The organism is Streptomyces flaveus, from assembly GCF_014647675.1.
Classification (GTDB): domain Bacteria; phylum Actinomycetota; class Actinomycetes; order Streptomycetales; family Streptomycetaceae; genus Streptomyces; species Streptomyces flaveus.
In genome coordinates this window covers 335,095-385,042 of sequence record NZ_BMPQ01000006.1, presented here as the reverse complement: position 1 = coordinate 385,042, position 49,948 = coordinate 335,095, and the positions used below count along the sequence as shown (strand labels likewise).

The following is a 49,948-nucleotide window of genomic DNA, read 5'->3' as shown; positions in this document are numbered from 1 at the left end:
TTGAGGACGAGGCCGTTCAGGCCGATGCGGGGGTCTGGGGGCGAAGCCCCCAGCGGGGTCCAGGGGCGGAGCCCCTTGGTACGGGACGGGTAAGGGCGGCGGGGGCGAAAACCCTCACAGAGCGACAAACGCCGCCGTCAGCAACGTCAACCCCGCCCCACCCAACGCCCACGCAAGCCGCGGCAACCGCAGCCCACCCGCCACCACCAGCGAAGCAAGCAGCAACGCACCACCGAGCGGCACCCACGCATACAGCAGCCCACCAGGCCCCGTACGCACCACCTCACCGCCCCCCGGCTTCACCACCACCGCGTACGTCTCACCCTTCTCAACCACCACCGTGCTCGAGATCGTGACCCGCGCACGCGCAGTGGACCCCGCCGACACCGGCGCATACGACCCCGTACAGCGATCATCCCCACACCGAGTGACCGTCATCGTGCCCTGCTCACGCCCCTTGGTGAGCATCACATGCTGAGCGGTACCCCACGAAGCCCAGACACCGGCGATCAACAGAAGCACCGCGACGGTCCCCATCGCCGCGAGCCGCCCGAACCGCAGCGCAGTACCCGCGCTCGGGCGAGAGGTAAGGGCAGACATGGCGGAGATCCTTGGCCATGGCCCAGCACTCGGTCAACTCCGACTAGCTCACACTGGCGGACAAGTCAGGAGTTGTACGTACTCTGCGCCCGCTCCAGCCCATCAATCACCAGACACTCCACCGCATCGGCCGCCCGATCCACGAAGTAATCCAGCTCCTTGCGCTCCGCAGCCGCGAAGTCCTTCAACACGAAATCCGCGACCTGCATACGCCCCGGAGGCCGCCCGATACCGAACCGCACCCGGTGATAATCCGAACCCATCACCTTCGTCATCGACTTCAGCCCGTTATGACCGTTGTCGCCACCACCCAGCTTCAACCGCAGCACGCCATAATCGATGTCCAACTCGTCATGAATGGCAACGATATTCGCAACCGGCACCTTGTAGAAATCCCGCAGAGCGTTCACCGGACCACCCGACAGATTCATGTACGACATCGGCTTGGCCACCACCACCCGCCGACTCCCCGGCCCCGGCGGCCCAATCCGCCCCTCCAGTAGCTGAGCCTGCGCCTTCCCGGCCCGCTTGAACTTCCCCCCGACCCGCTCAGCCAGCAGATCAGCCACCATGAACCCCACATTGTGCCGGTTCATCGCATAATCGGGCCCCGGATTACCCAGCCCTACCACCAACCAAGGGGCACCGGCATCGCTCGTCACGTCCATGTCTCCTTCATACGCGCCGGCCGCCGCTCCCGGAGGAACGGCGGCCGGCAAAACGACGACAGCGCGGGATCAGGCCTCCGCAGAAGCGGCCTCGCCCTCGCCCTCCTCCGTCGGCTCCTCCGCCTGCGCGGCCAGAACCTGGAGAACAACCGCGTCCTCGTCGATCCCCAGCGTCGTACCCTCCGGCAGCGGGACATCCTTCGCCAGAATGGAGTCGCCGGCCGCCAGGCCCTCGATGGACACGGTCACCGACTCCGGAATGTGCGTGGCCTCCGCCTCGACCGGCAGCGCGTTCAGCACATGCTCGACAAGGAAGGCACCCGGAGCCAGGTCACCCTCGGTGTGCACGTAGATCTCGACATTGACCTTCTCGCCACTACGCACCAGCAGCAGGTCCACGTGCTCCAGGAAACCCTTGATCGCATCACGCTGAACGGCCTTCGGAATCGCCAGCTGCTTCTTGCCCTCGATCTCAAGAGCCAGCAGAACGTTCGGCGTACGCAGCGCCAACAGCAGATCGTGACCCGGCAGCGTCACATGAACCGGTTCGCCACCATGGCCGTACAGCACACCGGGAACCTTGCTCTCACGGCGGATACGACGCGCCGCACCCTTGCCGAACTCGGTACGGGGCTCGGCAGCGAGCTTCACCTCGGCCATGCTCATCACTCCTCGTAGAAAAGGGGAAACGGAGTCACCCGGCCAAACAACGGCCTGCTACGAAGAGCGCGTCGATAACGGACCGCCGTACCAGCGCCTTCACAACGCCGTACGGCCTCCCTCGCCGAGCAACTGTGACAGCTTACGCGGCAGGAAGGCCGTACCAGAAATCGATCTTCAGACCCGAAACCGGCTACTCAACCCGGCAACTCGATCCGGCCTACTGGTCGTCGAACAGGCTCGTCACCGAACCGTCCTCGAACACCTCACGCACCGCACTCGCGATCGTCGGCGCGATCGACAACACCCTGATCTTGTCGAGCTGCAACTCACCCGGCGTCGGCAGCGTGTTCGTGAAAATGAACTCACTGACCCTCGAGTTCTTCAGCCGATCCCCGGCCGGACCCGACAACACCCCATGCGTCGCCGTCACGATCACATCCTCCGCACCATGCGCGAACAACGCGTCCGCCGCAGCGCAGATCGTGCCACCCGTGTCGATCATGTCGTCGACCAGCACACACACCCGGCCCTCGACATCACCGACCACCTCATGCACCGTGACCTGATTCGCCACATCCTTGTCACGACGCTTGTGCACAATCGCCAGCGGAGCACCCAGACGATCACACCAGCGATCCGCCACCCGCACCCGACCCGCATCCGGCGAAACCACCGTCAGCTTCGCGCGATCCACCTTCTTGCCCACATAGTCCGCGAGCAGCGGCAGCGCGAAGAGATGATCCACCGGACCATCGAAGAAGCCCTGAATCTGGTCCGTGTGCAGATCGACCGTCAGGATCCGGTCCGCACCCGCCGTCTTCATCATGTCCGCGACCAGACGCGCCGAAATCGGTTCACGTCCCCGGTGCTTCTTGTCCTGACGGGCGTAACCGTAGAACGGCACAATCACCGTGATGCTCCGAGCGGAAGCCCGCTTCAGCGCATCAATCATGATCAACTGCTCCATGATCCACTGATTGATCGGAGCCGTATGGCTCTGAATCACAAAGCAGTCCGCACCACGCGCCGACTCCTCATAACGGACATAGATCTCACCGTTCGCGAAGTCAAAGGCCTTCGTCGGAACAACCCCGACACCCAACTGCTCGGCGACCTCCTCGGCAAGCTCGGGGTGGGCGCGGCCGGAGAAGAACATCAACTTCTTCTCGCCGGTCGTCTTGATCCCGGTCACAGCACTGTCTCCTCAGAGGTGTCTCAGCCGGCCGTCAAACAGTGACCACAGCTGGGTATGCGGATGTGCACCTATCACGGTACGCCGTCACAGACGCGCCGAATTCCGGTCAGCTCCCGCCCTCAGCCTCCCGAGAAGCCGCCTCCGCCGCCTTCGCAGCCGCGCTCCCCGGACGCTTCCGAGCCACCCAACCCTCAATATTCCGCTGCTGGCCACGGGCCACAGCCAACGAACCCGGCGGCACATCCTTCGTGATCACCGAACCAGCCGCCGTGTACGCACCATCCCCGACCGTGACAGGCGCCACAAACATGTTGTCCGAACCCGTCTTGCAATGTGAACCCACCGTGGTGTGGTGCTTGGCCTCACCGTCGTAGTTCACGAACACACTCGCCGCACCGATATTGGAGTACTCGCCGATCGTCGCATCACCCACGTAGGACAGATGCGGAACCTTCGTCCCCTCACCGATCGACGCGTTCTTCGTCTCGACGTACGTCCCCACCTTCGACTTCAACCCCAGCCGAGTACCCGGACGCAGATACGCAAACGGCCCCACACTCGCCTCAGGCCCCACCTCGGCACCAACCGCCACCGTGTTGTCCACCCGAGCACCCGCACCAACCGTCGTGTCCTTCAGACGACAGTTGGGACCGACCTCCGCACCCTCGCCCAGATGCGTGGCACCGTGAAGCTGCGTACCCGGATGCACAATCGCGTCCTGCTCGAACGTCACCGTCACATCGACCCACGTCGACGCCGGATCGACCACCGACACACCGGCCAGCATCGCCCGCTCCAGAAGCCGGTCGTTCAGAATCCGACGCGCCTGAGCCAACTGCACACGGTTGTTGATCCCCGCGATCTCACGATGATCACCGGCCACCGAAGCCCCCACCCGATGCCCGGCCTCACGCAGAATGCCAAGGACATCCGTGAGGTACTCCTCACCCTGACTGTTGTCCGTACGCACCTTGCCGAGCGCATCCGCAAGCAGCCGGCCATCGAAGGCGAACACACCCGAGTTGATCTCACGGATCGCACGCTGCGAATCGGAGGCGTCCTTGTGCTCGACGATCGCGGTTACGGCACCGGAAACCCCGTCGCGCACGATCCGGCCGTAACCGGTCGCGTCCGGAACCTCGGCGGTCAGCACGGTGACGGCATTCCCGTCGGCAGTGTGGGTCGCGGCGAGCTCCTGGAGGGTCTCGCCACTGAGCAGGGGAGTGTCCCCGCAGACGACGACCACGGTCCCGTCGACCGCACCGCCCAACTCCTCCAGCCCCATCCGCACCGCATGCCCGGTGCCGTTCTGCTCGGCCTGCACGGCCGTACGTACGCCCGGATCGACCTCGGCGAGATGCGCGGTGACTTTCTCGCGGGCGTGCCCCACGACGACGACCAGGTTCTCGGGCTCCAACTCGCGCGCGGCGGCAAGCACATGCCCCACAAGGGAACGGCCACAGATGTCGTGCAGGACCTTCGGTATGGCCGACTTCATACGGGTGCCCTCACCCGCTGCAAGAACGACTACGGCTGCCGGGCGAATGGCGCTCACGGGTTTTGCCCTTCGGCTTCGATGACTGCGATGTCTGATGTCTTTGGGGTGCGGACATCGGCAGGATACCGGGGCGTTGTGCGGGGGAAATGTGAGCGGGGCCTGACGTGGTGGTCAGGCCCCGCTCTTGTCATGCTCCCGGGGAAGGAATCGAACCCTCATTCAATGGACCAAAACCATTTGTCCTGCCTTTAGACGACCCGGGATGGTTTGCCCGCTATGTCCGATTTCCTAGATCGGATGCGCGCGCGGCTCCTACTATGCCGTACCAGGTGCCTTCCATGCGACGGTACAGCTCAGCGCTCTTGGTGACGTAGATGACCAGGCAGCCGCGATAAGCCTCCGCCGTATTCTGCCGGTTTGTTCGAGGGTTGTGCTTCTTGAGGGTGACCCTCTGGAAGGTTGCAGCGTCGACCCCGACCAGTTCGGCCCAGAACGCTTCAGCTGCGGCTACGTCTGCCGACTCGTGGATGCTGACGCGGAACCGCATGCGGTCCCGTTCTACGCCCAGGAGCTCGAGCCAGCGCAGGTAGAGGCTGATGACATTGGGGTCGCTGTTGATGAACTGCAACCTCTCGCGTGAGCGGCTGTATGTCGCCTTGTCCTTGCAGCCTTCCGCCCAGTAGAGAACGACGCCCGCAACCAACAGCTCCCGGTCGGTCAATGTGCCGACCTCCTCGGCTGATGCCTGCTTGGTCTGCTGCCGTTCCTCCTCTCTCCTCCGCAGTGTCGCCTCCCAACCGCGCTTGGCGATGGCTGAAGCCTCCTCGGGGGTCCGTTTCCGCTCCGGCTTCGGCAGATCCCGTACCCACAACGAGATCGAACTCTTCGAGCACCCCAGCTCCACCTGGATCTGGTCGTACGTCCAGCCCTGGAGCCGTAGCTCCCTGGCCTTGGCCCTCAGGTCGTCCTTCGCATTCGGCCGCTTGGTCCACTCCGGGGGCGGCTCGCCTTCCAGGAGGCGGTTGAGGATGTCGTTGTTGTCGATGTAGAGCCGGTCGCGGATCTGGCGGCGGCTGAGGCCTGCTCGGCGGAGCGTGACCGCCTGCTCCCGGAGCCCTTCGAAGTCGGCGTACTTGCCGTATGCGTGTGCCATGGGCATACCTTCAGGCCCGAATAGGGGCGTCCGGACCGAAACCGTGTGCGGTTCGCCAGTTCGAGGGATTTCTGCCGTTTTCGCTCCCGTTCGATTGCGGCATGTGGTGTAGGCCAGTGCGGGAAAGTCACCGGAAAAGGTGGGGTGGGCGCCCGTAGGCTGGAGGTATGACCACGACGGGGGAAGACCACACCGCGGCCGGGACGGGGCCGTGGTGGTGGGTGCGGTGGCGGAGTGCGTGGCTCGATGGTGGGCTCGCGTTGGTGTCCGCTGTCGAGTGTGCGTTCCAGGGGGTTCCGTTCGCGCGGGATGCTGGGTTGCCGGATGCGGTGGGGGTCGTTTTCGGGCTGTTGGCGGGGTCCGTGCTGCTGTTTCGGCGTAAGTGGCCGATTGCTGTCGTTCTTGTCTCGATCGCGATCACGCCTGCCGCGATGGGTTTTCTGATGGGGGTTGTGGGGCTTTACACGCTGGCGGCGTCGGAGTTGCCGCGGCGGATCATCGGGGCGTTGGCGTCGATGTCGATGGTGGGGGTGCTGATCGTCGCGTATGTGCGGGCGCATCAGGGTGTGGTGCGTGGCGAGGTGGAGTTCGGTGAGTGGGCTGTGCCGTTCTTGTCGCTGACGACTTCGTTGGGTCTGACGGCGCCGCCGGTTCTTCTTGGTTTGTATGTGGGGGCGCGGCGTCGGCTGATGGAGAGCTTGCGGGAGCGGGCTGACTCCTTGGAGCGGGAGTTGCAGTTGCTGGCTGAGCGGGCGGAGGAGCGGGCTGAGTGGGCGCGGAACGAGGAGCGGACGCGGATCGCGCGTGAGATGCACGATGTGGTCGCGCATCGGGTGAGTCTGATGGTTGTGCATGCGGCGGCGCTTCAGGCTGTTGCGCGGAAGGATCCGGAGAAGGCGGTCAGGAACGCGGCGTTGGTGGGGGATATGGGCCGGCAGGCGCTGACGGAGTTGCGGGAGATGTTGGGGGTGTTGCGTACGGGGGATGGTCTGTCGCCTCGGGCGCAGCCGGTACCGCTCGCGGCGGTGGGTGCCGCGGCAGCCGCCGCCGCGTCCCGGGTCGTCGACGACGAGGGTGGCGACGGGCCGTGCCTGGCTGATCTGGACGAGTTGCTCGGGCAGTCGGCGGCAGCCGGTATGGCGGTGGATCTGTCGGTCGACGGTGATTCGCGTGTGTATGCGCCGGAGGTGGAGCAGACCGCGTATCGCGTGGTGCAGGAGGCGTTGACGAACGTCCATAAGCATGCGGCGGGTGCGAAGACGCATGTGCGGTTGGCGCATCGTTCGGCGGAGATTGCGATGCAGGTGGAGAACGAGCCGCCGCCGGAGCCGGAGGCTGCTTCGGGTGCGCGTCTGCCGAGTGGGGGGAACGGTTTGGTGGGTATGAAGGAGCGGGTTGCCGCGTTGGGTGGGGTGTTTGTGTCGGGGCCGACGGATGCGGGTGGGTTCCGGGTGTCCGCGGTGATTCCGGCGGAGGGCTGAGAGCCCCGGAACCAAGCGGGTTCAGCTCGTCGTCAGGCGTACCGGTTCGATGCCCGAGAGGAGTCCGGTCAGGGCTTGGTCGATGTCGGATCCCAGGTACCAGTCGCCGGTGTGGTCGAGCGTGTATACGCGTCCCTCGGCGTCGATCGCGAGTAGTGCGCGGTTGTCGGATTCTTCGCCGAGTGGGCAGACCTCGGTGTCCAGGGCGCGGCCGAGGTCGGCGAGGGTGCGGGCCATGTGGAGGCCGTGCAGTGGGTCGAGGTGGAGGGGGGAGGGGGCGACCTGTCGGCCGGGTCCGGAGACGGGTACGTGGAGTCCGCCGAATTCCGCCCATGCTTCGACGGCTGCCGGGAACACGGCGTGTCGGTGTCCGGCGGGGGATTCGTGGTTGCGCAGGGCGTCGGCCCAGTATTCGGCCTGCTTTATGTCCCAGCGGCCTGGCTGCCATCCGGCGGCGCGCAGTGCGTGGTCGACGGGTTTGGGGAAGCGGGTGGTGGCGGTGGTGCGGTCGGCGTGCATGAGTCCTACGTTCGTCTGTGCGGTGTTCCTGCGGTGCTTATACGTGTACGTACGCGCGTGCGTGTGGGAAGGCTCACGTCTGTGATGTCGTGGGGTCGATGATGCGTACGCCGAAGTGGGCGCTGAGTGCGGTGCAGGAGCGGCAGGGTGTGGCGAAGTTGCCGTGGAGGGGGTCGCCGTCTTCGCGGATGTAGCGGGCGGTGAGTTTGGCGTTTTTGAGGGTTTTGCGGGCTTCGTTGTTGGTCATGGGTTTGCGGGCGGCGCGTTTGGAGCGGGCTGTGTCGGCTGCGCTGAGGTGTCGGGAGATGAGGATTGTTTCGGCGCAGCGGCCGGTGAAGCGGTCGCGTTGGGCGCTGGTGAGGGTGTCGAGGAAGTCTCGTACGAGTGGGTGGAGTTCGGGTTGTTGGTCGCCGCGTGCGGCGGTGCCGGTGAGGGTGGCGCCGCGTACGGAGAGGGCGGCGGCGATGGTGGGGAGTATGCCGTCGCGGCGGTGGTGGAGGGCGGGTGTGTGGGGTCTTTCGGTGTTGCTCCAGCCGACCCGCGGGTCACCGGATGTGCCCGTCTGTGTGGCGTTCATGATCTTGTTTCCTCCCCATCCCCGCGGTGTGGCTGTTGTGGTCGCAGCCCCCGGGTGCGGGGACAGAGTGCCAAACTCCGTGGCTGGTGTGGAAGCGGAGTCCACCCGACACGCCTGTTCTTCGTCGCTCGGTCACGGCGGGGTGACGGCAGGTCACGGGACCGCCGGGCCTGTGGGCCGGTGCGGAACCGGAGGCCCGGTGACCGGTGTCGTACAACCGCATAGGCTGTCGACGTCCGCGATCCAATCAGAACGCCGCAGGGGGCAACCGCCATGACGACAGGTCGGCTCGGGCAGCAAGCCGCGCCGCCGAACGCGGCTTATGCCGGGCAGGTCGTACATTTTCCGGATCCGGTCCGGGCCGCTCGTCATCCCAGGGGTGTGCGGGTCGATGAGTACGGCTATCCCGACTTCTCGGTCTATGCGCGTGCCGCGGCGGAGATCGCCGAGCCGCCCGAGGGCTTCGGTGTCGATGAGCTGCGGCTTACGGACTATGTGTCGGCGAACGCGGCTTTGGCGGCGACGGGGCATGAGTTGTGGGACACCATTCCGGCGGTGGCGACTCCGCATGGCTGGACCTGGCATCACGTGCCGGGTTCGCGGCGTCTTGAGTTGGTGCCGGTCGAGGTGAAGGCTTTGCTGCGGCATCATGGCGGGCTTGCGACGGCGGCTGTCGATCAGGACAAGAGGGGTACGCGGCCGTTGCAGGAGACGCGGCCGGTGCATTTCGGGTTGCCGAAGACGTCGGTCGCGGTGTCCGAGCAGGAGGTGCAGGGTGTCGAGGAGGATCTTGGGTACCGGCTGCCGGGTGCCTATCGCTCGTTTCTGAAGGCGGCGGGTGGTTGTGCTCCGGTGGGGGCGGCGCTGGACGCGGAGCTGGGTCTGCTGGTGGATCAGCCGTTCTTCACGGTGCGTGACGAGGCGGCCGTGAATGATCTCGTGTACGTCAACAAGTGCTTGCGTGACCACCTCACCAAGGATTACCTGGGGGTGGGCTTCGTCCAGGGCGGGCTGCTCGCGGTGAAGGTGAAGGGTGAGCGGCTGGGGTCGGTGTGGTTCTGTGCGTTCGATGACGCGCGTGACCAGGACGCGTGGCCGCCGCCGGAGCGGGTGGAGCGGCTGTTGCTGCCCTGTGGTGACGACTTCGACCAGTTCCTGGGCCGGCTGGCGGGTAATCCGCCGGAGCTGGAGACCGTGGCGAACCTGATGGTGGACGGCGGCTTCGCGCGAGCCGTGTCCGTCTCTTCGGTGGGGGAGTGAGCGTCCGATGGTGACCTTCGCGCAGGCGCAGGAGCGCGCGGAAGAGTGGATCAACGGTGATGTGGCCTCGTATCAGCATCGTGAGGTGCGGGTGCGGGAGTTCGAGCTCGGTTTCGTCGTGTGGGCGGAGGACCGGGCCGAGGGGCCGCGTTCCGACGGTGGTGCGCAGCGGCTGGTGATCGCGCGGGACAGCGGGGAGGCCACGTTGTGGCCTTCGCTGCCGGTGGGTGAGGTGATTCGCCGGTACGAGGAGGAGTACGGGTTGCCGGATGCGGCGCCTGAACCGGCGTCGGCGCCTCCGGCGCGGGTGGATCTGAACCAGACGTCGTTCTTGCTGACTCCTCCGGAGTGGTTGCAGGAGGCGGCGGATCGGATGGGGATTCCGGATCGGCGGGAGGGGTCGGGGGCTGGTTCGCTTGCGGGTTCCGCCGGTTCGCCCGGTTCGCCCGCTGCGTCCGGTTCGGCCTCCCGTTCGTCCGAGGGGGCGGGGGCTCGTCCGGCTGCTGCCTCTGCTGATGCCGGGTCCGCCAACGGGGTGTCGGGGGGTGGGAGTTCGCGGCCCGGGGTGTCGCCGGGCGGGTCTTCCGCTTCCGGGGGTGCTCCGTCGTGGCCGGCTGCCGGGGGCGGGTCCGAGTCGGGTTCCGGTGAGGGGCCCGGTACGTCTTCCGAGGCGACCCCGTGGGCCGGGACCGACACCAATGCCGATGCGGGCGAGGACCGTTCGGTGCCGTTGCCCGCGACGGTGTTCGCACCGCCGCTGAGTGACGCTGACGACGGTCGTACGCCGCCGCCCACGCCGCCGGACGCCAAGACCGCCCTGATGCAGGGCGGCAGTCAGCTTCCGCGTACGGCGGTGTCCCCGGCGGTCGACGAGGAGCGGGGGTCGGGCGCGGCTCGGCCGGGTGCGGCTCCGGGTACTCCGCCGCCCGCCGGACCGAATGCGCCGCAGCCGCCCGCTGGTTCGGGTGCGCCGGGGCGGCCGTTGGCGCCCCATGCCGGTGACATCGCCGACGCCGCGACCAGCAAGGCGCAGTCGCCGCCGCGTGGGGCGCGTGGCGGTGGGGCGAGTACGCCGCCTCCGCCGGGTGCGCCCGGGACGCCGGGGGCGCGGCCGGGGGGTACGCCTGCGCCGTCCGGGCCCGGTGCGCCGGGTGCTTCGGGGGGCGGTGGGTATGTGCCCACGCAGTTCGTCTCGCAGGTCGGTCCTGACGGGCCCGAGGGGCCGGGGGCGCCTGGTCAGCCGGGTGCGCCGCAGCCGCCCGGTGCTCCCAATCCTCCGGGCGGTACATCCTCGGGTGGCGTCCACCACGCGCCCACGATGTTCGCCGACCCGAACCAGCCCGGCGGCAGCTTGGGCGGCAGTTCCGGTGGCCCCAAGCCTCCGGGCCCGCCCGGTGCCCCCGGTCGGCCCGGCGCGCCGGGTACGCCTCCGCCGGGTGCCCCGGGTACGCCGCCCGGTGGCGTCCACCACCAGGCGACCATGCTCTCCGGCTCCGGCCCCGGCGCTCCTCAACCGCCCGGCGCTCCGGGTGCGCCCAAGCCGCCCGGCGCTCCGGGTGCCCCTGGTCAGCACGGTCGGCCCGGCGGCCCCGGAGCCCCGAACCCTCCGGGCGGCACGCCCTCCGCCGGCGTTCACCACCAGCAGACGGTGCTGTCCGGTCCCGGTCCCGCAGGCCCGGCTACGCCCCCGCCGCCGCAGGCTCCGGGGATGCCGCCGGGTGCGCCGCAGCATCCGACGCCGGGCCACCCGATGCCAGGCCATCCGACGCCAGGTCACCCGATGCCGGGCCGGCCCCCCATGCCGGGCCCGGGCGGCGGGCCGACCCCCGGCCAGCCGATGCCCGGCCAGCAGCCCCCGGCGTACGGCTACCCGCAGCAGGGCCAGCCGACCGTCGGCCCCGGCTATCAGGCCGTACTCCGCTACCGCGCGCAGGACGGCTCCGAGCAGCAGCTCATCCGCCGTTCCGCGCCGGGCACCCCGCACCCGGAGTGGCAGATCCTGCACGAACTGCGTGCGATGAACGTGCCCCCGCAGCAGGTGCTTGAGCTCCACACGGAGCTGGAGTCCTGCGAGTTGCCGGGCGCGTACTGTGCGCGGATGATCCGCGAGAGCTGGCCGCAGGCGCGGATCACCAGCATCGCCCCGTACGGCACGGACCACGCGAGCCGTCAGCAGGGCATGGCCCAACTGCTCGCGCATCAGGGCGAGTTGCACCAGGTCGCGGACGGGCCCGCCCGGCCGGCACCGGTGCGTGCGCCGTTGCCGCAGGTGCAGCCCGCGCCGCCGGTTCCGCCGGAGGCGATCGGTCAGGAGCTGGCGGCGGCGTTCGGGCCGGGGGTCTTCCGGTTCGACCAGGCGGCGGTGTCCCGGCAGGGCGTACCTCCGATCGTGGCGCACACCCTGGTCGTGGCCGGGCTGCCCATGGACATGAACCCGTTCTTCTGGGCCCAGGCCCAGCCGGGCCGCCCGGTGCCCACGCTCGCCGAACTGGCCCAGGAACGCGGGGTGCAGCCGGCTTCGGACGCGGGTTCGTACCTCGTCATGGGCAGCGACTTCGGCAAGGCGATCTGCGTCCAGTACGGCACGGCGAACATCGTGGCCGTACCGGTCGAGGCGGGTCCGGGCGGCGCATCCGTACCGCCGCAGTTCGTGAACACGGGGCTGCCGGAGTTCGCGCGGAGCCTGGCGTTGCTGGGCCGTATGTGGCGTCTTCGCTTCGGCCTGAACCAGGAGCAGGCGGGCCGCTGGACCGTCGACTTCCAGGCGGCGCTCGCCGCTCTCGACCCGCCGGCGCTCGGTTCGCCGGAGAGCTGGTGGTCGGTGCTGCTGGAACAGATGTGGGACGGCTTGCTCTGACGTCACCTTCTGTGGAGGGGGCGGGTCCGGTCGATCGACCGGACCCGCCCCTTTTTGTCATCCGACCTCTTACTGACTGAACGGCGGAGTGTCGCATTATGAACACTTCTGTCCGATCTACCAGGATGTGCGGCACATCGTGCTGTACGTCATGCAGTACGTAGCTTGAGAGGGGATTCGAGGATGAGCAGCACATCGGTGTCGCCTCATGGCTTCATGGCCGTACGGGGCCGCGGTTACCGTCCCGAGCAGGTGGACGCGTACGCCGCGGAACTCTCGCAGGACCGCGACGCCGCGTGGGAACGGGCCGCCCGTCTGACCGTACTGGCCAGGGAGATGGAGGCGGAGGCGCAGCGGCTGGCCGAGCTGGTGGCCGCGCTGCCTCCGCAGACGTACGAGAAGCTCGGCAGAGGTGCCGCGCAGATCTTCGAACTCGTCAAGGGGGAGGCGGCGGCCCTCCACGAGAACGCCCACCGGGAGGCGAGACGCATCCTGGAGGAGGCGCAGTCCGAGACCGGCCGGGTTCGCGAGGCGGCACGGGCGGGAGCCGACGCGGTACGGGCCGCGGCCGACGAACGGGCCCGTCGGCGCTTGCTCGCCGCCCAGGCCGAGGCCGACGAACTGCGCATCGCCGCGCGCCTGGAGGCGAAGGAGCACCGCGGCGAGGCGCTGGACGCGCTGCGCGACATGCGCCGGCGCTCGGAGGCGATGCTCGTCGAGCAGGCCAAGGAGCACGCCGACCGCCTGGAGGAGCTCGACCGTGCGACGGCGGAGCAGGAGGCCGCCCTGGACGCGGAGCACGTTCCGCTGCTGTCACGCGCAGAGGAGACCCTGGCCGAGGCCGAACGGGCCCTGGCCGAGGCCCGGGAGTCGACCCGTCCCATCCAGGAGGAGGCGGAGTCCCAGGCCGCCGCCATCCTTTCGGAGGCGTACGCCCGCGAAATCCGGATCACCCACGAAACGGAACGACTGCTCCGCGCTCACGCCGCCCAAAAGGACGAAGTGCAGGCCCACATGAACCACGTACGGGACAGCCTCGTGACGCTGACGGGCCAGGCGTCGGTGGATTGAGGGCGCCCCGACACGGCTGCACGGCTAGCGCCCTCGCCGGACCACCCCCGCCAGAATCCACCCCTCGACCGCCTCGTACTGCCGCCGCTGCTCCTCTGCCTGTTGCCGCCCCGAAAGCATCGTCCCCAGCCACCCGAAGGCGAAGCCGAGCGGAATGGAGAGGAGCCCGGTGGTGGTGAACGGGAACCACGTGAAGTCGTGGTCGGGGAAGGCGGAGACGGGCGAGCCGGAGACCAGAGTGGTGCCGGTCATCAGGACGAACGTACTGACCGAGCCGCCGATCAACGTGCAGAGCAGCCCCGCCCGGGTGTAGCGGCGCCAGAACAGCCCGTAGACCAGCGCGGGCGCGATCGCCGAGGCCCCGACGCAGAGCGAGAGTGTGACGAGCGGTTGCAGGTTGCGGTGCTGGACGAGCGTGGCCAGCAGGATCGTCGGGACGCCGACGGCAGCGGCGGACAGCCGGGCCAACGTCATCTCGCGACGCGGTGACAGCTGCTTCTTGCCGTGGGCGAACACGTCATGCGCAAGGGAGTTGGCGCAGGCGAGAATCATCCCGGCCACCGATGCGAGCACGGTCAGGAAGATCGCCGCCGTGACGGTGGTGAAGAGCAGTGTCTCGGCCGTCGACGGGTCCGTCCCGAACACGGCGCGCGAGCCCAGCAGATATGTCGTGTTGCCCTGTGGATCCGCCGCCGTGATCGCCTTCCGCCCGATCATGGCCACCGTGCCGAAGCCGATGACCGTGATGATCAGCACGAACAGTGCCACGGCCGGCACCGCCCAGGACATCGACCGGCGCACCTCGCGCGCGCTGCCCGCGGTGTACATGCGCATGGTGATGTGCGGCAGCACCGCGCCGCCGAGTACCACCACCAGCTCTGTGGTGATCATGTCCAGTCCGGGGTTGGGCCCGCTCGCGAACTGCAGCCCGGAGTTGAGGAACGCCGGCCCCGCCCCGCTGTTCTCCGCCGCCGTGTTGAAGAGGCCGCCGAGGTTCCAGTCGAACTTGTTCAGGATGAGTACGGCGATGACGGCGCCGGAGCCGAGCAGCATCACGATCTTCAGGATCTGGATGAGCGCGGTGCCCTTCATGCCGCCGATCGCCGCGTAGTTGATCATCAGCGTGCCGAGCCCGATGATGCAGCCGGTCTTCAGCGAGTCGCTGGAGAAGCCGAGCAGAAACGCCAACAAATCGCCCGTACCGGCGAGTTGGACCAGCATCATCGGCATCAGCGCGGCGAGCGTCACGACGCAGGCCGCGATGCGTATGGAGCGTCCCGGCATCCGCCGCGCGAACACGTCGCCCATGGTGAACCGGCCCGCGTTGCGCAGCGGTTCGGCCAGCAGGAACATCAGCAGCATCAGGGAGAGTGCGGTGCTCAGGGCGAGTACGACCCCGTCGTAGCCGAACAGCGCGATCACGCCGCCCGTGCCGAGCACCGTCGCGGCGGAGATGTAGTCGCCCGCGACGGCCAGGCCGTTGCGCATCGGGGACATCGAGCTGTAGCCGGTGTAGAACTCGTCGAGGTCGTCGCGGTCGGGGCCGGTCATCACGCACAGCAGCAGCGTGATGGTGGCGACGACCGTGAACGCCACGAGCGACATCGACTGTGCGGAACTGCTGAACCCGGTCATCGGCCGCCCTCCGCCCGCTTGTCGTCCAACTCCGCCTGTTTCCTTATCCGTTCGGCGATCGGATCGACGCCGCGGCGGGCCGTGTACTCGTACAGCGCGATCGCCGCGCAGGTGACGGGCACCTGGATGAGCCCGAGCAGCAGCCCGACGGGCAGCCCGTCGGTGACGTCCTTCGCCATGAACTCCGGCGCGTACGCGGACAGGACGAGAAAGAGCGTGAAGTAACCCAGTGCGGTCAGCGTCGCCACGCGCCGCTGCCAGCGGTACGCGGTGCGCAGGACGCGGAGGTCGCTGTGGTGGCCGAGCGCGGCGTGCCGGGGGCGGTGGCGCGCGGGCTCGGGTTCCGGCGGCGGCTGTGGTGCCCAGGGGTAGGTGAAGTAGGACGGCGACGAGTCGTGGGGCGGTGGAACTGGGTACGACGGGGACGGGTCGTAGGACATCCCGGTTTTCCTTGCGTGGCTCGGGCCCGGGGTGCGGGCCGCAGGGAATTCTTTGGCGGGGAGAGTAGGGAAGGGGGCGGGAATGAGCCACGCACGCTACCTGCCGTCCTCAGGATGCGCCTCCTTTTCACCAAACTGATTGGTCGGTACGCGCTTACTCCGCTGACCTCGGGTGTTACCTGCGTTAACCCCACTTGCCCCATTGGTCAGTTGTGGTGAAAACGTAAACGCCGAGAAGTGTCGCTTCGGGCCTTCTCGTGATCACTCAGCCAGACGTACCGCCGGCCCCGGCGGCCTTGCGGCGGCTGGTCGGCGAAGTGGCGCGTGGCCGTGCCCATGTCGCCGCTGAGCAGCAGCAGGGCCGCCGCGTGCCGCAACCAGTCGTGGTCGGCGAGGGTGGTGCGGGCGACCCGGTCGCGGTGATCGCCGTCGGCGACCAGGGCCAGTACATGGCGCTCGGCGTCGTACCGGTAGGCCCCGGCGGCCAGGCCTTCCGCGTTGCCCGCCACCACGGTGAGCGTCAGGGGATACAACGCGTGCGCCGACGGGCACGTGCGGTGCCCGTCGGCGGTTCGCCCGTGTGCCGCCCACGCCAGGTGTGCGATCTGGGCGAGGCTCGGCGGCTGTGATCCGAAGCTGCGGGTGCTGCGTCGCCGTACCAGCAGGGACCCCAGGTCACCGGCGGTCGTAGGCCGAACAGGCGTCAGAGGCACTTCTCGTCGTGTCATCGGCCCAGGCAAGCACGTCCTGATGTGAGCACTGCGCGACCACGTACTGCCGCTGCTGCGAGCGAACGGCGCTCTCACGTGACCGCATACCGGTTGCGAAAAGCGTGAACACTTTCCGTCGAACACCGGCTGCTCGGCGTGTATTCGGCCGCCCTGGCGAAGGTGGATGAAGGACGCGAAGAGGTCGATACCGCATGGCGGCTGCTCGACGACTGAGCACACACTGGAGTCATGAACGCAGACGACAGGAACCTTCTGGCCCGGGGAAGCGTGGCGACCAGGCTTCCTGCCCAGGACCTGGAGCGGGCGCGGCGCTTCTACTCCGAGCAGCTCGGCCTCGAGCCCGTCGACGAGCGGCCCGGTGGGTTGTTGTACCGGTGCGGAGGCGTGGAGTTCGCGCTGTTCAAATCGACGGGAGTCTCTCCCGGTACCTTCACCCAGATGGGCTGGCAGGTCGACGACATCGAGGCAGTCGTGGCGGAGCTCAAACAGCGCGGCGTGGTGTTCGAGGAGGTCGATGTGCCCGGGTTCCGGACGAGGAACGGAATCGCGGACATCGACGGCCACTATCCGAGCAAGGGCGCACGGGGCGAACGCGCCGTCTGGTTCCGCGACAGCGAGGGGAACCTGCTGGGTATCGGCGAGCCGGTCTACTGAGCCGAGCACCCGGCCCGGAGGGCGGGGCAGGTCAGTAGCCCTTTGTCGCCCGCCGAACCGGCCCGTGAACAAAGGGGTCGATCACGAGTCGGCGGCGCCCTTCAACACCGGAAACCGCCGCGGTGCCATCAACAACAGCACCAGGAAGGCGAGTCCGGCCGCGCAGGCCGCGCCCAGGTAGACCGCGTGGACCGCGTCGGCGACCGCGTGGCGGAGGGGTTCGGAGGGGGTGCCCGAGTCGAGGGAGCGGGTGACCGAGTCGAGGTCGCCGGCGCCGCCGAGGCGGGTGGCCAGCACGCCGTTGGCGATCGCTCCGAACAGGGCCGCGCCCAGCGTCTGGCCGGTCTGGCGGCAGAAGAGTACGGAACCGGTGGCCGTGCCGCGTTCGGACCAGCCGACCGTCGACTGGACGCCTATGAGCAGAGGGAGCTGGAACAGTCCGAGCGCGCCGCCGAGCAGGAACATGAGCAGGGCCGGCTGCCAGGGTTCGCCGGGATAGGGCAGGAACGGGAACGCGAGCAGGAGCAGCGCGGCCGCAGCGATGCCGATCAACGCCGAGTTGCGGAAACCGATCCTGCGGTACACATGCTGGCTGAGCGCCGCCGACACCGGCCAGCTCAACGTCCATACGGAGAGCACGAATCCGGCCGCTATGGGAGCGAGGCCGAGGACCGCCTGGGCGTAGGTCGGGAGGAAGACCGTCGGTGCCACCATCAGCAACCCCAGCGCGCCCAGCGCCAGATTGACCGCCGCGATGGTGCGGCGGCGCCAGACCCAGCCGGGGATGATCGGTTCGGCGGCCCGGCGTTCGATCAACACCGTGAGTGCGACGAGGGCAAGTCCCGTACCCAGCAGGGCGATTGAGGGAGCTGAAAGCCAGGGCCACGCCACTCCGCCCTGCACCAGCGCCGTCAGCAGTACGCCGCCGCACGCGAAGACGGCGAGTGCGCCCGCCCAGTCGATACGGGGGCGGGGGCCGGGCCGGCGCTTGGGTTCGTGGAGGTGGCGGACGATCAGCCAGAGGGCCAGCGCGCCGATCGGCAGGTTGATGAGGAAGATCCACCGCCAGTCGGCGTACGCCGCGAGGACTCCGCCGACCGCCGGGCCCGCGACCGCCGAGGTCGCCCAGACCGTGGACAACTTCGCCTGGATCTTGGGGCGTTGCTTCAGGGGGTAGAGATCGGCGGCGAGCGTCTGGACGGTCCCCTGGAGGGCGCCGCCGCCGAGACCCTGGACGATACGGAAGGCGATGAGCGCCGCCATGTTCCAGGCGAGCGCGCAGAGCAGGGAGCCGAGCAGGAAGATGGCCGCGCCCGCGATCAGTACCGGCTTGCGACCGAAGGTGTCGGAGAGCTTGCCGTAGACGGGGAGCGTGACCGTCACGGCCAGCAGATAGCCCGAGAACAGCCAGGAGAAGACGGAGAAGCCGCCGAGGTCGCCCACGATCTGCGGCACGGCGGTCGACACGATGGTGGAGTCGAGCGCGGCCAGGCCCATGGCGAGCATGAGCGCGGCGACGACGGCACGGCGTTTACGGGGCTCGACCGGCCCGGCGGCCGGTGATGCGGACGGTGTGCCGGTGTCCGGCCCTTGGGTTTCCTCCTGGCTCACGGATTTCCTTTCCCCCTGCATCTATCTGCCGGAGGACACTCTCCCACTTCGCCCTCCCGCCGTGGGAGGTATGACGCCGACTGGCCTCAAGGGTGGAGGCGACCCTTAGGACCCCTCCGCCGTCGGGTGGAGATCCCGTAGGGGTACCTCCGTACTACGGACCGGGGAGGCTTCGTACCGCCGGAGGACGAGACGCGACCTGCCCCCTCCTTAACCTGGCTTTACGCCGCTGAGGGCGGAGTACCGCACCTCCGGAGGTGGGGTTTACCCCCGGAAAAGACTGCGCTGAGCACCAGCGCGCCGGACCCCCTCCCGCCGACAGACTCATTCCACGTAGAAGACCACGCAGACCACGCACAGCACGCAGACGATGCGTACCACCTGCTGACCGACTTAGGAGACATACCGTGACTTCGGCTGTAACCATTACCAGGCACGGGGGCACTGGAGGGCGTACGGCCGTTGCCGCGCGGGCGCGGCAGGTCGTCAAGGCGTACGGGTCCGGGGAGACCCGCGTCGTCGCCCTGGACCACGTCGACGTGGACATCGCGCGGGGCCAGTTCACCGCGATCATGGGCCCCTCGGGGTCCGGCAAGTCCACGCTGATGCACTGCCTCGCCGGCCTCGACACCGTCACCTCCGGGCAGATCTACCTGGACGAGACGGAGATCACCGGCCTCAAGGACAAGAAGCTCACGAAGCTGCGCCGGGACCGGATCGGCTTCATCTTCCAGGCGTTCAACCTGCTGCCGACGCTGAACGCACTCGAGAACATCACGCTGCCCATGGACATAGCGGGCCGTAAGCCGGACAAGGGCTGGCTCAGCCAGGTCGTCGAGACCGTCGGCCTGAGCGACCGCCTCAAGCACCGGCCGACCCAGCTCTCCGGCGGCCAGCAGCAACGCGTAGCCGTGGCACGGGCGTTGGCCGCCCGGCCCGAGATCATCTTCGGTGACGAGCCGACCGGGAACCTCGACTCCCGGGCCGGCGCCGAGGTGCTCGGCTTCCTGCGGCGCTCCGTCGACGAGCTCGGCCAGACCATCGTGATGGTCACCCACGACCCGGTGGCCGCCTCGTACGCGGACCGGGTGCTGTACCTGGCCGACGGCCGGATCGTCGACGAGATGTGGAAGCCCACCGCCGAAACCGTCCTGGACCGGATGAAGGACTTCGACGCCCGGGGGCGTACGTCATGACTGTCATGAAGACCTCGATGCGCAACTTCTTCGCGCACAAGGGACGTATGGCCCTCTCGGCCGTGGCGGTCCTGCTGTCGGTGGCCTTCGTCTGCGGCACGCTCGTCTTCACCGACACGATGAACACGACGTTCGACAAGCTCTTCGCGGCCACCTCGTCCGACGTCCAGGTCAGCGCCAAGGGCGCCTCGGACACCGGGGAGACCCAGGCCGACAACGGCAAACCGCCGGTCATGCCCGCGTCCGTGCTGGGCGAGGTCCGCAAGGCGGAGGGGGTCAAGTCCGCCGAGGGCACCGTCTTCTCCACCTCGGTGACCGTCGTCGACGCCGACAAGGACAGCCTCTCGCCCTCGGGCGGCGCCCCGACCATCGTCGGCAACTGGAACGCCAACGACGCCCGCACCATGAAGATCTCCTCCGGCAACGCCCCGCGCGGACCGGACCAGATCATGGTCGACGCCGACACCGCCGACAAGCACCACCTGAAGCTCGGCGACGAGATCGGCGTCATCACGGCGGTGGGTACGCACCGGGCCAAGGTCTCGGGCTTCGCGGAGTTCGAGGTCACCAACCCGGGTGCCGCGATCTTCTACCTGGACACGAAGACCGCGCAGAAGGCCCTGGTCGGCGACACCGGCGTCTACACCAACGTCAACGTCACCGCCGCCTCCGGCTTCAGCGACGCCCAGGTGAAGAAGAACGTCACGGCCGCGCTCGACAGCGGCTACCAGATCCAGACGGCCAAGGAGGTCGCGGACGCCAACGCCAAGGACGTCGGCGATTTCATGGGCGTGATGAAGTACGCGATGCTCGGCTTCGCCGGGATCGCCTTCCTCGTCGGCATCTTCCTGATCATCAACACCTTCTCGATGCTGGTCGCCCAGCGGACCCGCGAGATCGGCCTGATGCGGGCCGTCGGGTCGAGCCGCCGGCAGGTCAACCGGTCCGTGCTCGTCGAGGCGCTGCTGCTCGGTGTCTTCGGCTCGGTGCTGGGGGTCGGTGCGGGTGTGGGCCTGGCCATCGGCCTGATGAAGCTCATGGGCGCCACCGGCATGAACCTCTCCACCGACGACCTCACCGTCGCCTGGACCACCCCGGTGGTCGGCCTGCTGCTCGGCGTCGTGGTCACCGTGCTCGCCGCGTACCTGCCCGCCCGGCGGGCCGGCAAGGTCTCGCCGATGGCGGCGCTGCGGGACTCCGGGGCGCCGGTGGACGCCAAGTCCGGTGTCATACGGGCCCTGCTGGGCCTGGTCCTGACAGGCGCCGGCGGCTACGGGCTGTACCTCGCGTCCCAGGCCGACAAGGCGAGCGAGGGCTCGATGTGGCTGGGCGGCGGTGTGGTGCTGTCGCTGATCGGCTTCGTCGTCATCGGCCCGCTGCTCGCGAGCGGTGTGGTGCGGGTACTGAGCGCCGTGGTGCTGCGGATCTTCGGCCCTGTCGGGCGGATGGCGGAGCGGAACGCGCTGCGCAACCCGCGTCGTACGGGGGCGACCGGCGCCGCGCTCATGATCGGCCTCGCGCTGGTCGCGTGTCTGTCGGTGGTCGGCTCGTCGATGGTGGCGTCGGCCACGGACCAGCTGGACAAGACCGTCGGTACGGACTTCATCATCCAGTCCGACAGCGGCCAGCTGATCACGTCACAGGCGGTGCGGGCGGCCAGGACGGCGGAGGGCCTGAAGGGGGTCACCGAGTACAAGTGGACCGAGGCCGACTTCACCACCCCCGACGGCAAGACGCTCAAGAAAACGGCCATCACGGCGGCCGACCCGAGCTACGCCACGGACCTGAACACCGAGACGGTTGCCGGGAACCTCAAGGACGCCTACCGGCCCGACTCGATGTCCGTCCACGAGGACTTCGCCAAGGCCCACGGCATCGAGCTCGGATCCAAGATCACTGTCGCCTTCGAGGCCGGCGGTGAGGCGGCCCGGCTGACGGTCCGCGCGATCACCAGCAGTGAGGTCGTCATCGACCAGGGGGCCATGTACACAGCCATCGACACGATGGCCAAGTACGTCCCCGCCGACAAGATGCCGCTCGATGCGATGGTCTTCGCCTCGGCGAAGGACGGCCAGGAAGCGGCCGCGTACAAGTCGCTGAAGACCGCGCTGGACGACTACCCGCAGTACACCGTCCGCGACCAGACCGACTACAAGGAAGCCCTGAAGGACCAGATCGGCCAGCTCCTGAACATGATCTACGGCCTGCTGGCCCTGGCGATCATCGTCGCGATCCTGGGTGTGGTGAACACCCTGGCGCTGTCGGTGGTGGAGCGGACACGGGAGATCGGCCTGATGCGGGCGATCGGCCTCTCGCGCCGTCAGTTGCGGCGCATGATCCGCCTGGAGTCGGTGGTGATCGCCCTGTTCGGCGCCCTGCTGGGTCTCGGCCTGGGCATGGGCTGGGGCGCGACCGCCCAGCAGCTCCTGGCCCTGGAGGGCCTGAAGGTCCTGGAGATTCCGTGGCCGACGATCATCGGGGTGTTCCTGGGGTCCGCGTTCGTGGGGCTGTTCGCGGCGCTGGTACCGGCGTTCAGGGCGGGCCGGATGAACGTACTGAACGCGATCGCGACGGAGTAGCTGCGCAGGCTTCTGTGGATGGGGGTACGGGGGAAGGAGCCCGGCGCTGGGGGCGCCGGGCTCCTTCGCGATCGTTTTCGACTGCGCGACCAGCCACGACGAACCCGCAGCTTACGAACCGCGTCCTCAGCGGAGCGTCATCGCTCGCGTTCGAGAACCACGTACCCCTGGGTGGAGCCCACAACGACGTACTCCGCACGAGGGTGCAATTCCCGGACATAGCCCGGAACGTCCTCGTAACGCCCGGACGAGTTGTCCAAGGCAATGAAGTCCGGCGTCACCCCACGGGTGTTGGTGATCCAGAAGACCCGGCACCGAGACGTGAGCCGACTGATCGGCCCGATGTTGGACTCGACGGTCGCACCGTCCGGGATCCGCCCCAGCAGCCCGTCAATGGCGGAAACACGCGCGGGCACGCTATAGGCCGCGGACTCGGTCAGCGCCCCCAGCGGCAACGTGGTCGTCAGCGCGAGTGCCGCCGAGGCGACGGCGGTCGGCAGATGAAGCGCGTACGACCGCAGCCAGGGTCGCGAACTGTGCCGCGCGCGGGCGAGCGCGTCGGCGAGGGCGAGTACGACGACCGGCATCAGAACCGCGCTGTAGTGCCACTCCGTATCCCAGTGATGCGGATCGGAGGAGAAGAACCGCCAGCCCAGGGTCGGCAGGATGACCAGCAGGAGCGGGGAACGCAGGGCCAGCAGCCCGGTGGTGGGGATCAACAGCCAGGCGAGGGTGCGGAGTTTGGTGTCGAAGCCGTCGAAGGGGCCACTCGAGTCGCTGACCTTGCTCCAGTAGTCGTAGGCGTCCGTGGTGTTGAAGGCAGGTATGACCAGGGTCATGGTGACCACCGTGGCCAGCACGCCGAAGACCGCGACGCCGAGCGCGGCCAGGGCCGTCCGGCGAGAGGATGTCCGGGCTCGCAGCGCGACGACCAGGGCGAGAGCGGCCAGCGTCAGACCCAGGTCCTCCTTGACCAGGACGAGGGGGAGGGCCCAGCACAGTGCGGCCCGCCACCGCTGCCGCAGCAACGCCTCCAGGGCGAAGGCGATCAGTGGGACGGCGAAGCAGATCTCGTGGAAGTCGAAGTCGACGGCCCGCTGGATGCCCCATGACAGTCCGTACGCGACGCCGAGCGCGAGCCCGCGCCTCCGGCCGAGCAGCCGGGCGGCGGCCCGGGTGACCGGCACGGCGGACAGCGCCAGCAGCGCGGCCTGGGCGACGAGCAGTGTGACGGGGGAGGGGAAGAGCCGGTAGAGGGGGGCGAGCAGCGCGGTGACGGGGCTGAAGTGGTCGCCCAGGACGTTGGCCCCGGGGCCCTTGAGATCCACGACGGGCACCTGGAGATGGGCGTACGCGCGCACGGCCTGCTCGAAGATGCCGAGGTCCCAGGACCTGGTTCCCAGCCGCAGGTAGCGACCTATGGAGACCACGGCATACGCCACGAACAGCACGCCGGCCAGGATCTGCGGATCCCGCCGCCCGTCCAGCAGGCGGCGCAGCCCCCGGTCACGGGAGGACGCGACCGGCGCCGGGACGAGGGGCGGGTCCTGCGCGGTCCGGTCGGTTTCGGACGTGGCGACGGGGGCTCCGTGCACGGGTCGGGTCCTTCGGTCGGGTCAGGGGGTCGGGCCAGGGGTTCGAATTGAGACGGTACCTCTGCGGTGGGTGTGCCCAGACGTTGTCCACAGGCCCGACACCCGTGACCGAGCCGACGTACCCTAGGACACCCCCGGCCCGTACACGTGTCGGGCGTTCCGCGTTGCCCACCCCTCGGATGGAAGCCTCTTCATGAGCCTGCACGGTCTGCTCGACGCCGTCGTCAAGGATGCCGCACTCACCGAAGCGGTGAAGGCCGCCACGGACGGCAACCGGATGCACGTCGACCTGGTCGGACCACCCGCGGCCCGTCCCTTCACGATCGCGGCGCTGGCCAGGGAAACCCGCCGTACGGTCCTCGCGGTGACCGCCACGGGGCGCGAGGCCGAGGATCTGGCGGCGGCGCTCAGGTCCCTGCTGCCTCCCGACACCGTCGTGGAGTACCCGTCCTGGGAGACCCTCCCGCACGAGCGCCTCTCCCCGCGCAGCGACACCGTGGGGCGGCGGCTGGCCGTACTGCGGCGGCTCGCGCACCCGCGCCCGGACGACCCGGAGACCGGCCCGGTCTCGGTCATCGTCTCGCCCGTGCGCTCCGTGCTCCAGCCCCAGGTCAAGGGCCTGGGAGACCTGGAGCCGGTGGCCCTGCGGACCGGCGAGAGCGCCGACCTCGGCGACGTCGTCGAGGCGCTGGCGGCAGCGGCGTACTCCCGAGTCGAACTGGTCGAGAAGCGCGGCGAGTTCGCCGTACGGGGCGGAATCCTCGACGTCTTCCCGCCCACCGAGGAGCACCCGCTGCGCGTGGAGTTCTGGGGCGACGACGTGGAGGAGATCCGTTACTTCAAGGTCGCCGACCAGCGGTCCCTCGAAATCGCCGCACATGGCCTGTGGGCACCGCCCTGCCGTGAGCTGCTGCTGACGGACGAGGTCCGGGAGCGGGCGGCGGCGCTGGCCGAGGAGCATCCCGAACTGGGCGAACTGCTCGGGAAGATCGCGGAGGGCATCGCCGTCGAGGGCATGGAGTCCCTGGCCCCCGTACTCGTCGACGACATGGAGCTGCTCCTCGACGTACTGCCCCAGGGATCGATGGCCGTCGTATGCGATCCGGAGCGGGTGCGGACGCGGGCCTCGGACCTGGTGGCGACCTCGCAGGAGTTCCTGCAGGCGTCCTGGGCTGCGACCGCGGGCGGCGGCGAGGCGCCCATCGACGTCGGCGCGGCCTCCCTGTGGGCCATCGCGGACGTGCGGGACCGGGCCCGTGAGATGGACATGATGTGGTGGTCGGTGTCCCCGTTCGCCGCGGACGAAGAGGGCGACGCGGACACGCTGAAGCTCGGCATGCACGCCCCGGAGGCGTACCGCGGCGACACCGCCAGGGCACTCGCCGACACCAAGGGCTGGCTCGCGGACGGCTGGCGCGCGGTGTTCGTCACCGAGGGCCACGGCCCGGCCGCCCGTACCGTCGAGGTCCTCGGCGGCGAGGGCATCGCGGCCCGCCTGGAATCGGACCTCGCCACGCTGGCGCCCTCCGTCGTCCAGGTTGCGTGCGGCTCGATCGAGTACGGCTTCATCGATACGGCACTGAAGCTCGTCGTCCTCACCGAGACCGACCTCACCGGTCAGCGGGCGGCGGGCAAGGAGGGCGTGCGCATGCCCGCCCGCCGCCGCAAGACCATCGACCCGCTCACCCTGGAGACGGGCGACTACATCGTCCACGAGCAGCACGGCGTCGGCCGCTACATCGAGATGGTCCAGCGCACCGTCCAGGGCGCGACCCGCGAGTACCTGGTCGTCGAGTACGCGCCCGCCAAGCGCGGCCAGCCCGGCGACCGGCTCTACATCCCGACCGACCAGCTGGAACAGATCACCAAGTACGTGGGCGGCGAAGCCCCCACGATGCACCGCCTGGGCGGCGCCGACTGGACCAAGACCAAGGCGCGCGCGAAAAAGGCCGTCAAGGAGATCGCGGCCGACCTGATCAGGCTCTACAGCGCGCGGATGGCGGCACCGGGGCACGCCTTCGGCTCGGACACCCCGTGGCAGCGGGAGCTGGAGGACGCCTTCCCGTACGTGGAGACGCCCGACCAGCTGACGACCATCGCCGAGGTCAAGGAGGACATGGAGAAGACGGTCCCGATGGACCGCCTGATCTGCGGCGACGTCGGCTACGGCAAGACGGAGATCGCGGTACGGGCCGCCTTCAAGGCGGTGCAGGACGGCAAGCAGGTGGCGGTGCTGGTTCCCACTACGTTGCTGGTGCAGCAGCACTTCGGGACGTTCGGCGAGCGTTACTCGCAGTTCCCGGTGAACGTACGGGCGTTGTCGCGCTTCCAGTCGGACACGGAGGCGAAGGCGGTCCTGGAAGGGCTGCGGGACGGCTCGGTGGATGTCGTCATCGGCACGCATCGGCTGTTCTCCGCCGAGACCAAGTTCAAGGACCTGGGGCTCGTGATCGTCGACGAGGAACAGCGGTTCGGTGTCGAGCACAAGGAGCAGCTGAAGAAGCTGCGCGCCAATGTGGACGTGCTGACGATGTCGGCCACTCCGATCCCCAGGACCCTGGAGATGGCGGTGACGGGCATCCGCGAGATGTCCACGATCACGACTCCTCCGGAGGAGCGGCACCCCGTCCTGACCTTCGTCGGTCCGTACGAGGAGAAGCAGATCGGCGCGGCGATCCGACGTGAACTGCTGCGCGAGGGGCAGGTCTTCTACATCCACAACCGTGTCGAGTCGATCGACCGCGCGGCGGCGAGGCTGAGGGAGATCGTCCCGGAGGCGCGCATCGCGACGGCCCACGGCCAGATGTCGGAACAGGCCCTGGAACAGGTCGTCGTCGACTTCTGGGAGAAGAAGTTCGACGTGCTCGTGTCGACGACGATCGTGGAGTCGGGCATCGACATCTCCAACGCCAACACGCTGATCGTGGAGCGCGGCGACAACTTCGGCCTCTCCCAGCTGCACCAGCTGCGGGGCCGGGTGGGGCGTGGCCGTGAGCGGGGTTACGCGTACTTCCTCTACCCGCCGGAGAAGCCGCTGACGGAGACGGCCCACGAGCGCCTCGCCACCATCGCCCAGCACACGGAGATGGGCGCGGGCATGTACGTGGCCATGAAGGACCTGGAGATCCGGGGCGCGGGCAACCTCCTGGGCGGCGAGCAGTCCGGCCACATCGCGGGCGTCGGCTTCGACCTGTACGTACGCATGGTGGGCGAGGCGGTCGCGGACTACCGGGCGTCGCTGGAGGGCGGCGTGGAGGAGGAGGCGCCGCTGGAGGTCAAGATCGAGCTCCCGGTCGACGCCCACGTCCCGCACGACTACGCGCCCGGCGAGCGGCTGCGCCTCCAGGCGTACCGCGCGATCGCGTCGGTGAACTCCGAGGACGACATCAAGTCCGTACGCGAGGAACTCGTCGACCGCTACGGCAAGTTGCCCGAGCCGGTGGAGAACCTGCTGCTGGTGGCCGGACTCCGCATGCTCGCGCGGGCGTGCGGCGTCGCCGAGATCGTCCTCCAGGGCAACAACATCCGGTTCGCGCCGGTGGAGCTGAGGGAGTCGCAAGAGCTGCGCCTCAAGCGGCTGTACCCGGGGACCATCATCAAGCCGGCCGCCCACCAGGTCCTTGTGCCCCGCCCGAAGACAGCGAAGGTGGGCGGAAAGCCGCTGGTCGGGCGGGAGTTGCTGGGGTGGACGGGGGAGTTCCTGGCTTCGATCCTGGGGTCGTGAGGGGCCGCCCGGACAGGGCGGTCAGGAGGCAAGGGAAGGAGAGCGCGCATGACGCTCTGGACCAGGGGTGCCGGTGCTGCCGTCATGCTGCTCGCCGTGGCCGGCTGCACCGTGGACGGCACGGGCTCGACGGGACCGGACGAACCGACAGAGTCATCGGCTTCGGCCGGCTCCGGTGAATCGGCCGGTGGCGCCGCCCGCGCCGCCGTCGACTCGCTGACCGTCAAGGGGAGGGCGCCCAAGACGGGATACGACCGCGACAAGTTCGGCAGCCCCTGGGCCGACACCGACTCGAACGGCTGTGGAACCCGCGACGACATACTCAAGCGGGATCTGAAGGACGTGAAGTTCAGCGACGGCGACTGCGAGGTCAGATCGGGGACGCTGGACCCGGACCCGTACACCAACAAGGACGTGACGTTCGTACGCGGCCGCAGCCAAGTCGACATAGACCACGTCGTCGCCCTGTCGGACGCCTGGCAGAAGGGCGCCCAACAATGGGACCCCAGCAAGCGAATAGCCCTGGCCAACGACCCGCTCAACCTCCTCGCCGTCGACGCGAGCACCAACCGCAGCAAGAGCGACGGTGACACGGCGACCTGGCTCCCGCCCAACAAGGCGTACCGCTGCACGTATGTGGCAGGACAGGTGGCCGTGAAGAAGAAGTACGGGCTGTGGGTCACGGCCGCCGAGAAGGCCGCCATGGAGGGGGTGCTGTCCGGCTGCCCGGGGCAGCGGCTCCCGTCGGGCGGGAACCCGACAACGGCGCCGGAACGGTTCCACGCAAACTGAGTAGCCCCGTAGGTGCTCGGCGTTACAACGGTTCGGTACAAGCAGGGACCGTTGTCCTTGTCGGCCTATACGCTCGTCTTCACACTCGTATGTCTGCCGGTATCAGGTCTTCAGGAGCATCCATGCACGGCCACGGCTACGCGCCGCCACCGCCGCGTCGACCCTCGACGGGGGCGGTGGTGACGCTGCGCGTGATCCTCACGGCGCTGCCCCTGATGACCTGCGGGATGCTCCCCTGGCCGGCGACGCTGCGGGCCGCCCTGGTGACCCGCAGACAGCGCGAGTGGTGGGCCTTCGCAGCCTCGATCGTGATCTGGACCTTCGCCATCGGGCTCATGAGCACCGACGACACCGACGACTTCAGCAGCCCGGCCGGCTCCCTGGGCCTGGTCCTCATGATGTTGAACGGCCTGGCCTGCGCCATCTACTTCCTGGTCGTGGACATCCACTATTACGGGCGGCCCATGCCCATGGCCAACATGCCGCCCCAGCAGACGACCCTCTACGGCTACCAGCAGGCGCCGCCCGCCCCCCACGCCGGCACACCCGTCCCGCAGCCGCCTGCCCCGCAGCCGTACGGCGGCACACCCGTCCCGCAGCCTCCCCCGCCCCAGTCGGCACCCGCCCCGCCGCCCCCGCAGCGCCCCGCGCCCGTCCGGATCGACCAGGTGCGCGCCGAGCTCGACGAGCTGAGTGACTACCTCCGCAAGCACGAGGACGGCAGGTGACGGTGGCGTCGGGACGTGTGATCACCGGCCGCTACGAACTGTCCACGCTCATCGGCCAGGGCGGCATGGGCCAGGTGTGGACGGCGTACGACCAGCGCCTGGACCGGCGCGTCGCGGTCAAGCTGCTGCGCCCCGACAAGGTCGCGGGCCACGAGGCCGACGAGCTGCGCCGCCGGTTCGTACGCGAGTGCCGCGTCACCGCCCAGGTCGACCACCCCGGCCTGGTCACCGTGCACGACGCCGGCATCGAGGGCGAGGAGCTGTTCCTCGTCATGCAGTACGTCGACGGAGTCGACCTCGCCGGCCACCTCGCCGAACACGATCCGTACCCCTGGCAGTGGGCCGTCGCGGTCGCCGCCCAGCTGTGCGCCGTACTGTCCGCGGTGCATGCCGTGCCGATCGTGCACCGTGACCTGAAGCCCCGCAATGTCATGGTCAAGCAGGACGGCACGGTCACCGTCCTCGACCTCGGCGTCGCCTCCGTCATGGACACGGACACGACCCGCCTCACCCACACCGGCTCACCCATCGGCAGCCCCGCCTACATGGCGCCCGAGCAGGCAATGGGCGGCGCCGTCGGCCCGTACACCGACCTGTACGCGCTCGGCGTGCTGCTGCACGAACTGCTCAGCGGAGACGTGCCGTTCTCCGGCTCCACCGCCCTCGGCGTGCTCCACCGGCACCTCTACGAACCGCCCGTTCCGGTACGCCAACTGCGCCCCGAAGTCCCCGAGCCGCTCGAAGCCCTCGTCCTGCGCCTGCTCTCCAAGGACCCGCAGCACCGCCCGGCCTCCGCGCAGGACACCTACGAACAACTGCTCCCGATGCTCCCCGCGCGCGGAATCCCCAGCGGCGGCCCGCTCGACCCGGCGCGCCCCTTCCTGCGCCCGCACGCCCCCTGGCCCGACCGGGCCCGCACCCCCGCCGCCCAGCCGCAGGCCACCCCCGCCGTGGAGAAACCCGATGTCGCGCGCGCCGTCGACGAGGTCAAGCAGCTCCTCGGCGAGGGCCGGATCACGCAGGCCGTCGACATCCTCGGCTCGATCCTCCCGGCCGCCGCCGAGCAGCACGGCGAGCACTCGCCCGTCGTCCGCACCCTGCGCAAGCAGTACGCGGCCACGCTGATGGACGACGGCCAGTTCCGCCGCGCCCTGCCCGAGCTGCGCCGCCTCGCCGACGAGCGCGCCAAGGAGGCGGGCCACGCCGACCCGCAGTCCCTGCGCTTCCGCTACGAGGCCGCCCAGTGCCTCGAACAGCTCGGCGAACCCGCCGCCGCGCTCGCGGAATACCGGTCCCTGCTGCCCTACTACGAGAACCAGTACGTGGCCGGCGACCCCGAACTCTCCTACGACGTACGCCGCCGCATCGGCCACCTCCTGCTCGCTCTCGGCGACCGAGGCGCCGCCCACGAAACCCTGGCCCGACTGCTCCTCGACGTGGAGCGCCTCCAAGGGCCGGGGCAGCCGATGGCGGTGGAGATCCGGCGGACGTTGCAGTGGCTGGGCCAAGTGCGCGGTTAGTGAGGCCACAGGGGCTTCGGGGCAGTACGGAACCTTTGGCGAATCGTTGGGTCGAATGGGTGGCCGAGAGCCGGTCCCCTGCCTACCATCGATCATCGCAAGACTTTGTGCACCGTCGCACAAGCTCCCCATGGAGGTTCTCCCTTGCACCGCCGCCGTCGCACCGCGCTCCTCCTCGCCGCCACGCTCGCCACCGCGGCACCCCTCCTCACCGCCTGCTCGGACGAGGCGCATCCCGGTGCCGCGGCCGTCGTCGGCGACGACCGGATCACGGTCTCCCAGCTGGAGAACCGGGTGACCGAGGTGCGTACCGCACAGCGGGCCGCCGTCACGGACGACGCCCAGTACGAGCAGACCATCGCCCAGTCCGGCGGCCTCACCCGCGAGATCCTGAACAACATGGTTCTCGACCGTGTGCTGCACCAGGCCGCCCAGAACGCGGGCGTGACCGTCTCCCGCAAGGAGGTCACGCGGACCCGCGCCAACCTCGAGAACCAGCCGGGTGGCGTCAAGGCCCTGGAAGCGGGCTGGTTGCAGCAGTACGGCATCCCGCCGCAGCGGATCGACGAGAACCTCCGCCTCCAGCTCGAGGCCCAGAAGCTCGCCGCCAAGCTCGGCACCGACACCAGCGGGCCCGCGTTCTGGGCAGCCCTGTCCGACGCCTCCAAGAAACTCGACATCGACCTGAACCCGCGTTACGGCACCTGGGACGCCAAGAAGAACAGCCGCGTCGAGGCCAAGCTGCCGTGGCTGCGCCAGGTCACACAGGCGGGCAGTCAGGAGACCGCGTAACCGCTGTCTCCATCCGGGGCCTGACCTTGATGTCAGTGGCGTGGGTTACGTTCGAGGGGTGAACGCATCCAGCCCGGGGCGCATCGTCCTGCTCACCACCAGCCACCGCGTCGCGCCCGGGCTCCTGTCCTGGCCCGCCTGGCAGGCGCTGCACGGCGCCGACCGCGTCCTGTGCGCGGACGGCGCCCACCCCCAGCTGCCGTATCTGCGCGAGGCCGGCGTCAAGGTCGACGAGGCCGAGCCGACCGCCGAGGAACTCGTCGACGCCTGCACCGGCGGCCGCACGGTGACGGTGGTCGCCACGGGCGAGGGCGAGCCGCAACTGACCGACGGGCTGGCCCGCCTGGCCGGCTCCGGCCGAGTCCAGATGCCCGACCTCGAACTGCTCCCCGCCTCGTACGACCTCCCCGGCGCCCGCCTCCTCGACCTGGTCCAGGTCATGGACCGCATCCGCGCCGAATGCCCCTGGTCGTCCCAGCAGACCCACAAGGGCCTCGCGAAATACGGCATCGAGGAGGCGTACGAACTCGTCGAGGCGATCGAGGAGGGCGACCGTCACGAACTGCGGGAGGAACTGGGCGACGTCCTGCTCCAGGTCGTCTTCCACGCCCGGATAGCGGAAGAGGACCCCGAGGAACCCTTCTCCGTGGACGACGTCGCAGGCACCATCGTCACCAAGCTCATCCACCGCCACCCCCACGTCTTCGGCGACGAAACCGCCGCGACCCCCGAAGAGGTCAAGGCCCACTGGCTGCGCACCAAGGCGGTGGAAAAGCAGCGCACGTCCGTGACGGAGGGCATCCCACTGGGCCAGCCAGGCCTGGCCCTGGCAGCAAAGCTGGCATCCCGCGTCCGCACAGCGGGACTTGAGGTGCCGATACCCCAGGGCGAGGGCATCGGCTACGAGTTGCTCGCGATGGCCGTACGAGCCGAGGCGGAGGGTGTGGACCCGGAGGCGGCCCTGCGAGCCGCTGCGCGAGCGTATCGGGACGCGATACGGGCGACGGAGGGCTGACGCGGAACCCCTAAGGGCGGCCAAGGTCAAGGGCGTACGGCCGTGAACTCCACCGGGAGGTTGCGCAGCCCGCGCATGATCAGGCCGCCTCGCCAGCGAAGGTCCGCGGGATCGGCGGCGAGCCGAAGATCGGGCAGGCGGCGCAGCAAGGTGGCCAGGGCGGTGCGGCCTTCCAGGCGGGCGAGTGGGGCGCCGAGGCAGTAGTGGATGCCATGCCCGTAGCCGAGGTGCTGGTTGTCCCGGCGGGAGAGGTCGAGTGTGTCCGGCTCGTCGAAACGGGCGGGATCACGGTCGGCAGCGGCGAGGACCACGAGTACGGGGTCGCCAGAAGCGATGTGTTGTCCGCCGATGTCGAGGGGCTCGGTTGCGTAGCGCCAAGTAGCCAGTTCGACGGGACCGTCGTAACGGAGAAGCTCTTCGATGCCGGTGTCGAGCAGTTCTTGTTCGCCACGCTCGATGGACTTCTGCAGTTGTGCGCGCTGCTTCGGGTTGCGAAGTAGTGCGTACGTGCCGTTGCCGATGAGGTTGATGGTCGTTTCGAAACCGGCAAAAAGCAGCACAAAACACATGGCCGCGGCTTCGTTCTCGGTGAGATGCTCGCCGTGGTCGGAGGCGCGGATGAGCCCGGAGATGAGGTCTTCGCCGGGGCTGGGGGTGTCCGGAAGCGCCTCCCGTTTGCGGTGGATCAGCTCGGCGAGATAGCCGCGCATCTTCTTCACGGACCGTGCGACGCCGCCGCGCGGCCCACCCCCGTGCCGGATCATCATCCCCGCCCAGTCCCGGAAGTCGTCCTGGTCCTCGCGGGGGACGCCGAGCAGGTCGCAGATGGCGTAGATGGGGAGGGGGAACGCGAACTCGTGGATGAGGTCGGCGGAGCCCTTGTGCGCGAACTGGTCGATGAGCTGGTCGGTCAACTCCTGGACGCGAGTCGTGAATTCGGCCACGCGGCGGGGAGTGAACGCCTTGGAGACGAGCCGACGGAGCCGCGTGTGGTCCGGCGGATCGATGTTGAGCAGATGAGTCATCAGGTTGGCGCTGCGCTCGCCGGGGATGCCCGTCTTGCTCTTGCCGTGGGCGTCCTCGGAATGGTGCACGGGATTCTTGGAGAGCCGCTGGTCGGCCAGGGCCTGCTTGGCGTCCGCGTACCGAGTCACGAGCCACGCCTCGACACCGCTGGGGAGCGTGGTGCGGTGCACAGGGGCGTGCTCGCGGAGCCATGCGTAGGCGGGATAGGGGTCGCTGGCGAACTCCCAGGTGAAGAGTTCGGGTCCGAGGTATGGGGCGTTCACGAGGTGACGGTACCGGCCGCGGCGTGGACGAACCCCGGGCTCAAACCGACGAACCCCCAGTTCAAAGCTGACATACCCTCAAGTCCGTGATCTTTACGTGATCTACGCTACATCTACTGGTGACAAGTGATCAGGTCCCACTAGGTTCACGCGAAAGCGGATCTCAGCAGTCCCACTGGTCACACCCATGTCACACACTGTCGCGTGAAAGGCAATCACATGCTCTCCGGGAACGGTCGACACCGTCGCCCCCGTCAGGCGCCCGCTCTCTTCGTCGCGGCAGGGGTGACCGGATCGGCCATCGCGATCCCTTTGCTCGGAGCGAGCGGTGCGAGTGCCGCCAGCGGTACGACCTGGGACGCGGTCGCGGAGTGCGAGAGCGGCGGCTCGTGGAGCGCCAACCCCGGCAACGGGGAGTACGGCGGACTCTCGATGACCCAGGAGGAGTGGGAGCGATACGGCGGTCTCGACTACGCGATGAGCGCCGACCTGGCCAGCCGCTCGCAACAGATAGCCGTCGCCGAGAAGATCCTCGCGGACCGGGGCACGAGCCCCTGGGCGACCTGCGGACTCATCGCAGGCCTGACGCAGAACTCCGACTCGGCCGACGTCGACACCGGCCTGGCGCAGGACTCACCCACGCCCACTCCTACCCCGTCCACCGAAGAGGACCCGGGCGTGGACTCGGGCTCAGGCACGGGCGCTGACTCGGGTTCAGATTCCGGGCAGACGTCAAGTGACGGCTCCGTAAAGGATGATTCGTCCGACACTTCCGGCTCGTCCGGTACGTCCTCCGAATCGGACTCGTCCGGTACATCCGAGTCGTCCGCTGACGCGTCACAGGATTCCGACAGCGGCCCCACCGCCGAATCGCCGAGCCCTGACAGTTCGCCCACAGAAGCGACAAACGAGGGCGACTCGGGCAACTCTGGTCAGAACGCCGACGCTTCGGGCAGTGAGAGTACAAACACAGACGACACAGACGCAGCCACCGGCCGCCATCGCGGCGGCAGCGCCGAAGAGGATGCCGCACCCCCCCGTACGGACGACTCCGCCGGCCGGCATGCTTCGCGCGCGGGCAGCGCCTCACGCGACGAAGCGGACGCGGCGGACGGCTCGTACACCGTCCGCTCCGGAGACAGTCTCTGGTCGATCGCCGACTCCCTTGACCTTCAAGGTGGATGGTCCGATTTGTACGCTGCGAACAGGCAGACCGTCGGCGCCGATTCGAACCTCATCCTTCCCGGTCAGCGCCTTGAACTCGGCACAGACTGAGCGGTCGACAAGGTGCCGAACCGGCCCAAAAGTGGCGGCAGTTCGGGGTGAATGTCCGGTTTGGTGAAAGTGAGACATGGATCTCAAAGGCCCTGATCGTCTTTGAAATTCGGCGGATCGCGTGTTTACGGTCGTGACCGCTCGCCACAGCGGGCCCCGACGGACGTCACGCCGAATCCTGCCAACGGCCGTACGGGAACAGTCGTCGCGTAAAGCGCCGTAGGCAGGAGCGGGGGACCCAAGGTAAGTGCCGGGCCCGGTCGTTGAGACCAGGTGCGGCTTGGGGTGAAGTCGTGCGGAGCGATCCGTACGGCCGGGCAACTCACCAGGCCCGAACCCGACAGCTCACCTCGTAGGCGTCGGTGAGGGGATCTCTTCATGCTGCTTTCCGGCAAGGGCAAGCACCGTCGCCCGTCCAAGGCCACCCGCATGGCCACGCTCGCCGGTGTCACCGGTGCCGCCATCGCCGCCCCGCTGATGGTGTCGGGTACGGCCTCCGCCGCCACCGCCTCCGAGTGGGACACCGTCGCCCAGTGCGAGTCGGGCGGCAACTGGTCCATCAACACCGGCAACGGCTACTACGGCGGCCTGCAGTTCTCCGCCTCCACCTGGGCCGGCTACGGCGGCACGAAGTACGCCGCCACCGCCGACCAGGCCTCCAAGGCCCAGCAGATCGAGATCGCCGAGAAGGTCCTCGCGGGCCAGGGCAAGGGTGCCTGGCCGGTCTGCGGCAAGGGCCTGTCGAGCGCCGGGTACACCGGCGGCGGCTCCTCCGACTCCGGTGCCGCGCAGGAGAACACCCAGCAGTCCCAGCAGCAGAGCGCCCCGGCCCAGGAGGAGCGCGCCTCCCGCTCCGCGGACCGCCCGGCTGCCAAGAAGACCGTCACCACCCCGACCGGCAAGAAGGTCAAGAAGGGCGACGGCGAGTACAAGGTCGTCAAGGGTGACACCCTCAGCGAGATCGCCACGGAGAAGAAGGTCAAGGGCGGCTGGCAGAAGCTGTACAAGCTGAACGACGACATCGTCGACAACGCCGACGTCATCTACCCGGGCCAGCAGCTGCACCTCAGCTGAACTGAGTCCCCGGCTCAGCCGAAGCCCGGCTCCCAGAGCGGCGCCGGCTGAGCCCTCGGCTCAGCCGAAGCCGAGCCCCAACTCGGCTGAAGCTGAGCCCCCCAGGCAGTCCCGCCCCGGTGCGTCTTCCCCCGTACGCACCGAGGCGGGACTTTTTTTGCCCCTGCCTTGTCCCCTGCCCTGCCCTCTTCGGATTTGTTCCGTTAGGAAACAATTTACTCTCGGTTCGGTCCATGGGCGGGGCGAACGGCTGGCCGATCGCCCGGAGCCGGTTAGGCTCGTCATCGCGGAGCCGCCGCGGCTTCGCGCTGTGCGGGCCCAGCGGCCCGCGTAACCGCGTCACATCCCAGAAGGAGATGCTCGTGCCGTCCATCGACGTCGTCGTAGCCCGGGAAATCCTGGACTCCCGAGGCAATCCCACGGTCGAGGTCGAGGTCGGCCTCGACGACGGCAGCACGGGTCGTGCCGCCGTTCCGTCCGGCGCCTCCACGGGCGCCTTCGAGGCTGTCGAACTCCGCGACGGAGACGCCAACCGCTACCTTGGCAAGGGTGTCGAGAAGGCCGTCCTCGCCGTCATCGAGCAGCTCGGCCCGGAGCTCGTCGGTTACGACGCCACCGAGCAGCGGCTGATCGACCAGGCCATGATCGACCTGGACGCCACCGACAACAAGGGCTCGCTCGGCGCCAACGCCATCCTCGGCGTCTCCCTCGCCGTCGCGCACGCCGCCTCCGAGGCCAGCGACCTCCCGCTGTTCCGCTACCTGGGCGGGCCGAACGCGCACCTGCTGCCGGTCCCGATGATGAACATCCTGAACGGCGGCTCACACGCCGACTCGAACGTGGACATCCAGGAGTTCATGATCGCCCCCATCGGCGCGGAGTCCTTCTCCGAGGCGCTGCGCTGGGGCGCCGAGGTCTACCACACCCTCAAGAAGGTGCTGAAGACCAAGGGCCTGTCCACCGGCCTCGGCGACGAGGGCGGCTTCGCCCCGAACCTGGAGTCCAACCGCGCCGCCCTCGACCTCATCATCGAGGCCATCAAGGAGGCCGGTTACCAGCCTGGCGAGCAGGTCGCCCTCGCGCTCGACGTCGCCGCCTCCGAGTTCTACAAGGACGGCGCGTACCTCTTCGAGGGCAAGTCGCGCTCGGCCGCCGAGATGACGGAGTACTACGAGGAGCTCGTCGCCTCGTACCCGCTCGTCTCCATCGAGGACCCGCTGTTCGAGGACGACTGGGCCGGCTGGAAGGTCATCACCGACAAGATCGGCGACAAGGTCCAGATCGTCGGCGACGACCTCTTCGTCACCAACCCGGAGCGCCTCGCCCGCGGTATCGAGGAGGGCTCCGCCAACGCCCTGCTGGTCAAGGTCAACCAGATCGGCTCGCTGACCGAGACCCTGGACGCCGTCGAGATGGCCCAGCGCAACGGCTTCAAGTGCATGATGTCCCACCGCTCCGGCGAGACCGAGGACGTCACCATCGCCGACCTCGCCGTCGCGGTGAACTGCGGCCAGATCAAGACCGGCGCCCCGGCCCGCTCGGACCGCGTCGCCAAGTACAACCAGCTGCTGCGCATCGAGGAGATCCTCGACGACGCGGCGGTGTACGCGGGCCGTTCGGCGTTCCCCCGCTTCAAGGGCTGACCTACACCTGTAGGCACCTCCTTGCCCACGTCCCCGTACGCGGTCCCGTACCGTGTGCGGGGACGTACGCGTGTCTGAAGGGGAGGCGTCACATGGCCGCGAAGGACCGGGACCGGTTCTCCACCGCGACCAGGCTGCGGGTGCTCGGCGAGCAGACGGCGGCGCGCGTCTACCGCTCCCAGACCAGGCGCCAGGCCCGCCGTTCCCGGCTGACCGGGCGGGCCGCACTCCTCGCCCTCGTCCTGTGCACCCTCGTCGTCGCCCTCGCCTATCCGACCCGGCAGTACGTCTCCCAGCGTGCCGAGATCGCCGAACACGAGCGGGAGCGGGAGCAGGCCCGTGAGCGGGTCGAGCAGCTGCGCGACCTCAAGGCACGCTGGCAGGACGACGCGTACGCCGAGCAGCGGATCCGCGAGCGCCTGCACTACGTGAAGCCGGGCGAGACCGGCTACATCGTGATCGATCCGAACGCGGCGAAGAAGTCGCGTACGACGCAGGGTGCGGCCGCCCGCCCCTGGTACGCCAATGTCTGGGACGGGGTCGACAAGGCCGACCGCGCCGACCAGTGAATGTTGAATGCGATGAGAAAGACGGCTATGGAAACCCCCCCGCCTCCCACCCCGCGAACCGAGCCCACCGACGCGGACGTCGAGGCCTTCAAGCAGCAGCTGGGCCGCCCGCCGCGCGGTCTGCGCGCGATCGCGCACCGTTGCCCGTGCGGTCAGCCCGACGTGGTCGAGACGGCGCCGCGACTGCCGGACGGTACGCCGTTCCCGACGACGTACTACCTGACGTGCCCTCGGGCCGCCTCCGCGATCGGCACGCTGGAGGCGAACGGCGTGATGAAGGAGATGACAGAACGCCTGACGACGGATCCGGAGCTGGCCGCCGCGTACCGGGCCGCGCACGAGGACTACATCGCCCGCCGCGACGCGATCGAGGTCCTGGAGGGCTTCCCGAGCGCGGGCGGCATGCCGGACCGTGTGAAGTGCCTGCACGTCCTCGTGGGCCACTCCCTGGCCGCGGGCCCCGGAGTGAACCCGCTGGGCGACGAGGCGATCGCGATGCTGCCGGAATGGTGGGCGAAGGGGCCGTGCGTGGTGCCCTCGACGCCTCCTGAGGGAGAGGGCTGGGAGGTGCACGCGAGCGGCGAGTCCGGCTACTTCGCGTTCAAGCCCGTCGACTCGGGGGAGTCCGGGGAGTCAGAGAAGTCCGAGGAGGACGCCAAGTGACCCGCGTCGCCGCCATCGACTGCGGTACGAACTCCATCCGCCTCCTTGTCGCCGACGCGGACCCTGCGACCGGCCAACTCATCGACCTGGACCGGCGGATGACCATCGTCCGGCTCGGCCAGGGCGTCGACCGGACGGGACGCCTGGCGCCCGAGGCGCTGGAGCGGACGTTCGCCGCCTGCAAGGAGTACGCGGCGATCATCAAGGAGCACGGAGCGGAGCGCGTCCGTTTCGTGGCGACCTCCGCCTCCCGGGACGCCGAGAACCGCGACGACTTCGTACGGGGCGTCCTGGACATCCTGGGCGTCGAGCCCGAGGTCATCACCGGTGACGAGGAGGCGGAGTTCTCCTTCACGGGCGCGACCAAGGAACTGACCGGCCGGGCGGACCTGGCCAAGCCCTACCTGGTCGTGGACATCGGCGGCGGCTCCACCGAGTTCGTCGTCGGCGACGACCACGTACGCGGCGCACGCTCGGTCGACATCGGCTGCGTACGCATGACGGAACGCCACCTGATGCACGACGGTGTCGTGGCCGATCCGCCGACGCCGGCTCAGATCGACGCGATCCGCGCCGACATCGAGGCGGCTCTCGACCTGGTCGAGCAGACCGTCCCGCTGCGCGAGGCCCGCACCCTGGTCGGCCTCGCGGGTTCCGTCACCACGGTGTCGGCGATCGCGCAGAACCTGCCGGCGTACGACCCGGCCGCCATCCACCACTCCCGGGTCCCCTACCCCCGAGTCCGCGAGATCACTGAGTCCCTCCTGACCTCCACCCACGCCGAGCGCGCCGCGATCCCCTCGATGCACCCGGGCCGCGTGGACGTCATCGGCGCCGGCGCCCTCGTACTCCTGACGATCATGGAACGGATCGGAGCGGAGGAGGTCGTCGTGAGCGAGCACGACATCCTGGACGGGATCGCCTGGAAGGCGGCAGAGGACCTTCAGTAGGCCGCTGAGCCACCCGTGGATGGCCACTCCTGAGCAGTCCCGGTAACGCATGAGCGCGTCCGAGGGGCCCCGGAAACCCTCTCGGAAATGCTCCGCCGAGAAAGTTCGTGAAGTTCTTCACAAGGAAATCTGCCCTGCTGGGGGAGGTTTTTGGCGTCTGGGGCAAGCCAGAGGTCGTGCGGGGTTCCGGAGCGCGTGCGCGAGGCCGTCAACGGGGTGCAGGGAAGCGGGGGAACGGGCGACTGGTTCAGCTTGCTCACAGGCCCAAAGAGCAGCTCACGCGGTGTTGACAACACCTCAAAGCCCCCCATGGCTCCCCCGCGGAGGCGGGGGGCGGGGAATGCGGGCCGGGCAGTGTAGCAGAGGGTGTGATGGAGCTTGTGAAGGGGCGCACGAGCTACCCCCCTGGAACGGGTGGATACTCGATGGCATGAGCACCACGGAGCGTCCCAGGATCCTCGTAGTAGGCGGTGGGTACGTAGGCCTGTACGCAGCTCGGCGCATTCTGAAGAAGATGCGCTACGGCGAGGCGACCGTCACGGTCGTCGACCCCCGGTCGTACATGACCTACCAGCCCTTCCTCCCCGAAGCCGCCGCCGGCAGCATTTCGCCTCGGCACGTCGTCGTCCCGCTGCGACGCGTGCTGCCCAAGGCGGAAGTTCTGACCGGCCGGGTCACCACCATCGACCAGGACCGCAAGGTCGCCACGATCGCCCCCCTCGTGGGCGAGGCGTACGAGCTGCCTTTCGACTACCTCGTCATCGCGATGGGCGCGGTCTCCCGCACCTTCCCGATCCCCGGCCTCGCCGAGCAGGGCATCGGCATGAAGGGCATCGAGGAGGCCATCGGCCTGCGCAACCACGTGCTTGAGCAGCTCGACAAGGCGGACTCCACGAACGACGAAGAGGTCCGGCGCAAGGCGCTGACCTTCGTCTTCGTCGGCGGTGGCTTCGCCGGTGCGGAGACCATCGGCGAGGTCGAGGACATGGCCCGCGACGCGGCCAAGTACTACACCAACGTGTCCCGTGAGGACATGCGGTTCATCCTCGTCGACGCCGCGGACAAGATCCTTCCCGAGGTCGGTCCGAAGCTCGGCGCGTACGGCAAGGAGCACCTGGAGTCCCGTGGGGTCGAGGTGTACCTGTCGACCTCCATGGACTCCTGCGTCGACGGCCACGTCGTGCTGAAGAACGGCCTCGAGGTCGACTCCAGCACGATCGTCTGGACGGCCGGCGTCAAGCCGAACCCCGTCCTGTCCCGCTTCGGTCTGCCGCTCGGCCCGCGCGGTCACGTCGACACCCAGGCGACCCTCCAGGTCCAGGGCACCGACTACATCTGGGCCGCCGGCGACAACGCCCAGGTGCCGGACGTCGCCGCCCGCAAGGCCGGCGTCGAGAACGCCTGGTGCCCGCCGAACGCCCAGCACGCGCTGCGTCAGGCGCGGGTCCTCGGTGACAACGTGATCTCCGGTATGCGGGGCTTCCCGCAGAAGGAGTACGCGCACGCCAACAAGGGTGCGGTGGCCGGGCTCGGCCTCCACAAGGGCGTCGCGATGATCGTCATGGGCAAGATGAAGATCAAGCTCAAGGGCCGGCTCGCCTGGTACATGCACCGCAGCTACCACGGATTTGCGATGCCGACGTGGAACCGCAAGATCCGGGTCTTCGCCGACTGGACGCTCGCGGTGTTCCTCAAGCGCGAGGTCGTCTCGCTCGGCGCCATCGAGACGCCGCGCGAGGAGTTCTACGAGGCGGCCAAGCCGGCGCCCAAGGTGGCCCAGTCCGCCGAGGCCCAGCTCCCGCCGACCCGCGCCAAGTCGGAGGAGAAGGCCAAGGCCTCCTGACCTTCGGTCACTGATCGACCCGAATCGACCCGAAGGGGCTCCCCGCCATCCGTGGTGCGGGGGGCCCCTTCGGCGTTTTCTCGCCCGCGCCGTAATTTGCGCGGATGTAACGCTTTTGCGGGACTGCGCTTTGGCCGTCGCGGTGTTTACGTGGTGTTGGACTTCTGGGATCCATCGTCACGGAGGTGTGCGCCATGCAGGACGCCGCACTGCGGCTCGAGACTCTCCTTGAACAGCTGCTGGGGGCGCCGCTCCCGGTGCGTCTGCGCGCCTGGGACGGTTCGGAAGCGGGTCCGCCGGGTGCCCCGACCCTCGTCGTACGTAATCGCCGTGCTCTTCGCCGGCTGCTGTGGAAGCCGGGGGAGTTGGGGCTCGCCCGGGCCTGGGTCGCCGGTGATCTGACCGTGGACGGTGACCTCTACGCCGTCCTCGAGCTGATCTCGGGGCTCGTCTGGGAGCGTGGCGAGGACGCCCGGGGCCTGGGGGAGACGTTGCGGGATCCGGAGGCACGGGCCGCCGTGCGCGGGCTCGTGAGGATGGCGTGGCCCCCGCTGCCGCCCGCCCCGCCCCGCGAGGAGGTGCGCAGGCGCTCCCATCTGCACACCAAGCGCACCGACAGACGCGCCATCAGCCACCACTACGACGTCGGCAACGACTTCTACGAGATCGTCCTCGGGCCGTCGATGGTCTACTCGTGCGCGTACTGGCCCACCCCGGACGCCACCCTCGAGGACGCCCAGCGCGACAAGCTCGAACTCATCGCCCGCAAGCTGGACTTGAAGCCGGGCGGGCGGCTGCTCGACGTCGGCTGCGGCTGGGGCTCGATGGCCATCCACGCCGCCCGCGAGCACGGCGTGAGCGTCGTCGGCGTCACGCTGTCGCACGAGCAGGCCGCGTACGCCCGCAAGCGCGTCGCCGACGAAGGGCTCACCGACCGCGTCGAGATCCGCGTCCAGGACTACCGTGACGTCGCCGACGGGCCGTACGACGCGATCTCCTCCGTCGGCATGGCCGAACACGTCGGCAGCGAACGGTACCTGGAGTACGCGCGGACCCTGTTCGCCCTGCTGAAGCCGGGCGGGCGGCTGCTGAACCACCAGATCGGCCGGCGTCCGCGGCGCGACGAATCGGCGTACGAGGTCGACGAGTTCATCGACGCGTACGTCTTCCCGGACGGCGAACTCGCGCCCATCGGCAGCACCGTCACGCAGCTCGAGAGCGCCGGGTTCGAGGTGCGGGACGTCGAGTCGATCCGCGAGCACTACGCGCTCACCCTGCGCCACTGGGTCGCCAACCTGGAGGCCGGCTGGCCGCTCGCGGTCCGCCTCACCAGCCCCGGCCGGGCTCGCGTCTGGCGGCTCTACATGGCCGCCTCCGCCCTCGCCTTCGAGCACAACGGCATCAGCGTGAACCAGGTGCTCGCGGTGAAGACCCCCGGGTCCGGCGCGTCGGGGATGCCGCTGCGCGCGCGTACCTGGGGCTGAAACGCCGAGGGCCCCGTTCCCTCCCGGTCTCCCGGGAACGGGGCCCTCGTGCGCGTACGGCTATTCCGTCTTGATCGCGTTCAGCATGTTCAGCCTCGCGGCGTTGCGGGCCGGCCACAGCGCGGCCAGGACGCCCACCAGACCGGCCAGCACCAGGAAGATCCCGATCCGGTCCCAGGGCAGGACCAGCGCGTAGCCCGGGATCGCGCTCTTGATGGTCTCGCCGATCGCCCAGCCGAGGAACGAGCCGAGACCGATGCCGATGACCGCGCCGAACACCGAGATGACCACGGCCTCCAGCCGGACCATCCGCTTCACCCGGCGCCGGTCGAGACCGATCGCCCGCAGCATGCCGATCTCCTGCTGCCGTTCGAAGACCGACATCGCGAGGGTGTTGACCACGCCCAGCACCGCGATGATCAGGGCCATCGCCAGCAGGCCGTACATGATGTTCAGCATCGTGTTGATGGCGCCGCCGAACTCGTTGCGGATGTCCTGCTTGTCCATGACCGTCATCGCGGGGTTGTCGCCCAGCGCGTCGATGAGGACCTTCTCGTTCGCCGAGGTCTGGCCGCCGTCGACCTTCACGAAGATCTGCGGGATGTACGGCTTCACCTCGTGCGGGTTCACGACCTTGGTGTCGATGAGGACGGGGGAGAGGAACTCGCTGTCCTTGTAGACGGCGCCGACTGTCAGCGTGGCCTTCGCCTCGTCGGTGAAGGTGACGTTGACGCTGTCGCCGGTTTTCCAGCCCTTGCTCTTGGCCGTCTTTTCGGCGACCGCGATCTGGCCCTTGGCGAGCGAGTCGATGTCGCCGCTGACGACGTCGAGGTTCAGGACCTGCTGGATGGCGCCCGGCGTGACCCCCGAAGCGGACACGAAGTCATCGGCACCGACCTCGAGGCCGACGTCCTGCTGCGGCGAGACCGCGGTGACGCCCTTCGCCTTCTCCAGCGCCGTCAGTGCGGACTGGTCGAGGTCCCCGCCGTTCGCCATCGAGACCATGTAGTCGGCTTTGATGTTGTCCGTGGTCATCTTGTCGATGGCCGTGCCGACCGTGATACCGATCACCGACAGGCCGGTCACCAGCGTCAGTCCGATGGCCAGCGCGGAGGCGGTGGCTCCGGTGCGGCGCGGATTGCGTACCGCGTTCTGGCCGGCCAGCTTGCCGGACACCCCGAAGGGGCCGACCAGCAGCGGACGGACGAGCGCGATCACGGGCCGGGACAGCAGCGGGATCAGGATGATCACACCGATCAGCGCGAAGAACGCGCCCGCCCCGATGTACATACGGCCATCGCTGCCGCCGGTCGAGGCACCCGCCACGATCGCTGCCGCGCCGAGGCCGGTGATGGCCGTACCGATGGAGTTGCGCACCACCAGCGACTTGGTGGTCGCCACCGCGTGGACGCTGCTCATGGCCGCCACCGGCGGGATCTTCGCGGCCCGACGGCCGGGCAGCCAGGCGGCGAACGTCGTGATCAGCACACCGACGCCGATCGCGGCGAGCACCGGCGTGGCGGACAGGATCAGCGGGCCGTCCGGCACCTTCATCTCGAACGCGGCCATTCCGGACCGCAGACCGACCGCAAGACCGATGCCCAGGACGAAGCCGATCACCGAGGCGACCAGGCCCACCACTGCGGCCTCGGCGAGCACTGAGCGGGTGATCTGCTTGCGCGACGCGCCGACGGCGCGCATCAGGGCGATCTCCTTCGTGCGCTGGGCGACCAGCATCGTGAAGGTGTTGGAGATCAGGAAGATCCCGACGAACAGCGCGATGCCCGCGAAGCCGAGCAGGATCTGCTTGAGGCTGCCCAGTCCCTGTTCGATCTGCTGCGCCTGCTCGTCCGCGAGGGCCTGGCCGGTCTGCGCCTCGGCCGTGTCGGGCAGCAGCCGCTTGACCGCGTCCAGGATCTTTGCGTCGGACGCGCCGGGGGCGGCGGTGACGGTGACGTTCTCGAAGTAGCCCGGCTTGAGGTACTGCTTCTGGGCGACCGCGGTGTCGAAGAGGACGAGGCTGCCGCCGGCGTTCACGGCGCCGTCCTCGGTGGTGAACACACCGCTGAGGGTGTACTCCTTCACCGGTCCGTTGGTCGCGACCCGCACCCGGTCGCCGACCTGGTACTCGCCCTTGGTCGCGGATTCCTTGTCCAGGGCGATCTGATCGTCCTTCACCGGGCCCGAGCCGTCGGTGAACGTGTAGGCCGTGTCCTTGCCGTCCTTGCCGGGGGCGAAGTTGGAGCCCTTGTTGGACCAGCCGACGCCGATCAGCTTCCCGTCGGGGTCGGCGACTCCGGCGAAGCCCTCGACTCGGCCGTCCACGCCGGCGACGCCGTCCACGGCGGAGATCTTGTCGAGGGTTTTCCGGGAGAGGCCGGGTTCTTCCTTGGGGTCGTCCGGGTTGGCGTACGAGGTGACGGCGACCGCGACGTTGTCGTAGCTCTTCGCCGACTGCTTGCGGAAGGCGTTGGAGAGGGTGTCGGCGAAGACCAGGGTGCCGGACACGAACGCCACGCCGAGCATCACGGCGAGCACGGTCATCAACAACCTGGCCTTGTGCGCGAGCACGTTGCGCAGGGCAGTACGGAACATGGTGTCTTCTCAGTCCAGGAGTGGGAGGGCAGAACAGGCTGGTGGGCGAGTCCGGGGCGTAGGCCGGTGGCCAACTGCGGGCACAGGGGTGCCCCTTCGAGCGGGCGCCACGGGGAGCGCCCCTTTAGGGGCGCGGGGCTGTGTCAACTTGCGGCTCCGCCGCGCGGGCGCGACCAACCCCCACCGGGCCGCACCCGAGACACGACCCGGGGGCTTGGGGCGCAGCCCCAGTCACCGCACAACCAGCGTCAGCTGGTACGACCCTTGGCATCGAACTGCTTCATCCGATCCAGCACCGAATCCGCCGTAGGCCCATACACCTCATCGACGATGCGCCCGTCCGCGAGGAACACGACCCGGTCGGCATACGCCGCGGCCACCGGGTCATGGGTGACCATCACCACGGTCTGCCCCAACTCCCGTACGGAGTTGCGCAGGAACCCAAGCACCTCCGCACCCGAGCGCGAGTCAAGGTTCCCGGTCGGCTCGTCGCCGAAGATGATCTCCGGCTTGGAGGCGAGCGCCCGCGCCACGGCGACCCGCTGCTGCTGGCCGCCGGAGAGCTGGGTGGGCCGGTGGGAGAGGCGGTCGGCGAGCCCCACCATCCCGATCACCGAGTTCAGCCACTCCTTGTCGGCCTTGCGGCCCGCGATGTCCATCGGAAGGGTGATGTTCTCCAGCGCCGTCAACGTCGGCAGCAGGTTGAACGCCTGGAAGATGAACCCGATCTTGTCCCGCCGAAGCTTCGTCAGCTGCTTGTCCTTGAGGGAGCCGAGCTCCGTGTCACCGATCCGCACGGAGCCGGACGAGAACGAGTCCAGGCCCGCCACACAGTGCATCAGCGTGGACTTGCCGGACCCGGAAGGACCCATGATCGCGGTGAGTTCGGCCTGCCGGAAGTCGACAGAGACCCGGTCCAGGGCGACCACCTGGGTCTCGCCCTGTCCGTAGACCTTCGACAGATCCGAGGCGCGCGCTGCCACGGCGGTGGCGCGTCCGGCGATGGGAGTGGTGGTGGTCACGGGTCAGTGCTCCTGTCGGTACGACGACGAGTGGCGAACGTGGCTTCCATCGTCGTGGCCGATCGGCGCCGTGTAGTCAGCCGCTGCTCCGGTTCTGATGGGCGACTGCGGTCGGACCGTGCGCGCTTGAGTCATACCTGCGGATGACACGTACCCCTGACAGGGTCATCGGTGACGGTTCGTCGGGTGACGCTCGTTCGGGCGGTGAATTCACGTCATTCCGCAGGTGCCGCGAGGCCTCTGTGAAAGGGCTCGTGGCAAGTGCCGATCGCCCGTACGGTGGGCTGATGCACCCTCAGACGTCAATAAAATAAGACAACATCGAGCCGCCCGTCCGCTGTTCGAGGGATGCGCCCCGTTAGGCTCGGAACCTCAAAATGCGGAGCCCATGGCCTGCCCGGATGGTGGAATGCAGACACGGCGAGCTTAAACCTCGCTGCCCCTACGCGGGCGTGCCGGTTCAAGTCCGGCTCCGGGCACCACCCGACCCTCTCGCGAGCCCGCGGTTTCCCTGCATCGTTCATTGAAGACTTCACGGCAGAACCGTTGACAGCGGCCGTACGCCGTCGGAGACTCACGCTGAGAAATTGGTGAAATAAATTTCACCAGACGAACGCTGCGAAGAACACTACCGCACGAACAGCGCGAAGGGGCGTACCGATGCGTACCACCGTCGGGATCATCGGGGCCGGACCGGCCGGGCTGCTGCTGGCGCGGCTGCTGCACAACGCGGGGATCGACTCGGTCGTCCTGGAGAGCCGCGACCGCGCGTACGTGGAGCATCGGCAGCGGGCCGGAATCCTGGAGCAGGGCACGGTCGACGTGCTGCGCGCGGCCGGCGCCGGCGAGCGGATGGACCGCGAGGGGCTGCGGCACGACGGGATCGAGCTGCGCTTCGCGAAGCGCCGCCACCGTGTCGACTTCCCCGGACTCACGGGTGGCCGGTCGGTGATGGTGTACGCGCAGACGGAGGTCTGCAAGGACCTCATCGCGCTCCAGCTCAAGGAGGGCGGACCGCTGCTCTTCGAGGCGGAGGCACTGGCCGTGGAGGGGGCGGACAGCGAAAGCCCGCTCGTGCGCTTCAGGCACGAGGGGCGCGAGGACGTCCTGGAGTGCGACTACGTCGTCGGCTGCGACGGCTCCTGGGGTGTAGCGCGCAAGGCGATCCCCGAGGAGCTCACGCAGGTCTTCGAGCGGACGTACCCCTTCGGCTGGCTCGGCATCCTCGCCGACGTACCGCCCTCGCACGACGAACTCGTCTACGCCCACCACGACCGCGGCTTCGCCCTGCTGAGCATGCGCTCCCCGCAGGTCTCCCGCCTCTACCTCCAGGTGCCCGAGGGCACGGACGCCGAGGAATGGACCGACGAGGCGATCTGGGACGAGCTGGAGCGCCGCTTCGAGACGGCCGACGACTGGAGGCTCGAGAGGGGCCCGATCACGCAGAAGTCCGTGACGCCGATGCGCAGTTACGTCCACGAGCCGATGCGCCACGGACGGCTCTTCCTCGCCGGGGACGCCGCCCATATCGTGCCGCCCACCGGAGCGAAGGGCCTGAACCTCGCCGTCGGCGACGTCGTCACCTTCGCGCGGGCGCTCGTCCACCTCAAGGAGACCGGTTCGGCCGAGCGCCTGGACGCCTACTCCGAGACCTGTCTGCGCCGCGTATGGCAGGCCGAGCGTTTCTCGTACGCGATGACGACCCTGCTGCACCGCACGCCCGGCGCGACGCCCTTCGAGGACCGGATCCAGCTCGCCCGCCTCGACCGGATCACCGCCGCCCGCTCGGCCGAACAGGACCTCGCCGAGTGCTACACGGGCTTCCCGCTGGAGTGATCGCGGGGAGCACCACGATCGGGGGAACCGGAGTGGCCCGTGGCGGCGTTGTAACGGTGCCGGGAATGCTGGATTGAACACTGGCGTTCCCGGTCACAACAGAGGAAAGATCCTCCCCAAGCACTAGAGGCATCCCTTTGCCTACCCATTACTCTTGAAGCCAGAGCCACGCAGGGTGGCCATGGAGGAGTGAAATGAGGAGCAGCAACCCGGTCTTCTCGCGACGGGGGTTCAGCCGCGACAACGGCTACGCGGGCTTCAACGCCCAGCCGCAGGCCGGGGGCCCCGCTGTCGGCACGCAGGGGAACCCGTACGCACAGGGCTCCCCGTACGCCCCGCAGGGCGGCAACCCGTACGCGCAGAATCCTTACGCACAGACCCCGTACGCCCCGCAGGACGGCCAGCACGGCGCCCCGCCGCAGGCCCCGCCCGCCGCCGACCGCATGACGATGGACGACGTCGTCGCCCGCTCGGCCATGACGCTCGGCACGGTCGTCGTCGGCGCGGTGCTCGCCTGGGCCCTGCTGCCGGTCTCGCCGAGCAGCTGGGGTCTGGCCATCGGCTCGGCGCTCATCGCGATGGTCCTGGCCCTGGTCCAGACGTTCAAGCGCAAGGCCTCGCCCGCGCTGATCCTGTCGTACGCCGCCTTCGAGGGCGTCTTCCTCGGAGTGATCAGCGAGATGTTCAACAGCCGCTGGTCGGGTGCGCCCTTCCAGGCGGTGCTCGGCACCATGGCGATCACCGGTGCCACCCTTCTCGTCTACCGAGCGGGCTGGATCCGGGTCACCGCCAGGTACGCGCGTATCGGCATGACGATCGCCATCGGCTTCGTGCTCGTCATGGCGGTCAACCTGCTGCTGGTCGTCTTCGGCATCGCTCCGAACGGCGGACTGCGGGACATGGGTGCGCTCGGCGCGATCGTCGGCATCCTCGCGCTCGTCCTGGGCGCGTTCTTCCTGACGCTCGACTTCAAGCAGATCGAGGACGGCGTCGCCTACGGCGCTCCGCGCCAGGAGTCCTGGCTGGCCGCCTTCGGCCTGACCATGACCCTCGTGTGGATCTACATCGAGATGCTGCGCCTGGTCGCCATCTTCAGCGGCGACGACTAGCAGGGCCGCCCGCCCGGATCACCACCGGGCGGTAGCGGCTGA

39 protein-coding genes, 2 tRNA genes and 1 riboswitch are annotated in these 49,948 nt (G+C 68.8%); of the genes, 24 read left to right on the top strand and 17 right to left on the bottom strand.

Translation table 11 applies throughout. The annotated features are described in order from the left end of the window. Window positions 1–114: 114 nt before the first annotated feature. The 7 genes from IEZ21_RS16070 to IEZ21_RS16040 all read right to left on the bottom strand — a co-directional run bounded on the left by IEZ21_RS16070 (window position 115) and on the right by IEZ21_RS16040 (window position 5,777). Window positions 115–600: a hypothetical protein gene (locus IEZ21_RS16070; RefSeq protein WP_189322549.1), complete on the bottom strand. Its 486-nt coding sequence runs from the start codon at window positions 598–600 to the stop codon at window positions 115–117. Window positions 601–665: 65 nt separating this feature from the next. Beyond that, a complete protein-coding gene (pth, locus tag IEZ21_RS16065; RefSeq protein ID WP_189322548.1) occupies window positions 666–1,268 on the bottom strand; it encodes an aminoacyl-tRNA hydrolase in 603 nt (200 codons plus the stop codon). Window positions 1,269–1,337: 69 nt separating this feature from the next. Next, a complete protein-coding gene (locus tag IEZ21_RS16060) occupies window positions 1,338–1,928 on the bottom strand; it encodes a 50S ribosomal protein L25/general stress protein Ctc (RefSeq protein WP_189322547.1) in 591 nt (196 codons plus the stop codon). Between the two features lie 220 nt (window positions 1,929–2,148). Continuing rightward, on the bottom strand, window positions 2,149–3,123 hold the full coding sequence (locus IEZ21_RS16055; protein ID WP_033323110.1) for a ribose-phosphate diphosphokinase: 975 nt from the start codon (window positions 3,121–3,123) through the stop codon (window positions 2,149–2,151). 109 nt (window positions 3,124–3,232) lie between these two features. Continuing rightward, window positions 3,233–4,681, bottom strand: a complete 1,449-nt coding sequence (gene glmU, locus IEZ21_RS16050; RefSeq protein WP_189322546.1) for a bifunctional UDP-N-acetylglucosamine diphosphorylase/glucosamine-1-phosphate N-acetyltransferase GlmU — start codon at window positions 4,679–4,681, stop codon at window positions 3,233–3,235. 135 nt (window positions 4,682–4,816) lie between these two features. After that, window positions 4,817–4,887: transfer RNA gene (locus tag IEZ21_RS16045), tRNA-Gln, on the bottom strand. A gap of 11 nt (window positions 4,888–4,898) precedes the next feature. Further along, a complete protein-coding gene (locus tag IEZ21_RS16040) occupies window positions 4,899–5,777 on the bottom strand; it encodes a hypothetical protein (RefSeq protein ID WP_189322545.1) in 879 nt (292 codons plus the stop codon). A gap of 167 nt (window positions 5,778–5,944) precedes the next feature. Between IEZ21_RS16040 and IEZ21_RS16035 the strand changes: the two genes are divergently transcribed. Further along, entirely contained in the window at window positions 5,945–7,258 is a 1,314-nt protein-coding gene (locus IEZ21_RS16035; protein ID WP_189322544.1) for a sensor histidine kinase, read from the top strand. 21 nt (window positions 7,259–7,279) lie between these two features. Here the strand turns inward: IEZ21_RS16035 and IEZ21_RS16030 are convergent, their stop codons facing one another. Together IEZ21_RS16030 and IEZ21_RS16025 are read right to left on the bottom strand one after the other, a co-directional pair. After that, a complete protein-coding gene (locus tag IEZ21_RS16030; RefSeq protein WP_189322543.1) occupies window positions 7,280–7,777 on the bottom strand; it encodes an SUKH-3 domain-containing protein in 498 nt (165 codons plus the stop codon). Between the two features lie 73 nt (window positions 7,778–7,850). Beyond that, window positions 7,851–8,354 (bottom strand): YwqJ-related putative deaminase, encoded by a 504-nt coding sequence (locus IEZ21_RS16025; protein ID WP_189322542.1) that lies wholly within the window; start codon window positions 8,352–8,354, stop codon window positions 7,851–7,853. A gap of 273 nt (window positions 8,355–8,627) precedes the next feature. On the opposite strand from IEZ21_RS16025, the gene IEZ21_RS16020 reads away from it, so the two are divergent. The 3 genes from IEZ21_RS16020 (at window position 8,628) to IEZ21_RS16010 (ending at window position 13,542) form a co-directional block, all read left to right on the top strand. Next, entirely contained in the window at window positions 8,628–9,614 is a 987-nt protein-coding gene (locus IEZ21_RS16020) for an SMI1/KNR4 family protein (RefSeq protein ID WP_189322541.1), read from the top strand. Window positions 9,615–9,621: 7 nt separating this feature from the next. Continuing rightward, window positions 9,622–12,471 carry an SUKH-4 family immunity protein gene (locus IEZ21_RS16015; RefSeq protein WP_189322540.1) on the top strand — a complete coding sequence of 950 codons (2,850 nt, stop codon included), beginning with the start codon at window positions 9,622–9,624 and terminating at the stop codon, window positions 12,469–12,471. 183 nt (window positions 12,472–12,654) lie between these two features. After that, entirely contained in the window at window positions 12,655–13,542 is an 888-nt protein-coding gene (locus IEZ21_RS16010) for a coiled-coil domain-containing protein (RefSeq protein ID WP_189322539.1), read from the top strand. A gap of 24 nt (window positions 13,543–13,566) precedes the next feature. Here the strand turns inward: IEZ21_RS16010 and IEZ21_RS16005 are convergent, their stop codons facing one another. The 3 genes from IEZ21_RS16005 to IEZ21_RS15995 all read right to left on the bottom strand — a co-directional run bounded on the left by IEZ21_RS16005 (window position 13,567) and on the right by IEZ21_RS15995 (window position 16,345). Next, window positions 13,567–15,177, bottom strand: coding sequence for a sodium/solute symporter (locus IEZ21_RS16005; RefSeq protein WP_189322538.1), 1,611 nt, complete (start codon window positions 15,175–15,177; stop codon window positions 13,567–13,569). Beyond that, window positions 15,174–15,617, bottom strand: coding sequence for a DUF485 domain-containing protein (locus IEZ21_RS16000; RefSeq protein ID WP_189322537.1), 444 nt, complete (start codon window positions 15,615–15,617; stop codon window positions 15,174–15,176). Before IEZ21_RS16000 ends, IEZ21_RS16005 begins: the two co-directional genes overlap by 4 nt. Window positions 15,618–15,823: 206 nt before the next feature. Beyond that, complete coding sequence (locus tag IEZ21_RS15995; RefSeq protein ID WP_189322536.1) at window positions 15,824–16,345, bottom strand: nitroreductase family protein; 522 nt, start codon at window positions 16,343–16,345, stop codon at window positions 15,824–15,826. 231 nt (window positions 16,346–16,576) lie between these two features. Here IEZ21_RS15995 and IEZ21_RS15990 point away from each other — a divergent pair, with 231 nt between their 5' ends. Beyond that, window positions 16,577–17,002, top strand: coding sequence for a VOC family protein (locus IEZ21_RS15990; protein ID WP_189322535.1), 426 nt, complete (start codon window positions 16,577–16,579; stop codon window positions 17,000–17,002). Window positions 17,003–17,083: 81 nt separating this feature from the next. Here the strand turns inward: IEZ21_RS15990 and IEZ21_RS15985 are convergent, their stop codons facing one another. Continuing rightward, entirely contained in the window at window positions 17,084–18,613 is a 1,530-nt protein-coding gene (locus IEZ21_RS15985; protein ID WP_246567769.1) for an MFS transporter, read from the bottom strand. A gap of 407 nt (window positions 18,614–19,020) precedes the next feature. On the opposite strand from IEZ21_RS15985, the gene IEZ21_RS15980 reads away from it, so the two are divergent. After that, window positions 19,021–19,809 carry an ABC transporter ATP-binding protein gene (locus tag IEZ21_RS15980; RefSeq protein WP_189322533.1) on the top strand — a complete coding sequence of 263 codons (789 nt, stop codon included), beginning with the start codon at window positions 19,021–19,023 and terminating at the stop codon, window positions 19,807–19,809. Continuing rightward, entirely contained in the window at window positions 19,806–22,388 is a 2,583-nt protein-coding gene (locus IEZ21_RS15975; protein ID WP_189322532.1) for an ABC transporter permease, read from the top strand. The genes IEZ21_RS15980 and IEZ21_RS15975 overlap by 4 nt, the downstream gene beginning before the upstream one ends. A 137-nt stretch (window positions 22,389–22,525) precedes the next feature. On the opposite strand, the gene IEZ21_RS15970 is transcribed toward IEZ21_RS15975, so the two are convergent. Continuing rightward, window positions 22,526–23,983: a DUF2079 domain-containing protein gene (locus tag IEZ21_RS15970; protein WP_373302234.1), complete on the bottom strand. Its 1,458-nt coding sequence runs from the start codon at window positions 23,981–23,983 to the stop codon at window positions 22,526–22,528. A gap of 193 nt (window positions 23,984–24,176) precedes the next feature. On the opposite strand from IEZ21_RS15970, the gene mfd reads away from it, so the two are divergent. The 6 genes from mfd (at window position 24,177) to IEZ21_RS15940 (ending at window position 32,554) form a co-directional block, all read left to right on the top strand. Then, entirely contained in the window at window positions 24,177–27,707 is a 3,531-nt protein-coding gene (mfd, locus tag IEZ21_RS15965; protein WP_189322531.1) for a transcription-repair coupling factor, read from the top strand. 48 nt (window positions 27,708–27,755) lie between these two features. Next, window positions 27,756–28,499 (top strand): HNH endonuclease family protein, encoded by a 744-nt coding sequence (locus IEZ21_RS15960; RefSeq protein WP_189322530.1) that lies wholly within the window; start codon window positions 27,756–27,758, stop codon window positions 28,497–28,499. Between the two features lie 122 nt (window positions 28,500–28,621). Next, window positions 28,622–29,227: a hypothetical protein gene (locus tag IEZ21_RS15955; RefSeq protein ID WP_189322529.1), complete on the top strand. Its 606-nt coding sequence runs from the start codon at window positions 28,622–28,624 to the stop codon at window positions 29,225–29,227. A gap of 38 nt (window positions 29,228–29,265) precedes the next feature. After that, the gene (locus IEZ21_RS15950) at window positions 29,266–30,747 is read left to right on the top strand and encodes a serine/threonine-protein kinase (protein WP_281399442.1); all 1,482 of its coding nucleotides are present in this window, start codon (window positions 29,266–29,268) and stop codon (window positions 30,745–30,747) included. A gap of 144 nt (window positions 30,748–30,891) precedes the next feature. After that, window positions 30,892–31,539, top strand: coding sequence for a SurA N-terminal domain-containing protein (locus IEZ21_RS15945; RefSeq protein WP_189322527.1), 648 nt, complete (start codon window positions 30,892–30,894; stop codon window positions 31,537–31,539). Window positions 31,540–31,579: 40 nt separating this feature from the next. Further along, window positions 31,580–32,554: a nucleoside triphosphate pyrophosphohydrolase gene (locus IEZ21_RS15940; protein ID WP_373302233.1), complete on the top strand. Its 975-nt coding sequence runs from the start codon at window positions 31,580–31,582 to the stop codon at window positions 32,552–32,554. Between the two features lie 26 nt (window positions 32,555–32,580). On the opposite strand, the gene IEZ21_RS15935 is transcribed toward IEZ21_RS15940, so the two are convergent. After that, a complete protein-coding gene (locus IEZ21_RS15935; protein WP_189322525.1) occupies window positions 32,581–33,843 on the bottom strand; it encodes a cytochrome P450 family protein in 1,263 nt (420 codons plus the stop codon). Window positions 33,844–34,047: 204 nt separating this feature from the next. Here IEZ21_RS15935 and IEZ21_RS15930 point away from each other — a divergent pair, with 204 nt between their 5' ends. The 8 genes from IEZ21_RS15930 (at window position 34,048) to IEZ21_RS15895 (ending at window position 43,344) form a co-directional block, all read left to right on the top strand. Then, complete coding sequence (locus IEZ21_RS15930) at window positions 34,048–35,118, top strand: transglycosylase family protein (RefSeq protein WP_308429633.1); 1,071 nt, start codon at window positions 34,048–34,050, stop codon at window positions 35,116–35,118. A gap of 205 nt (window positions 35,119–35,323) precedes the next feature. After that, a riboswitch (cyclic di-AMP (ydaO/yuaA leader) is annotated at window positions 35,324–35,492 on the top strand. A 4-nt stretch (window positions 35,493–35,496) separates the two neighbouring features. Beyond that, window positions 35,497–36,192, top strand: coding sequence for a LysM peptidoglycan-binding domain-containing protein (locus IEZ21_RS15925; RefSeq protein ID WP_189322524.1), 696 nt, complete (start codon window positions 35,497–35,499; stop codon window positions 36,190–36,192). A gap of 356 nt (window positions 36,193–36,548) precedes the next feature. After that, window positions 36,549–37,835, top strand: a complete 1,287-nt coding sequence (eno, locus tag IEZ21_RS15920) for a phosphopyruvate hydratase (protein ID WP_033323157.1) — start codon at window positions 36,549–36,551, stop codon at window positions 37,833–37,835. A gap of 92 nt (window positions 37,836–37,927) precedes the next feature. Continuing rightward, window positions 37,928–38,404, top strand: coding sequence for an FtsB family cell division protein (locus IEZ21_RS15915; protein ID WP_033323160.1), 477 nt, complete (start codon window positions 37,928–37,930; stop codon window positions 38,402–38,404). A 27-nt stretch (window positions 38,405–38,431) separates the two neighbouring features. Beyond that, on the top strand, window positions 38,432–39,067 hold the full coding sequence (locus IEZ21_RS15910; RefSeq protein WP_189322523.1) for a DUF501 domain-containing protein: 636 nt from the start codon (window positions 38,432–38,434) through the stop codon (window positions 39,065–39,067). Then, window positions 39,064–40,017, top strand: coding sequence for a Ppx/GppA phosphatase family protein (locus tag IEZ21_RS15905; RefSeq protein ID WP_189322522.1), 954 nt, complete (start codon window positions 39,064–39,066; stop codon window positions 40,015–40,017). Before IEZ21_RS15910 ends, IEZ21_RS15905 begins: the two co-directional genes overlap by 4 nt. Window positions 40,018–40,447: 430 nt before the next feature. Further along, window positions 40,448–41,860: an NAD(P)/FAD-dependent oxidoreductase gene (locus tag IEZ21_RS15900; protein ID WP_033323166.1), complete on the top strand. Its 1,413-nt coding sequence runs from the start codon at window positions 40,448–40,450 to the stop codon at window positions 41,858–41,860. A gap of 194 nt (window positions 41,861–42,054) precedes the next feature. Beyond that, window positions 42,055–43,344 (top strand): SAM-dependent methyltransferase, encoded by a 1,290-nt coding sequence (locus IEZ21_RS15895; protein ID WP_189322521.1) that lies wholly within the window; start codon window positions 42,055–42,057, stop codon window positions 43,342–43,344. Between the two features lie 60 nt (window positions 43,345–43,404). On the opposite strand, the gene IEZ21_RS15890 is transcribed toward IEZ21_RS15895, so the two are convergent. Further along, window positions 43,405–45,939 (bottom strand): ABC transporter permease, encoded by a 2,535-nt coding sequence (locus IEZ21_RS15890; RefSeq protein ID WP_189322520.1) that lies wholly within the window; start codon window positions 45,937–45,939, stop codon window positions 43,405–43,407. A gap of 248 nt (window positions 45,940–46,187) precedes the next feature. Next, entirely contained in the window at window positions 46,188–46,961 is a 774-nt protein-coding gene (locus tag IEZ21_RS15885; RefSeq protein ID WP_189322519.1) for an ABC transporter ATP-binding protein, read from the bottom strand. A gap of 395 nt (window positions 46,962–47,356) precedes the next feature. Here IEZ21_RS15885 and IEZ21_RS15880 point away from each other — a divergent pair. From IEZ21_RS15880 to IEZ21_RS15870, 3 genes are all read left to right on the top strand, one after another. Next, a tRNA-Leu gene (locus tag IEZ21_RS15880) sits at window positions 47,357–47,443 on the top strand. A 178-nt stretch (window positions 47,444–47,621) separates the two neighbouring features. Next, a complete protein-coding gene (locus IEZ21_RS15875) occupies window positions 47,622–48,797 on the top strand; it encodes a 4-hydroxybenzoate 3-monooxygenase (protein WP_189322518.1) in 1,176 nt (391 codons plus the stop codon). Window positions 48,798–48,991: 194 nt separating this feature from the next. Next, on the top strand, window positions 48,992–49,906 hold the full coding sequence (locus IEZ21_RS15870) for a Bax inhibitor-1/YccA family protein (protein WP_189322517.1): 915 nt from the start codon (window positions 48,992–48,994) through the stop codon (window positions 49,904–49,906). Window positions 49,907–49,948: the final 42 nt, after the last annotated feature.

Bases quoted from the DNA above. Each gene is read 5' to 3' on its own strand.
- pth (WP_189322548.1), bottom strand. From the start codon at position 1,268: ATGGACGTGACGAGCGATGCCGGTGCCCCTTGGTTGGTGGTAGGGCTG.
- IEZ21_RS15910 (WP_189322523.1), top strand. From the start codon at position 38,432: ATGGAAACCCCCCCGCCTCCCACCCCGCGAACCGAGCCCACCGACGCG.
- eno (WP_033323157.1), top strand. From the start codon at position 36,549: ATGCTCGTGCCGTCCATCGACGTCGTCGTAGCCCGGGAAATCCTGGAC.
- mfd (WP_189322531.1), top strand. From the start codon at position 24,177: ATGAGCCTGCACGGTCTGCTCGACGCCGTCGTCAAGGATGCCGCACTC.
- IEZ21_RS15875 (WP_189322518.1), top strand. From the start codon at position 47,622: ATGCGTACCACCGTCGGGATCATCGGGGCCGGACCGGCCGGGCTGCTG.
- IEZ21_RS16040 (WP_189322545.1), bottom strand. From the start codon at position 5,777: ATGGCACACGCATACGGCAAGTACGCCGACTTCGAAGGGCTCCGGGAG.
- IEZ21_RS15870 (WP_189322517.1), top strand. From the start codon at position 48,992: ATGAGGAGCAGCAACCCGGTCTTCTCGCGACGGGGGTTCAGCCGCGAC.
- IEZ21_RS15960 (WP_189322530.1), top strand. From the start codon at position 27,756: ATGACGCTCTGGACCAGGGGTGCCGGTGCTGCCGTCATGCTGCTCGCC.
- IEZ21_RS15990 (WP_189322535.1), top strand. From the start codon at position 16,577: ATGAACGCAGACGACAGGAACCTTCTGGCCCGGGGAAGCGTGGCGACC.
- IEZ21_RS15900 (WP_033323166.1), top strand. From the start codon at position 40,448: ATGAGCACCACGGAGCGTCCCAGGATCCTCGTAGTAGGCGGTGGGTAC.
- IEZ21_RS16025 (WP_189322542.1), bottom strand. From the start codon at position 8,354: ATGAACGCCACACAGACGGGCACATCCGGTGACCCGCGGGTCGGCTGG.
- IEZ21_RS16000 (WP_189322537.1), bottom strand. From the start codon at position 15,617: ATGTCCTACGACCCGTCCCCGTCGTACCCAGTTCCACCGCCCCACGAC.
- IEZ21_RS16010 (WP_189322539.1), top strand. From the start codon at position 12,655: ATGAGCAGCACATCGGTGTCGCCTCATGGCTTCATGGCCGTACGGGGC.
- IEZ21_RS15925 (WP_189322524.1), top strand. From the start codon at position 35,497: ATGCTGCTTTCCGGCAAGGGCAAGCACCGTCGCCCGTCCAAGGCCACC.
- IEZ21_RS16060 (WP_189322547.1), bottom strand. From the start codon at position 1,928: ATGGCCGAGGTGAAGCTCGCTGCCGAGCCCCGTACCGAGTTCGGCAAG.
- IEZ21_RS15915 (WP_033323160.1), top strand. From the start codon at position 37,928: ATGGCCGCGAAGGACCGGGACCGGTTCTCCACCGCGACCAGGCTGCGG.
- IEZ21_RS16035 (WP_189322544.1), top strand. From the start codon at position 5,945: ATGACCACGACGGGGGAAGACCACACCGCGGCCGGGACGGGGCCGTGG.
- IEZ21_RS16030 (WP_189322543.1), bottom strand. From the start codon at position 7,777: ATGCACGCCGACCGCACCACCGCCACCACCCGCTTCCCCAAACCCGTC.
- IEZ21_RS15955 (WP_189322529.1), top strand. From the start codon at position 28,622: ATGCACGGCCACGGCTACGCGCCGCCACCGCCGCGTCGACCCTCGACG.
- IEZ21_RS16015 (WP_189322540.1), top strand. From the start codon at position 9,622: ATGGTGACCTTCGCGCAGGCGCAGGAGCGCGCGGAAGAGTGGATCAAC.
- IEZ21_RS16020 (WP_189322541.1), top strand. From the start codon at position 8,628: ATGACGACAGGTCGGCTCGGGCAGCAAGCCGCGCCGCCGAACGCGGCT.
- IEZ21_RS15890 (WP_189322520.1), bottom strand. From the start codon at position 45,939: ATGTTCCGTACTGCCCTGCGCAACGTGCTCGCGCACAAGGCCAGGTTG.
- IEZ21_RS15895 (WP_189322521.1), top strand. From the start codon at position 42,055: ATGCAGGACGCCGCACTGCGGCTCGAGACTCTCCTTGAACAGCTGCTG.
- IEZ21_RS15995 (WP_189322536.1), bottom strand. From the start codon at position 16,345: ATGACACGACGAGAAGTGCCTCTGACGCCTGTTCGGCCTACGACCGCC.
- IEZ21_RS16005 (WP_189322538.1), bottom strand. From the start codon at position 15,177: ATGACCGGGTTCAGCAGTTCCGCACAGTCGATGTCGCTCGTGGCGTTC.
- IEZ21_RS16070 (WP_189322549.1), bottom strand. From the start codon at position 600: ATGTCTGCCCTTACCTCTCGCCCGAGCGCGGGTACTGCGCTGCGGTTC.
- IEZ21_RS15975 (WP_189322532.1), top strand. From the start codon at position 19,806: ATGACTGTCATGAAGACCTCGATGCGCAACTTCTTCGCGCACAAGGGA.